51 protein-coding genes, 3 tRNA genes and 1 riboswitch (2 of these 55 cut by a window edge) are annotated in these 56,617 nt (G+C 63.7%); of the genes, 28 read left to right on the top strand and 26 right to left on the bottom strand.

Features of this window, described 5'->3' with window-relative positions:
- From K6G35_RS04470 to K6G35_RS04460, 3 genes are all read right to left on the bottom strand, one after another.
- Positions 1-1,756: the 5' portion of an ABC transporter permease gene (locus K6G35_RS04470; RefSeq protein WP_040011197.1), read on the bottom strand. The gene continues 800 nt to the left of window position 1, outside the view; only the first 1,756 of its 2,556 coding nucleotides appear in the window; the start codon lies at positions 1,754-1,756; its stop codon lies off the left edge, out of view.
- 57 nt (positions 1,757-1,813) lie between these two features.
- Entirely contained in the window at positions 1,814-2,410 is a 597-nt protein-coding gene (locus K6G35_RS04465) for a DUF4126 domain-containing protein (protein WP_035881657.1), read from the bottom strand.
- Between the two features lie 96 nt (positions 2,411-2,506).
- Positions 2,507-3,604: a substrate-binding domain-containing protein gene (locus tag K6G35_RS04460; RefSeq protein WP_008649785.1), complete on the bottom strand. Its 1,098-nt coding sequence runs from the start codon at positions 3,602-3,604 to the stop codon at positions 2,507-2,509.
- A gap of 142 nt (positions 3,605-3,746) precedes the next feature.
- On the opposite strand from K6G35_RS04460, the gene K6G35_RS04455 reads away from it, so the two are divergent.
- Positions 3,747-4,601, top strand: a complete 855-nt coding sequence (locus K6G35_RS04455) for an ABC transporter substrate-binding protein (RefSeq protein WP_035881655.1) — start codon at positions 3,747-3,749, stop codon at positions 4,599-4,601.
- A 64-nt stretch (positions 4,602-4,665) separates the two neighbouring features.
- On the opposite strand, the gene K6G35_RS04450 is transcribed toward K6G35_RS04455, so the two are convergent.
- Entirely contained in the window at positions 4,666-5,616 is a 951-nt protein-coding gene (locus tag K6G35_RS04450; protein WP_008649783.1) for a LysR substrate-binding domain-containing protein, read from the bottom strand.
- A gap of 277 nt (positions 5,617-5,893) precedes the next feature.
- Between K6G35_RS04450 and xdhA the strand changes: the two genes are divergently transcribed.
- The 7 genes from xdhA to K6G35_RS04415 all read left to right on the top strand — a co-directional run bounded on the left by xdhA (position 5,894) and on the right by K6G35_RS04415 (position 15,608).
- Complete coding sequence (xdhA, locus tag K6G35_RS04445; RefSeq protein ID WP_035881654.1) at positions 5,894-7,390, top strand: xanthine dehydrogenase small subunit; 1,497 nt, start codon at positions 5,894-5,896, stop codon at positions 7,388-7,390.
- Between the two features lie 11 nt (positions 7,391-7,401).
- Positions 7,402-9,753 (top strand): xanthine dehydrogenase molybdopterin binding subunit, encoded by a 2,352-nt coding sequence (gene xdhB, locus K6G35_RS04440; protein WP_495676135.1) that lies wholly within the window; start codon positions 7,402-7,404, stop codon positions 9,751-9,753.
- A 19-nt stretch (positions 9,754-9,772) separates the two neighbouring features.
- Positions 9,773-10,771, top strand: a complete 999-nt coding sequence (xdhC, locus tag K6G35_RS04435) for a xanthine dehydrogenase accessory protein XdhC (protein ID WP_495676134.1) — start codon at positions 9,773-9,775, stop codon at positions 10,769-10,771.
- Positions 10,772-10,815: 44 nt separating this feature from the next.
- Positions 10,816-11,880 carry an adenosine deaminase gene (locus K6G35_RS04430; RefSeq protein ID WP_011515716.1) on the top strand — a complete coding sequence of 355 codons (1,065 nt, stop codon included), beginning with the start codon at positions 10,816-10,818 and terminating at the stop codon, positions 11,878-11,880.
- Between the two features lie 83 nt (positions 11,881-11,963).
- Positions 11,964-13,298, top strand: a complete 1,335-nt coding sequence (gene guaD / locus K6G35_RS04425) for a guanine deaminase (protein WP_024569101.1) — start codon at positions 11,964-11,966, stop codon at positions 13,296-13,298.
- A gap of 210 nt (positions 13,299-13,508) precedes the next feature.
- Positions 13,509-14,690, top strand: coding sequence for a fatty acid desaturase (locus K6G35_RS04420; protein ID WP_035881650.1), 1,182 nt, complete (start codon positions 13,509-13,511; stop codon positions 14,688-14,690).
- A gap of 91 nt (positions 14,691-14,781) precedes the next feature.
- Positions 14,782-15,004: riboswitch (yybP-ykoY riboswitch) on the top strand.
- Positions 15,005-15,032: 28 nt separating this feature from the next.
- Positions 15,033-15,608: a TMEM165/GDT1 family protein gene (locus K6G35_RS04415; RefSeq protein ID WP_008649773.1), complete on the top strand. Its 576-nt coding sequence runs from the start codon at positions 15,033-15,035 to the stop codon at positions 15,606-15,608.
- A 165-nt stretch (positions 15,609-15,773) separates the two neighbouring features.
- On the opposite strand, the gene K6G35_RS04410 is transcribed toward K6G35_RS04415, so the two are convergent.
- Both K6G35_RS04410 and uraH read right to left on the bottom strand, forming a co-directional pair.
- Complete coding sequence (locus tag K6G35_RS04410; RefSeq protein WP_035881649.1) at positions 15,774-16,982, bottom strand: urate hydroxylase PuuD; 1,209 nt, start codon at positions 16,980-16,982, stop codon at positions 15,774-15,776.
- A gap of 31 nt (positions 16,983-17,013) precedes the next feature.
- Positions 17,014-17,367, bottom strand: a complete 354-nt coding sequence (gene uraH / locus K6G35_RS04405) for a hydroxyisourate hydrolase (protein WP_011515711.1) — start codon at positions 17,365-17,367, stop codon at positions 17,014-17,016.
- 343 nt (positions 17,368-17,710) lie between these two features.
- Here uraH and K6G35_RS04400 point away from each other — a divergent pair, with 343 nt between their 5' ends.
- From K6G35_RS04400 to K6G35_RS04375, 6 genes are all read left to right on the top strand, one after another.
- Complete coding sequence (locus K6G35_RS04400) at positions 17,711-18,454, top strand: GntR family transcriptional regulator (RefSeq protein WP_008649764.1); 744 nt, start codon at positions 17,711-17,713, stop codon at positions 18,452-18,454.
- Between the two features lie 211 nt (positions 18,455-18,665).
- Positions 18,666-20,072, top strand: coding sequence for a nucleobase:cation symporter-2 family protein (locus K6G35_RS04395; protein WP_008649762.1), 1,407 nt, complete (start codon positions 18,666-18,668; stop codon positions 20,070-20,072).
- Between the two features lie 182 nt (positions 20,073-20,254).
- The gene (gene puuE, locus K6G35_RS04390) at positions 20,255-21,199 is read left to right on the top strand and encodes an allantoinase PuuE (RefSeq protein ID WP_008649761.1); all 945 of its coding nucleotides are present in this window, start codon (positions 20,255-20,257) and stop codon (positions 21,197-21,199) included.
- Positions 21,196-21,717 (top strand): 2-oxo-4-hydroxy-4-carboxy-5-ureidoimidazoline decarboxylase, encoded by a 522-nt coding sequence (gene uraD / locus K6G35_RS04385; RefSeq protein WP_035881644.1) that lies wholly within the window; start codon positions 21,196-21,198, stop codon positions 21,715-21,717. The genes puuE and uraD overlap by 4 nt, the downstream gene beginning before the upstream one ends.
- A gap of 197 nt (positions 21,718-21,914) precedes the next feature.
- Positions 21,915-23,000 carry a porin gene (locus tag K6G35_RS04380; protein ID WP_035881643.1) on the top strand — a complete coding sequence of 362 codons (1,086 nt, stop codon included), beginning with the start codon at positions 21,915-21,917 and terminating at the stop codon, positions 22,998-23,000.
- Positions 23,001-23,252: 252 nt separating this feature from the next.
- On the top strand, positions 23,253-23,498 hold the full coding sequence (locus K6G35_RS04375) for a hypothetical protein (protein ID WP_008649756.1): 246 nt from the start codon (positions 23,253-23,255) through the stop codon (positions 23,496-23,498).
- A 152-nt stretch (positions 23,499-23,650) separates the two neighbouring features.
- On the opposite strand, the gene K6G35_RS04370 is transcribed toward K6G35_RS04375, so the two are convergent.
- Positions 23,651-25,972, bottom strand: coding sequence for an NADP-dependent malic enzyme (locus K6G35_RS04370; protein WP_035881642.1), 2,322 nt, complete (start codon positions 25,970-25,972; stop codon positions 23,651-23,653).
- A 187-nt stretch (positions 25,973-26,159) separates the two neighbouring features.
- A complete protein-coding gene (locus K6G35_RS04365) occupies positions 26,160-26,771 on the bottom strand; it encodes a DUF4136 domain-containing protein (protein ID WP_286879991.1) in 612 nt (203 codons plus the stop codon).
- Between the two features lie 246 nt (positions 26,772-27,017).
- Between K6G35_RS04365 and pepN the strand changes: the two genes are divergently transcribed.
- The 3 genes from pepN (at position 27,018) to K6G35_RS04350 (ending at position 31,220) form a co-directional block, all read left to right on the top strand.
- Positions 27,018-29,711 carry an aminopeptidase N gene (gene pepN / locus K6G35_RS04360; protein WP_008649750.1) on the top strand — a complete coding sequence of 898 codons (2,694 nt, stop codon included), beginning with the start codon at positions 27,018-27,020 and terminating at the stop codon, positions 29,709-29,711.
- A 66-nt stretch (positions 29,712-29,777) separates the two neighbouring features.
- The gene (locus tag K6G35_RS04355; protein ID WP_008649749.1) at positions 29,778-30,794 is read left to right on the top strand and encodes a class 1 fructose-bisphosphatase; all 1,017 of its coding nucleotides are present in this window, start codon (positions 29,778-29,780) and stop codon (positions 30,792-30,794) included.
- Between the two features lie 350 nt (positions 30,795-31,144).
- Positions 31,145-31,220: transfer RNA gene (locus K6G35_RS04350), tRNA-Thr, on the top strand.
- A gap of 262 nt (positions 31,221-31,482) precedes the next feature.
- On the opposite strand, the gene K6G35_RS04345 is transcribed toward K6G35_RS04350, so the two are convergent.
- The 4 genes from K6G35_RS04345 to K6G35_RS04330 form a co-directional block, all read right to left on the bottom strand.
- Entirely contained in the window at positions 31,483-31,869 is a 387-nt protein-coding gene (locus tag K6G35_RS04345) for a hypothetical protein (protein WP_008649748.1), read from the bottom strand.
- The gene (locus K6G35_RS04340) at positions 31,866-32,210 is read right to left on the bottom strand and encodes a hypothetical protein (RefSeq protein ID WP_234706944.1); all 345 of its coding nucleotides are present in this window, start codon (positions 32,208-32,210) and stop codon (positions 31,866-31,868) included. Before K6G35_RS04340 ends, K6G35_RS04345 begins: the two co-directional genes overlap by 4 nt.
- Before the next feature lie 160 nt (positions 32,211-32,370).
- Positions 32,371-32,784: a response regulator gene (locus tag K6G35_RS04335; RefSeq protein ID WP_495676133.1), complete on the bottom strand. Its 414-nt coding sequence runs from the start codon at positions 32,782-32,784 to the stop codon at positions 32,371-32,373.
- Between the two features lie 239 nt (positions 32,785-33,023).
- The gene (locus K6G35_RS04330; RefSeq protein ID WP_186426401.1) at positions 33,024-34,649 is read right to left on the bottom strand and encodes a flagellar assembly protein A; all 1,626 of its coding nucleotides are present in this window, start codon (positions 34,647-34,649) and stop codon (positions 33,024-33,026) included.
- Between the two features lie 216 nt (positions 34,650-34,865).
- Between K6G35_RS04330 and K6G35_RS04325 the strand changes: the two genes are divergently transcribed.
- Positions 34,866-35,696 carry a class I SAM-dependent methyltransferase gene (locus K6G35_RS04325; protein WP_008649744.1) on the top strand — a complete coding sequence of 277 codons (831 nt, stop codon included), beginning with the start codon at positions 34,866-34,868 and terminating at the stop codon, positions 35,694-35,696.
- A 48-nt stretch (positions 35,697-35,744) separates the two neighbouring features.
- Here the strand turns inward: K6G35_RS04325 and K6G35_RS04320 are convergent, their stop codons facing one another.
- The 3 genes from K6G35_RS04320 to K6G35_RS04310 are packed head-to-tail and all read right to left on the bottom strand — an operon-like array spanning position 35,745 to position 38,357.
- On the bottom strand, positions 35,745-36,338 hold the full coding sequence (locus tag K6G35_RS04320; protein WP_495676132.1) for a DUF1415 domain-containing protein: 594 nt from the start codon (positions 36,336-36,338) through the stop codon (positions 35,745-35,747).
- Positions 36,335-37,954 (bottom strand): NAD(P)/FAD-dependent oxidoreductase, encoded by a 1,620-nt coding sequence (locus K6G35_RS04315; protein WP_495676131.1) that lies wholly within the window; start codon positions 37,952-37,954, stop codon positions 36,335-36,337. Before K6G35_RS04315 ends, K6G35_RS04320 begins: the two co-directional genes overlap by 4 nt.
- Complete coding sequence (locus tag K6G35_RS04310) at positions 37,938-38,357, bottom strand: hypothetical protein (RefSeq protein ID WP_008649741.1); 420 nt, start codon at positions 38,355-38,357, stop codon at positions 37,938-37,940. Before K6G35_RS04310 ends, K6G35_RS04315 begins: the two co-directional genes overlap by 17 nt.
- A 178-nt stretch (positions 38,358-38,535) precedes the next feature.
- On the opposite strand from K6G35_RS04310, the gene K6G35_RS04305 reads away from it, so the two are divergent.
- Together K6G35_RS04305 and K6G35_RS04300 are read left to right on the top strand one after the other, a co-directional pair.
- Positions 38,536-39,999 carry an aminotransferase-like domain-containing protein gene (locus K6G35_RS04305; RefSeq protein WP_051705319.1) on the top strand — a complete coding sequence of 488 codons (1,464 nt, stop codon included), beginning with the start codon at positions 38,536-38,538 and terminating at the stop codon, positions 39,997-39,999.
- A gap of 114 nt (positions 40,000-40,113) precedes the next feature.
- On the top strand, positions 40,114-41,592 hold the full coding sequence (locus K6G35_RS04300; RefSeq protein ID WP_017513105.1) for a sensor domain-containing diguanylate cyclase: 1,479 nt from the start codon (positions 40,114-40,116) through the stop codon (positions 41,590-41,592).
- A 59-nt stretch (positions 41,593-41,651) separates the two neighbouring features.
- Here K6G35_RS04300 and lpxO read toward each other — a convergent pair whose 3' ends face one another.
- The 3 genes from lpxO to K6G35_RS04285 form a co-directional block, all read right to left on the bottom strand.
- The gene (lpxO, locus tag K6G35_RS04295) at positions 41,652-42,554 is read right to left on the bottom strand and encodes a lipid A hydroxylase LpxO (RefSeq protein ID WP_008649738.1); all 903 of its coding nucleotides are present in this window, start codon (positions 42,552-42,554) and stop codon (positions 41,652-41,654) included.
- Positions 42,555-42,674: 120 nt separating this feature from the next.
- The gene (locus tag K6G35_RS04290) at positions 42,675-42,986 is read right to left on the bottom strand and encodes a hypothetical protein (RefSeq protein WP_008649737.1); all 312 of its coding nucleotides are present in this window, start codon (positions 42,984-42,986) and stop codon (positions 42,675-42,677) included.
- 26 nt (positions 42,987-43,012) lie between these two features.
- On the bottom strand, positions 43,013-44,425 hold the full coding sequence (locus tag K6G35_RS04285) for a DUF2252 domain-containing protein (protein WP_008649736.1): 1,413 nt from the start codon (positions 44,423-44,425) through the stop codon (positions 43,013-43,015).
- 244 nt (positions 44,426-44,669) lie between these two features.
- On the opposite strand from K6G35_RS04285, the gene K6G35_RS04280 reads away from it, so the two are divergent.
- Together K6G35_RS04280 and K6G35_RS04275 are read left to right on the top strand one after the other, a co-directional pair.
- A complete protein-coding gene (locus tag K6G35_RS04280; RefSeq protein ID WP_008649735.1) occupies positions 44,670-44,960 on the top strand; it encodes a hypothetical protein in 291 nt (96 codons plus the stop codon).
- 50 nt (positions 44,961-45,010) lie between these two features.
- Complete coding sequence (locus K6G35_RS04275) at positions 45,011-45,271, top strand: hypothetical protein (RefSeq protein WP_008649733.1); 261 nt, start codon at positions 45,011-45,013, stop codon at positions 45,269-45,271.
- A gap of 178 nt (positions 45,272-45,449) precedes the next feature.
- On the opposite strand, the gene K6G35_RS04270 is transcribed toward K6G35_RS04275, so the two are convergent.
- From K6G35_RS04270 to K6G35_RS04255, 4 genes are all read right to left on the bottom strand, one after another.
- A tRNA-Met gene (locus K6G35_RS04270) sits at positions 45,450-45,526 on the bottom strand.
- Between the two features lie 107 nt (positions 45,527-45,633).
- Positions 45,634-45,873, bottom strand: coding sequence for a hypothetical protein (locus tag K6G35_RS04265; protein ID WP_008649731.1), 240 nt, complete (start codon positions 45,871-45,873; stop codon positions 45,634-45,636).
- Positions 45,874-46,036: 163 nt separating this feature from the next.
- Complete coding sequence (locus K6G35_RS04260; RefSeq protein ID WP_008649729.1) at positions 46,037-46,303, bottom strand: hypothetical protein; 267 nt, start codon at positions 46,301-46,303, stop codon at positions 46,037-46,039.
- 197 nt (positions 46,304-46,500) lie between these two features.
- Positions 46,501-46,577 (bottom strand) — tRNA-Arg (locus K6G35_RS04255).
- Positions 46,578-46,701: 124 nt separating this feature from the next.
- On the opposite strand from K6G35_RS04255, the gene greB reads away from it, so the two are divergent.
- The gene (gene greB / locus K6G35_RS04250) at positions 46,702-47,262 is read left to right on the top strand and encodes a transcription elongation factor GreB (RefSeq protein ID WP_008649726.1); all 561 of its coding nucleotides are present in this window, start codon (positions 46,702-46,704) and stop codon (positions 47,260-47,262) included.
- Here the strand turns inward: greB and K6G35_RS04245 are convergent.
- The 4 genes from K6G35_RS04245 to K6G35_RS04230 form a co-directional block, all read right to left on the bottom strand.
- The gene (locus K6G35_RS04245; RefSeq protein ID WP_495676130.1) at positions 47,259-49,679 is read right to left on the bottom strand and encodes a RelA/SpoT family protein; all 2,421 of its coding nucleotides are present in this window, start codon (positions 49,677-49,679) and stop codon (positions 47,259-47,261) included. The genes greB and K6G35_RS04245 overlap by 4 nt on opposite strands.
- Positions 49,680-49,968: 289 nt before the next feature.
- Complete coding sequence (gene rpoZ / locus K6G35_RS04240; RefSeq protein ID WP_006578656.1) at positions 49,969-50,172, bottom strand: DNA-directed RNA polymerase subunit omega; 204 nt, start codon at positions 50,170-50,172, stop codon at positions 49,969-49,971.
- Between the two features lie 84 nt (positions 50,173-50,256).
- The gene (gene gmk / locus K6G35_RS04235) at positions 50,257-50,907 is read right to left on the bottom strand and encodes a guanylate kinase (RefSeq protein WP_008647042.1); all 651 of its coding nucleotides are present in this window, start codon (positions 50,905-50,907) and stop codon (positions 50,257-50,259) included.
- A gap of 4 nt (positions 50,908-50,911) precedes the next feature.
- A complete protein-coding gene (locus K6G35_RS04230; RefSeq protein WP_008647044.1) occupies positions 50,912-51,847 on the bottom strand; it encodes a YicC/YloC family endoribonuclease in 936 nt (311 codons plus the stop codon).
- Between the two features lie 219 nt (positions 51,848-52,066).
- Between K6G35_RS04230 and K6G35_RS04225 the strand changes: the two genes are divergently transcribed.
- The 5 genes from K6G35_RS04225 to hemW all read left to right on the top strand — a co-directional run.
- Positions 52,067-53,128: a serine/threonine protein kinase gene (locus K6G35_RS04225; RefSeq protein WP_008647046.1), complete on the top strand. Its 1,062-nt coding sequence runs from the start codon at positions 52,067-52,069 to the stop codon at positions 53,126-53,128.
- A 41-nt stretch (positions 53,129-53,169) separates the two neighbouring features.
- Positions 53,170-54,084, top strand: coding sequence for a PP2C family protein-serine/threonine phosphatase (locus K6G35_RS04220; RefSeq protein WP_011515681.1), 915 nt, complete (start codon positions 53,170-53,172; stop codon positions 54,082-54,084).
- A gap of 81 nt (positions 54,085-54,165) precedes the next feature.
- On the top strand, positions 54,166-54,882 hold the full coding sequence (rph, locus tag K6G35_RS04215) for a ribonuclease PH (RefSeq protein ID WP_011515680.1): 717 nt from the start codon (positions 54,166-54,168) through the stop codon (positions 54,880-54,882).
- 18 nt (positions 54,883-54,900) lie between these two features.
- Positions 54,901-55,515, top strand: coding sequence for an RdgB/HAM1 family non-canonical purine NTP pyrophosphatase (gene rdgB / locus K6G35_RS04210; protein ID WP_286879808.1), 615 nt, complete (start codon positions 54,901-54,903; stop codon positions 55,513-55,515).
- Positions 55,512-56,617: the 5' portion of a radical SAM family heme chaperone HemW gene (hemW, locus tag K6G35_RS04205; protein ID WP_286879806.1), read on the top strand. The gene runs 154 nt beyond the window's last position; 1,106 of the gene's 1,260 nt are visible here — the first part of the coding sequence; the start codon lies at positions 55,512-55,514; its stop codon lies beyond the right edge, outside the window. Before rdgB ends, hemW begins: the two co-directional genes overlap by 4 nt.

The raw sequence follows: 56,617 nt of genomic DNA, 5'->3' as shown, positions 1-56,617 counted from the left end.
GTCCCTCCGGGTAGCTCTCGGCCTGGATCGGCCGGCTGCCGATCTGCGTCAGGCGGCCGCGCACCATCGGATAGAGCAGATCTTCCACGCCATCCTTTGCCAGCATCGCTTGCAGCGGATCGCGTTGATCCGGCTGGATATTGATGATGAAGCGATTCGGCGCATTGGCCGGCGTGGCGTTGCGCCAGGAATCGATCAGGTCGTTGCGCGTCATACCCAGCAGCAACAGCGCCATCAGCCCGACGGCAAGCGCAACGGTCTGCAGCACGGTCACGCCACGGCGGCGTTCGAGCACGGCCAGCGCGAAGCGCCAGCCGACATTGCCGCGCGCGCGGCCACGCATCACGCGCGATAGCAGGTGCAGCAGGCCCAGCGCCAGCACCGCAAACGCGATACCTGCGCCAACAAACCCACCAGCCGTGGTCATCCCGAGCTTCAGGTCGCGCGCCGCCACGAGCAGCAGCGCCACGAAAGCACCGAGCCCGAGCGCATAGGCCACCCAGACGGACACGGGCGGTACGCCGATATCGCGTCGCAGCACACGCAACGGCGCCACACGCGTCAGCGCCAGCAGCGGCGGCAATGCAAAGCCCACCAGCAATACCAGCCCCGCGGCCACGCCGATCAGCGCGGGCACCGCCGACGGATGCGGCAACGACACCTGCAGCAACCCGCCGAGTGACATCAGCAATCCATAGTGCGCCAGGTAGCCCAGCACCACGCCCACCACCGCGCCGCCGAGGCCGAGCAGCGCGAATTCGATCGCGAAAGCGGTCAGGATCTGCCGGCGTGACAGGCCCAGGCACTTGTAGACCGCGCAGGCATCGGTGTGGCGCTGCATGTAGCGGCGGGCGGACATCGCGATGGCAACCGCCGCGATCATCGCCGACAGCACCGCCACCAGCGACAGGAAACGCTCGGCGCGATCGAGCGTGGCACGCATCTGCGGCTGCCCCGATTCCAGAGACTCCACGCGCGTATTGCGCAGATGCCGGCGCTGGATTTCGTCGGTTGCCCACTTCCGATACCCCTCGCCTGCCGCATCGGATCCCGCAACGAGCAAGCGGTATGTCACACGGCTGCCCCAGCCGATCAGCTTCGTCGCATCAAGGTCGGACAGCGGCAACAACACACGCGGCGCGAAGTTCATAAATCCCGCGCCACGATCGAGTTCCTGCGTGAGAATCCGGTCGATATAGAACGTCTTGCTGCCGAGTTGCAGGCTGTCGCCAACATGCAGGCCGAGCGCGATCAGCAGCGCTTCGTCGACCCACACCTTGCCCGGGGCGGGAATGCCCTCCGCCACCGTCTCGGCGCCGCCCGGCGCACTGGCCACCTTGAGCCGGCCGCGCAGCGGATAGTCGCCGGTCACCGCCTTCAGCGCCGCCAGCTGGCTCGGTGCCTCGGCATGTTCGGGCGCGCCTTTCACGCGCGCCGTGGCCATGCTCGGGAACGTGACAGTCTGCGCCACCCGGAGTCCATCATGCTGCGCGCGCTCGGCGAAAGCCGCGTCGAATGGCTGGTCGGAGATCAACAGCACATCGGCCGCGATCATCTGCCGCGCGTCGCGCTCCAGGCCCAGACGCATCCGGTCCGCCAGAAAGCCCACGCTGGTCAGCGCCGCCACGGCCAGCACGAGCGCGAACAACAGCAGTGTCAGTTCCCCGGCCAGCCAGTCCCGGCGGGCCATGCGCAAGGCTTGCCGCCAGGCGGAAAAACGCGGCTGAGAAGCTATGACGGTCGTTTCGGCAGACATCGGCGATCGGTTCAGGTTATCTATCGGTGTATCGGCGCACTAGGGACAATAGGGACACTAGGGGCGCTGGTTGTCCGCGTTGCTGCGCAGCCCGGCGTGCAGACGCCGCACGCCACGCCACAGCTTCGGCAGCAGCCATGCGGCAGTGATCAGGAACAGGACCAGCAGGATCAGGAATACCACGGGCAGGAAGAACGCCAGCAGCAGCCCGCCGGCCGTGGTGATGTCTTCGGTGAATGAGGCCACCCAGTTCGAAAATGGTTCGGGCGACACATTGATCAATGCCCGCGTGCCCGCCTTCGTCGCGTGGGCGGTGCCGGCAAGCGTGCCGCCGATCAGGCCGGCCGCCACCATCCATTGGGGATCGAGCTGACCGAATGCGGCGGCAGCCAGGATCGCCCCGGCGGGAATGCGGATGAAGGTCTGAATGCCATCCCAGACCGTATCGAAGCCCGGCACCTTGTCCGCGACGAACTCGGCCGCGGCCATCGCGCCGGCAATGCCGATCACCCACCAGGACTCGAGCACGTGCAGGCCTGACGGCAGGTCGAGCCAGCCAAGGCGGGCCAGCACACCAGCCGTCAGCACGGCCAGATAGAGACGAATGCCGCTGGCCCAGGACATGCCTGCGGCCAGCGCGGCGGTTTCCAGCATTGCACTCCTCGCGTTTGTCGCGGTTTATCGCTATTTGTCGCTGCGGACTTGCGAAGAGTGTAATACGCCTGCGCCCAGGCGCCTCTCAGGCCCGGATCAAGCCCCTTCCTTGCCGTCCGCGCCGTACCAGGGCAACGCCTGCTGCGGCGTCAGGATGCCTGCCGGTTCCGCCGCCGTGTATCCCGGAAGTTGCTCGATGCGTCGCGCGAAGGCCGGGTCGGCAATCAGCGACAGCAGCGCGGTCACCCACGGCGCGGTCTGGTCGTTCTTGCGCAGCGCCAGATAGTAGGCCTCGCGGGTTAGCGGGACGAATGCCAGGCCGTGCGCTTCAGCGTTCATGCGCAGGCCAAAGGCGACCTGCGCGCGGCCTGAGTGCACCGCTTCGGCCACCTTCTCATTGCTGAACTCGGGATCGTCGTAGCCGGTGATCTGGTCTGGATACAACCCCTGCGTGGCCAGCAACTGATCGAACAGCATCCGCGTGCCCGAACTCCGCTGGCGGTTGATGAAGCGCGCGCCGGTGCGAGCCAGATCGCGCAGGTCGCGGATCTCGCGCGCCATGTCCGGCGCCACGATCAAGCCCTGCTCGCGCCACGCCAGCCGCACCAGCCGCACCGTGGCCGGCCGCAGCCACTTGCGCAGTGTCACATGCGCCACCGAACCAGCGGTCTGGATCGGCGAGACATAAAAGCCAGCCAGTTCCGACTGCCGCTCCTGCAGGCAGACCAGCCCTTCCACGCTGCCGCAAAACACGGTATCGAGTTGCAGCGGCGCCGGCGTTTCCCTGAGCGCGGCGGCCAGCGTTTCCACGGCCGGGTCGTGGCTGCCGGAGAAATGCAGCACGGTCTGAGGCCGCGCGGCCTCATCGAGATCGGTCAGGAAATCGGCCATGGCCTTCTGCACGGCCGGATCGATCGTCTCGCGCAGTCGCAGTTCGGCCCGTAGCAGCCGTTCGCCGAAGCGCGTCAGCGATGCGCCACGCCCGCGCTCCATGTCGAGCATCGAGCGGCCAAGCATCTCTTCCCAGGTGCGCATCACACCCCAGGCATGACGATAGGAAAGTCCAATTTCCTGTGCCGCCCGATGGAGCGACCCCGTTTCACGCACGGCCTTGAGTAGCTGGAACACCTTGCCGTTGGCGCGGGGGTTGTCATCGGCGGCAATGACCGGGAACAGGTCAAAGCGGAAGGTCATATGTTTCGCCTTGCATATTTACGAGGCCTACAGGCTCATTGACAATCGTGTGCCTCGGTTTCCACGACGATTCGCGCATTCTCCATGAAGCATCGTCGCTATGGAAATTGTGTTTCCGAAAACATAAGAGAAGGAATTGCACATGTCTGATCGCCGTCTTCCCCGCCCAATTCGCCGGTTTCTCACCTCACCCGCCACGACGGCCGCGCTGGCATTCATTGTGCTCTCGACAGCATATGGCGCAGTGAATGCTGCCGATCTGAAAATGGCCACAACCACGAGCACCGAGAATTCCGGGCTGCTCAAGTACCTGCTGCCGAAGTTCGAGCAGAAAACCGGCATCAACGTGAAGGTGATCGCCGTCGGCTCGGGCAAGGCCATGAAGATGGGCGAGATGGGCGACGTGGATGTGCTGCTGGTGCACGCACGCAAGATGGAAGACGAATTCGTCGCGGCCGGCTACGGCGTCAACCGTCGGGACGTGATGTACAACGACTTCATCGTCGTCGGCCCTGCAAACGATCCGGCCAACCTGAAGGGCGGGAAGGACGTCATCGCCGGATTCAAGAAGCTGGTTGGCAGCGGCAGCAAGTTCATCTCGCGCGGCGACAATTCCGGCACCGACGTGATGGAGAAGGACTACTGGAAGAAGGCTGGCATCGAGCCCAAGGGCCAGCCGTGGTACGTCAGCGCCGGGCTCGGCATGGGCGAAGTGCTGACGATGGCCGCCCAGCTCCCGGGCTACACGCTATCCGACCGAGCTACCTACGGCGCGTATCGCGCGAAGACGGGCCTGGCCATCGTGCTACAGGGCGACCCACAGATGTTCAATCCGTACGGCGTGATCGCCGTGAATCCGGCCAAGCACCCCGGCATCAACTACGCCGACGCGATGAAGTTCGTCGAATGGGTCACGTCGAAGGAAGGCCAGGACGCGATTGCCAGCTACAAGGTCGAGGGCGAACAACTCTTCTTCCCCGACTACAAGGCAAAGTAACCAGGCGACGCAACCGGAGCCGGGACGGCGCTGAAGTCCCGGCATAACCACGGGGGCGCCGGACTCAGCCCGCCCCGGTGGCCTCCAGCCGTGGAAGCTGTGGCAGATCCGTCGCGACCTCGGCAATCATCCGCCGCATCCACATCACGTCCGGCGCCGCATGGCAACGCTCGTGCCAGAGCTGGTAGAAGCGCATGCGTGGGAACTGCACCGGCGACGGCACCATGCGGATCGGCAGGTACTGCGCGTAATGCGCGGCAAACTGCCGGCCCGTGGTGAACACCATGTCCGTCTTCATCAGCACGTAGGGCACCAGCCCGAAATACGGCAGCGTGACCTGGATATTCCGCTTGTAGCCCTGCTCCGCCAGCGCCTGGTCGATCATGCTGCGCTGCATCGACGCATACGGCGCCGGCGCCAGATGCGGCATTTCCAGGTAGTGGCGCAGCGTCAGCCCGTGACGCGCCAGCGGGTGCTGCGCGCCCAGCATGCAGACGACCTCGTCATCGAACAGCGGCGAGATATGCAGATGCTCGGGCGGCGACAGCCAGTTGCCGACCACGAGATCGAGGTGGCCCTGCTCCAGCGCATCCAGAAAGTCGGTCGACTGCGTCATCGGGTGGACGAACAGCTTCGCGCCCGGCGCCAGCCGCCGCACGCGCTCGACGATATTCGGCAGGAAGAACGCGTCAAGATAGTCGGGCGCCCCGAGGTGGAACGTCCGCGTGGTGGTGGCCGGATCGAACTGCTGCGGGGGACGGGCGATGCGATCCATCGCGGCCAGACTCTGCTCGGCCAGCAGTAGCAGTTCGCGGCCGCGCTCGGTGGGCACCATGCCGCTCTTGCCGCGCACCAGAATGGCGTCCCCGGTGATTTCGCGCAGCCGCTTGAGCGTGTTGCTGATGGCGGGCTGCGACTGGCCGAGGCGCACGGCGGTGCGCGTCACGCTCTGCTCGGTCAGCAGTGTGTGAAGCACCCGCAGTAAATATGTATCGAGATGGTCGCGTCCGTGCATGGCAGGTGCCAGCCCGCCATATGGCTTGGCGTGGGTGGCGTGGGGGATGGGAACGGCGCATAGTGTAAGACAGCCACCCCCGAAACGGTCAAATCCGGCACACCGTCCGGACGATCTACGGGAAGACCCGTAGATCGCCGCCAGACGGCCCGTGGACTGGCGCGGCTCCGGCCGGGCCGCCGCCGGATGCGCGCGTTGATGGGGCATATCACATGGGCCGAATATTGCGTCAAAGGGCCAGTGCTATGTTTCCGCCATCCCCGAAAGAGAGAAGATCATGGAGACGCAAACCATCCGCTTCTACCACCGCGGCCAGGTCCAGGAAGTATCCGACGCCCCCGTGACGCGCACCCTGCTGCAGTACCTGCGCGAAGATGTCCGCTGTACCGGCACCAAGGAAGGCTGCGCCGAAGGCGACTGCGGCGCCTGCACTGTCGTGATCGGCGAGTTGCAGGACAGCGGCGATGTCGAATTCAAGGCCGTCAACGCCTGCATCCAGTTCCTGCCCACGCTCGACGGCAAGGCCCTGATCACGGTCGAAGACCTGCGTCAGGCAGATGGCGCGCTGCACCCCGTGCAGGAAGCCATGGTCGAGTGCCACGGTTCGCAATGCGGTTTCTGCACCCCCGGCTTCGTGATGTCGCTGTGGGCGCTGTACCAGCAGCACACCCCGGGTGGCGAGCCGCCCCCGCGCCAGACCATCTGCGACGCCCTGACCGGCAACCTTTGCCGCTGCACCGGCTATCGCCCGATCGTCGACGCCGGCCAGCGCATGATGGCCCTGCCCGCGCCGCAGGCCGACCGCATCGACCCCCGCCAGATCGCCGACACGCTGCGCAGCCTGAAGCGCGGCGAGACGTTCCACTACAACGCGCGCGGCCAGCATTTCTACGCCCCGCGCACGGCCGCCGAATTCGGCGCGATCAAGGCCGCCGAGCCGAACATCCGCATCCTGGCCGGCAGCACGGACGTCGGCCTGTGGGTAACCAAGCAGTTCCGCGAACTGGGCAACCTGCTCTACGTCGGTCAGGTGGAAGATCTGAACCAGATCGCCGAGCGCGACGGCTTCATCGAAATCGGTGCCGCCGTGACGCTGGAAAAAGCCTATGCCGCGCTGAACACCGCCCATCCGGAGCTCGAGGAACTGTGGAAGCGCTTTGCTTCCCTGCCGATCCGCAATGCCGGCACGCTGGGCGGCAACATTGCCAACGGCTCGCCGATCGGTGACTCGATGCCGGCGCTGATTGCCCTGGGCACGGAAGTCGTGCTGCAACGTGGCGACGTCCGCCGCGTGATGCCGCTCGAGGACCTGTACCTGGCCTACCAGAAGACGGCCATGGTCGAAGGCGAATTCGTCGCCGGACTGCGCGTGCCGGTGCAAGGGCCGCAGCATTTCCGCACGTACAAGCTGTCCAAGCGCTTTGACGAGGATATCTCCGCCGTGTGCGCCGCGTTTGGCATCACGGTCGAGAACGGCATCGTCACGGCAGCATGCATCGCCTTCGGCGGCATGGCCGCCACCCCGAAACGGGCTGTGCTGGCAGAGGATGCGCTGACCGGCAAGCCCTGGAACGAGGCCACCGCGCGCGCCGGCATGGCGGCGCTGGGCCAGGACTACACACCACTGACCGATATGCGCGCCACTGCCGACTATCGCAGCCGGGGCGCCGCCAACCTGCTCTATCGCTTCTGGCTGGAAACGCGCGACGGCGCGTTGCCCGCCGCCATGGTCAACGTCCGCGCCATCGGCGCCGGTGAAACCGTGAGCGCCTGAGGAGAGCCTGCATGAACAAGCAAACCGAACCTTTCCTGCTCGACGCCAGCGTCGCCGCCGAATCGGCGCCGCAAGTGGGCATCTCGCGCCCGCATGAATCGGCCCACCTGCACGTGGCAGGCACCGCCACCTATACCGACGACATTCCCGAGCTGGCTGGCACGCTGCACGCCGCGCTCGGCATGAGCGCGCGCGCCCATGCGCGCCTGAAGTCGATCGGTCTCGAACGCGTGCGCAAGGCGCCCGGCGTGGTGTCGGTGCTGACCGTCGACGACATTCCTGGCGCCAACGAATGCGGCCCGATCATCCATGACGACCCGATCCTGGTGAAGGACGTCGTTCAGTTCATCGGTCAGCCGATCTTCATCGTGGTAGCGACGTCGCATGACGCGGCACGCCGCGCCGCCCGTCTGGCCGACATCGAGTACGAAGACCTGCCCCCCGTGCTGTCGCCCGAGGCCGCGCACGCCGCAGGCAGCTATGTGCTGCCGCCGATGCATCTGAAGCGCGGCGAACCTGCCCGCCACATCGACGCGGCCATCCACCGCGACGCCGGCAAGATCCACCTGGGCGGTCAGGAGCAGTTCTATCTGGAAGGCCAGATCGCCTACGCCGTGCCGCGCGAGAACGACGGCATGCACGTCTGGTGTTCGACGCAACACCCGACCGAAATGCAGCATCACGTGGCCCACATGCTCGGCTGGCACGCGCATCAGGTGCTGGTGGAGTGCCGCCGCATGGGCGGTGGCTTCGGCGGCAAGGAATCGCAGTCGGCCATGTTCGCCTGCTGCGCGTCGCTGGCCGCATGGAAGCTGCTGTGCCCGGTCAAGCTGCGTCCGGACCGCGACGACGACATGATGATCACCGGCAAGCGTCACGATTTCGTGTTCGACTTCGATGTCGGCCACGATGACGCCGGCCGCATCGAAGGCGTGCGCGTGGAGATGGTGTCTCGCGCGGGCTTCTCGGCCGACCTGTCGGGTCCGGTCATGACGCGCGCGATCTGCCACTTCGACAATGCCTACTGGCTGCCGAACGTGCAGATCGACGGCTACTGCGGCAAGACCAACACGCAGAGCAACACCGCGTTCCGCGGCTTCGGCGGCCCGCAAGGCGCGTTCGCCGTGGAGTACATCCTCGACAACATCGCGCGCAACGTGGGCAAGGATTCGCTCGACGTGCGCCGCGCCAACTTCTACGGCAAGACGGACAACAACGTCACGCCGTATGGTCAGACCGTCGAAGACAACGTCATCCACGAGCTGATCGACGAACTCGTGGCATCGAGCGAATACAAGGCCCGCCGCGCCGCCACGCGCGCGTTCAATGAGACCAGCCCGATCCTCAAGAAAGGGATCGCCATCACGCCGGTCAAGTTCGGCATCTCGTTCAACGTGGCCCACTACAACCAGGCCGGCGCGCTCGTGCACGTCTACAACGACGGCTCGGTGCTCGTGAACCACGGTGGCACGGAAATGGGCCAGGGCCTGAACACCAAGGTGGCGATGGTCGTGGCGCACGAACTCGGCATCCGCATGGAACGTGTGCGCGTGACCGCTACGGACACCAGCAAGGTAGCCAACACGTCCGCAACCGCCGCATCGACCGGCGCCGACCTGAACGGCAAGGCCGCGCAGGACGCCGCCCGCCAGATCCGCGAGCGGCTGGCCGCGTTCGCCGCCCGCAAGGCCGGCGTGCCCGTCGAAGACGTGCGCTTCGGCGACGACCTCGTGGTGGCTGGCGAGCTGCGCCAGTCGTTCGGTGATCTGGCCCGCGAAGCCTATGTGGCCCGCGTGCAACTGTGGTCCGATGGTTTCTACACCACGCCCAAGCTGCACTGGGACCAGAAGGCGCTGCAGGGCCGCCCGTTCTATTACTACGCCTACGGCGCAGCGTGCTCGGAAGTGCTGGTCGATACACTGACCGGCGAATGGAAGCTGCTGCGTGCCGATGCATTGCACGACGCCGGCAAGTCGCTGAACCCGGCCATCGATATCGGCCAGGTCGAAGGCGCGTTCATCCAGGGCATGGGCTGGCTGACCACAGAGGAACTGTGGTGGAACCAGAACGGCAAGCTGATGACGCACGCGCCCTCGACCTACAAGATCCCGACGATCAACGACTGCCCTGAAGCGTTCAACGTGCGGCTGTTCCAGAACCGAAACGTCGAGGACAGCATCCATCGCTCGAAGGCCGTTGGCGAGCCACCGCTACTGCTGCCGTTCTCGGTGTTCTTCGCGATCCGCGATGCGATTGCTGCGGTGGGCGACTACAAGGTCAACCCGCCGCTGCGCGCGCCCGCCACCAGCGAAGCGATCCTCGACGCCGTGGAGGCCGTGCAGGCCGCCGTGGTTTCCGCCTGACGCAATACCAGGACCGATCATGCAGGACGCCCCCCTCAAACCGTTCCGCTTCGCCGACGCCACCCGCTGGGTGCGCGCCGGCATGCCCGTGGCGATGGTCACCATCGTCGAAGTCAAGGGTTCCGCGCCGCGCGAGGCGGGCATCCGCATGCTGGTGACGGCCGACGACCTTGTTGGCACGATCGGCGGCGGCCACCTGGAGTGGCGCGGCATGGACATCGCCCGAGAGATGATCGCAAAGGGCGAAAACGGGGAGCAGCGCCGCATCGAGCGTATTCCGCTTGGGCCCGCACTGGGTCAATGCTGCGGCGGCGTCGTGCGCCTGGCGTTTGAAGTGCTGACCCATGACGATCTGGCCTGGCTCGACGCGGTGGAATCGGCCTTCGCGACCGGCAAGGCACTCGCGCGGCATGTACCGGTGACCGGAGCGGTTCGCACGGAAGCCAGCCGCGACCTGTTGCCGTCGGTGCAACTTGCCGCCGATGACAGCTGGATCGACACGCTCGTGCCGGACGACATGCACGTCGTGCTGTTTGGCGCGGGGCATGTCGGCCACGCGCTGGTCAAGGTGCTGGCCACGTTGCCCTGCCGCGTGCACTGGGTCGACGAACGCGACACGCTCTTCCCCGCCGGCCTGCCCGAGAACATCGAGGCCGAAGCGACCGATACGGCAGAAGCCGTGGTCGACCAGGCCCCGGCAGGCAGCTATTTCCTGGTCATGACGCACAGCCATGCGCTCGACCAGACCCTCTGCGAGCGGATCTTCCGCCGCACCGATTTCGCTTACTTCGGCCTGATCGGCTCGAAGACCAAGCGCGCGAAGTTCGAACACCGGATGGCCGAGCACGGCATCGACGCCGCGCGCTTTCCGGAAATGACATGTCCCATGGGAGTCTCCGGCATCACGGACAAGGCACCGGCTATGATTGCGGTAGCCATCGTCGCCCAACTGCTCCAGGTCCGCGACCAGCGCGCAGCTGCGCTGGCCGCCAGCCGGCGGGAGGCGGTGCATCCGTAACCGGGCAGCCGTGATCCGGCTGCCGCCATAAGACAAGAGGCCCCATGACCATTGATGCCGCGCTGGCGGACAAGATCCGCCGTACCCCCAAGGCCGAACTGCACGTGCATATCGAAGGCACGCTCGAACCCGAGCGCATCTTCAGGCTGGCCCAGCGCAACAACGTCAAGCTGGCCTATCCGGACGTGGAAGCGCTACGCGCCGCGTACGCCTTCACGGACCTGCAATCGTTTCTGGACATCTACTACGCCGGCGCCAGCGTGTTGCTGACCGAAGAAGATTTCTTCGACATGACGATGGACTACGTCAAGCGCGCCGCCGCCGACAACGTCCGCCATGCCGAGATCTTCTTCGACCCGCAGACCCATACCGCGCGTGGCGTGCCGATGGGCACGGTGATCGACGGCATCGCCGACGCACTGGCTCAGGCACGCACCGAGTACGATTTTTCGAGCAGCATGATCCTCTGCTTCCTGCGCCACCTGTCCGAGGAGGATGCGCTGGCCACGCTGGAGGCCGCTCTGCCCTACCGCGACCGCTTTGTCGGCGTGGGGCTGGATTCTTCGGAACGCGGCAACCCACCCGAGAAGTTCGCGCGTGTGTTTGCCCGCGCGAAGGAACTCGGCCTGCATCTGGTGGCGCACGCTGGCGAGGAAGGCCCGCCGCAGTACGTGACCGATGCGCTGGACATCCTCAAGGTCGAGCGGATCGACCACGGCGTGCGCGCGATCGAGGACGAGGCGCTGGTGCAGCGCCTTGCACGTGAACGCGTGGCGCTGACCGTTTGCCCGCTGTCGAACCAGAAGCTGATGGTCCATCCCGACCTGCGCGATCACCCGATGAAGCGCCTGCTCGACGCCGGTGTGGCCGTGACGCTCCATTCGGACGACCCCGCCTATTTCGGCGGCTATATGAACGCGAACTGGGAGGCATCGTTCGACGCACTCCCGCTTGATGCGGCCGATGCCCACAAGCTCGCCCGCAACAGTTTTGAAGCGGCCTTCCTGCCGGACGTGCAGAAGGCCGAATTCCTGGCTGAAGTCGACCACTTCTGGTCGGCCACGCCCGCATCCCCGCCCGCAACGGCCAACGTGACAACCACGACCTGACCGGGCGCATTTCAAGAACGCCGGATGCTTCGCCCGTTGCAATACCGAACGGGCGAGGCACCGGCCGCCCCGAAGACATGAAGATGACGACGACTTCCCCTGCATCTGGCGCCGACAACGCCGTGACCCGCGCAATCCGCGGCCGCATTCTGCACTTCCTGCGTGACCCGCAGTTTCATGACGACGCCTATCAGTATTGGGAAGACGGCGTCATGATCGTGAAGGCCGGCCGCATCGCCGCAGTCGGCAATTACGCGGACCTGTCACGCGATATCCCGCAAGGCGCCGAAGTCGTCGACCATCGCGGCAAGCTGATCGTGCCCGGGTTCATCGACACGCACATCCACTACCCGCAGACCGACATCATCGCGTCGCCGTCGCCGGGCCTGCTGCACTGGCTGGACACGTACACGTTCCCCGAGGAGCGCCGCTTCAGCGACCCCGCCTATGCGCGGGCCGTCGCCGATTTCTTCACCGACGAACTGCTGCGCAATGGCACGACCACCGCCATGGTCTGGAGCACCGTGCACGCGGCATCGGCCGACGCACTGTTCGCCGCCAGCCAGCAACGCCACATGCGCATGATCACCGGCAAGGTGCTGATGGATCGCAACTGCCCGGACTTCCTGCGCGACACGGCCGAGAGCGGCGCGCGTGAATCGGCCGACCTGATCTCGAAATGGCACAACGTCGATCGCCTGGCCTACGCGATCACGCCGCGCTTCGCGCCGACTTCCACCGAGGCACAGCTGGAAGCCTGCGGCGAGTTGGCGAAAGCCCACAGCGACGTCTTCATCCAGACCCACGTGGCGGAAAACCGCGACGAGGTGAAATGGGTGGCCGAGCTTTTCCCCGATGCGCGCAGCTACCTGGACGTCTACGACCGCTACAACCTCCTGCGCCCGGGAGCGTTCTACGGCCACGCGATCTACCTCGACCAGGATGACCGCCGCCGTCTGGCAGACAGCGGCGCGGCCGTGGCGCACTGCCCTACGTCGAACCTGTTCCTGGGCAGCGGCTTCTACGACTTCCACCAATCGGATGCGAATCGCCTGAACGTCACGCTGGCGACGGACGTTGGCGGCGGCACGTCGTTTTCGATGTTCCGCACCATGAACGCCGCGCACAAGGTGGCGCGGATGGGCGGCTACCACCTGACAGCGCTGCGCATGTTCTACCTGGCCACGCGCGCCGCCGCGGAGGCGCTGGGCTGGCAGGACCGGATCGGCAGCTTCGAGGTGGGCTGCGAGGCCGACTTCGTCGTGCTGGACCCGGACGCCACGCCGCTGATTTCGCGCCGCAGCAGCCGCTCGGAAACGCTCGAAGAGCAGTTGTTCGCGTTCGCGATGCTTGGCGACGACCGGGTCATCGAGAACGTCTACATCATGGGCGAGGCCACCAGCCCGGTCGCCGCCTGATCGGGCGTAGGCGGGGCATATTTGTGTGGATCGGCCGATTCCACTCAAACATGGTCCGCCGATGTGCTTTTTTGGTCTCAATGCGAATCCGCCCTCGCGGAGCATTGACCATAATCAACACAACGGTCATCAAAGCCTTCTAGCCTGTCACGCATATAAAGTCCGCCCATCCGGGCAGACGCACATGCATACCGACTCGCCAGACCTTTGATGACTGCCCCATCCGACACCCTCTCGCCGGCCGACGCCGACGCGATCTCGCAAGCGCCGAACCACAGCACGAACCGCCCCAAACGCCCGGCCAAGAACATCCCCCTGCCGGAGCCAATCGCCTTCGAGGCCCCGTTTCCGAACCGCAAGACGATCCGCAGCTGGCTGATTCCCCTCGGCGGCCGCAGCACCGCGCGCGCGCTGCTTCTGTTCGCGTTCGATTACGCGCTGTTCGCTGCCGTACTGGCCGGCGTGGTCCTGGCATCACCCTGGTGGGCCAAGGTTGGGCTCGGCGTGCTGGCCGGACTGATCATCGCGCGCCTGTTCATCATCGGCCACGACGCCTGCCACCAGAGCCTGACCGACCATCGTGGCCTGAACAAGTGGCTGGGCCGGCTCACGTTCCTGCCGTCGCTCACGCCTTATAGCCTCTGGGAAGTCGGCCATAACGTCGTCCATCACGGTTACACGAACCTGAAGGGCTTCGACTTCGTCTGGGCGCCCTACTCGCTCGAGGAATTCCGCGCGCTGCCGCGCAGCCGCCGGATTCTGGAGCGCATCTACCGCAACGGCCTTGGCGCCGGCCTTTACTACCTGATCGAGATCTGGTGGTTCAAGCTGTTCTTCCCCAGCAAGCGCCAGATGGCGACCCGTCGCCCGATCTTCATGTGGGACTGCGCGCTCGTGGCAGCTTTCGGCGCGCTCTGGATCGGCGCGCTGGTCTGGCTGGCCGTGGCCACCGGGCAATCCCCGCTGCTGCTGGTCGGCACCGGCTTCGTGCTGCCCTTCCTGATCTGGAACGCCACCGTTGGCTTCGTGCTGTACGTCCACCATACGCATACCAGCGTGGCGTGGTACGACACCAAGGCCATGTGGGCGAAGGCCCAGCCGTTCGTGTCGACGACCGTGCATCTGCGCTTCAACTTCGGTATCGGCGCGGCCCTGCATCACATCATGGAGCACACGGCCCACCACGTGGACATGAGCATCCCGCTGTACCAGCTCAAGCGCGCCCAGGCGCTGCTCGAGCACGCACTGCCGGGTCGCATCATCATCGAGAAGTTCTCGTGGCGCTGGTATTTCCATACAGCCCGCCGCTGCAAGCTCTACGACTTCAAGGCGCTGTGCTGGACGGATTTCCGCGGTCGCCAGACCAGCGAAAACGCTCCGACTCCGGTCTGAGCACATCGGGAATGGCGGCGTTAGCGACATTCCCTTGAATTGACAGAAACTGCGAGACGGGTGGACTTCGGTCGCCAGTCTCGCTAAAATGCGACCTTCCATTGGGGAGTAGCCGCCCTGATCTCACCGCGCCGCGCAATGCGGCACCCGGAAGACAGGGGCGTACGTCAACAGACTTGACCAAATGCCGACATGGCAGGCGGTTATGGCGTGCGCAGCCCAGGACCTTGTGTCCAGTGCCTGGCGAGACCGATGACCTCACCTTTCTGGCCGGGCCGGGAAAGGTGTGCGTCATTGGCATCTCGCGATGCATTTGCGGCCCGGTTATTCAAACGACAAAAAATGGAATCGTTCCTCGTCTCCACAGGCATCGTCGCGCTCGCTGAAATGGGCGACAAGACGCAGTTGCTGTCGCTCGTCCTGGCTGCTCGCTACCGCAAGCCAATTCCCATCATTCTGGGAATCCTGATCGCGACACTGGTCAACCATGGCTTTGCCGGCGCGCTCGGCGGCTGGATCACAGGCGTGGTCGGTGTAGACCTGCTGCGCTGGATTCTCGGCCTCGGGTTTATTGCGATGGCCGGCTGGATGCTGATTCCAGACAAGCTCGACGACGCTGAGGAAGCCAAACCCGTCAAGGGCGCGCTCGGCATCCTGGGCACCACGATCATCGCGTTCTTCTTCGCCGAGATGGGCGACAAGACGCAGATCGCCACCGTGGCGCTGGCCGCGCGCTTCCATGGCGAAGTGATTGCGGTGGTGGCCGGCACGACGTTCGGCATGATGCTCGCCAACGCCCCCGCCGTCCTGCTTGGCGACCGTTTCGCCAACAAGATGCCGATCGCCCTGGTGCACAAGATCGCCGCTGCGATCTTCCTGGTGCTGGGTCTGCTGGCGCTGTTCAACGTCGGCGGCTGAGAATCGTGGCTCCCCTCTCCCGCTCAGCGGGCGCGGGGAGAAGCAATTCCGATCCGGAAATAAAAAAACGGGGCCTAAGCCCCGCTCAAACCCTCGCCGGTCCGGAACAGCCAGCTGCAAACTGCGCAGCCTCCGGACCGTCGATCACCGATGCTCGGTCAAAAATCAGTTGGTGGTTTTCGCGCCGCCTTCGAACCATTGGCCAAGGAGCGCGCGTTCATCGTCCGTGATCTGCGTGACGTTGCCCAACGGCATCGCCTTCTGCTGCACGGCCTGTTGATAGATCAGCTGAGCGTGTGCCTTGATGCCATCGACGGAGTCCAGCTTGATCCCCTTGGCAGCGGTCGGCATCATCTTCGGCTGCTCGGCGTGGCACTGCACGCAACGCGTGTTGATGATTTCCTGGACCTTCACGAAGCTCACGGCATTGGCGGCGTCACCAGCAGCATTGCTGGCAACTTGCGGACGCGGTTGCGGCGCGATCATGAACGCCACCACGCCCAGGCAGGCCACGCCGGCCGTCGGCCATGCGAAGTTGATCTTGCCCTTGTGCTTCAGGATGAAGAACTGGCGAATCAGCACGCCGGCCAGCATCACCATGATCAGCACGAGCCAGTTGTTCTTGGCCGCGTACGTCATGCTGTAGTGGTTCGACAGCATTGCGAACAGCACCGGCAACGTGAAGTACGTGTTGTGAACGCTACGCTGCTTGCCGCGCTTGCCGTGGATCGGATCCACCGGCTGGCCGGCCTTCAGCGACGCCACTACCTTGCGCTGGCCCGGGATGATCCAGAACAGCACGTTGGCACTCATGATCGTCGCGATCATTGCACCGGTCAGCAGGAATGCCGCGCGGCCCGAGAAGATATGGCACGCCACAAACGCCGCGACTGCCACATAGACCGCCACCAGAATGCCTACGGTACGGTCGCTCTTGCCGAAGATGCGGCAGATCGAGTCGTAGACCACCCAGCCAAGCACGAGGTATGACACGGCAAAGCCAACGGCGGCGCCGGGCGACATGTCGTACACATTCTTGTCGATCAGGAACGTGCTCGCGTTGAACAGATACAGCACCACCAGCAGCGCAAAGCCGCTCATCCACGTCGAATACGACTCCCAGTAGAACCAGTGCAGGTTCTCCGGCAGGCTCTTCGGCGCGGTCAGGTACTTCTGTGGGTTGTAGAAGCCGCCGCCGTGCACGGCCCAGAGTTCACCGTCAACACCCTTGTCCTTGAGGTCGCTGGCGGTGGGGCGCGTCAGGCTGTTGTCCAGCCAGACGAAGTAGAACGACGAACCGATCCAGGCAATCGCCGTGATCACGTGGAGCCAACGCAAGAGCAAATTGGCCCAGTCGAGAATATAGCCTTCCATGACTTGTCTCCTTTATTCCCGTCCGCCTTGATCAGCTGCCGCGGTAGGTCGAGTACGACCACGGCGACACCAGCAGCGGCACGTGGTAGTGCGCGGCGGTATCGGCAATGCCGAAGCGCAGCGTCACCACGTCCAGGAATGCCGGTTCGGGCAGTTTGACGCCCTGGGCACGGAAATAGTCGCCGGCGCCGAACTCGAGTTCGTAGACGCCCGCTACGAGGTCGGCGCCTTCCAGCAGCGGCTGGTCGCAACGGCCATCGTGATTCGTCGTGACCTTCTTCAGGGTCTCGCGACGATTGTCGACAATTTTATGAAGGGTGATCGACATTGCGGCGCCAGGCGTCCCGGCTGCCGTGTCGAGAACGTGAGTGGTCAAGCGTCCCATCCTGTTCTTCCTTTGGGGTGTGGGTTGTGAGGGGCGCCGCTGCCTTCACTAGCACCATTTTGAGGAATGGTGCCCGCTCGGTACGTGTTTCAACGCATCCCGGCGCTGGATTGGTGCGAGGCGACAATGCGCCCGCGCCATCCTGATGACAACTCGGTATATACCCGTAGTTGTCGAAAACCTGAGGCGGTTTTGTTGACAATGGTGCTTGCATATCCAAATAATTGTCAACAATTTTTAGATCTGCACGGCCGCATGATCGGTATCAAGGCGCGTGATGTCGGTTTGATAACCACTCGCTACGATCGCCGACCATCGCCACCTTGCATTGCGAGTGACCAGGATGTCCAAGAATCTCAAGCTTATTGCCGCGACCGACGCCCTGCCGGCGCTCACCGACAACAAACCGGCCCGCAAGGGCTCCGTCGAGGAGCGCATGTATCACGAGATCTATGACGCGATCATGGAGCACCGGCTGCCTCCCAGGACCAAGCTGACCGAGCATTCGCTTTGCGAGATCTATGCCACGGCCCGTCATACGGTACGCAAGGTGCTGTCGCGCCTGGCCGCCGACGGCATGGTCGACCTGGAGCCGAATCGCGGCGCGTTTATCGCCAGCCCGTCCACCGACGAGGCGCACGACATGTTCGAACTGCGCCAGATGCTGGAGCGCGCCGTGCTCGAGAAGCTCGCCTCCCTGCCCAACGTGCGCACCGTGATCGCCCCGCTGCGCAAGATGGTCAACGACGAGCGCCAGGCCTTCCTGACGCATGAGCGCCCGCGCTGGATCCGCCTCTCGGCCGAGTTCCACACCGCGCTGGCCGAACTGTCCGGCAACCAGTTGCTCGTGACGATGATGCGCCGGCTGGTGTCGCGCACCACGCTGATGATTGCCAGCGTGGAGTCGCCGGGCCACAACGCCTGCTCGTTCGACGAGCACGACGAAATCCTCGATGCACTGGAACAGGGCGATGCCGCCCTGGCCCAGGCGCGCATGGCGCACCACCTTGGCGCCTGCGCGGAACGCGTTCAGCCGGATGAGCCCGGCAACTTCGATCTTCGCAGTGTGCTGGGCCGCTCCACCTAGCGCAATGTTCCCGCCGCCGGGCAACAGCCACCCCCTGTTGCCGATCTAGAACCAGCGGTCTCATCTGCCGAAAGACGCCCAACTAGAGGCCAGGCACGAGACCGGACAAGAGTCATCGACGGAAGTCCACCAAAAAGAGACACCGGCGAATGGCCAGGACAAAAACCCGGCGCGCGTTCCCATCCAAATCCAAAGGAGAGGAGACACACCCATGAATTCCGCAAGCACCACGGTCCCCACGGATCTCACAAACGAGCGGTTGCCCTCCGGGCGATTGCTTGCCCTGGGCCTGCAGCACGTGCTGGTGATGTATGCCGGCACGGTTGCGGTTCCGCTGATCGTCGGCGGTGCGCTCAAGCTTCCCAAGGATCAACTCGCGTTCCTGATCAACGCCGACCTGTTCGCCGCCGGCCTGGCCACGCTGATTCAGGCCTTCGGCTTCTGGAAATTCGGCATCCGCATGCCGGTGATGATGGGTGTCACGTTCGCGTCGGTGGCGCCGATGATCGCCATCGGCAACGATCCGAATGTCGGCCTGCTCGGCATCTATGGCGCGGTGATCGCGTCCGGTATCTTCGGCATATTGATCGCGCCGATGATGGGCCGGATGCTGGGACTGTTCCCGCCTGTGGTCACCGGCACGGTGATCACGCTGATCGGGGTGTCGCTGATGCGGGTGGGTATCAACTGGGCCGGTGGCGGACAGCCGACCACGCGCGCCGTGATCGACGGCGTGGTAAAGGAAGTGCCCAACCTCGCTTATGGAGACCTCAGCAACCTGGCCATCGCGGGCCTGGTGCTCGTCGTCATCCTGCTGCTGACCAAGTACGGTCGTGGCCTGGTGGCCAACTGCGCGGTGCTGCTCGGCATCATCATCGGCACGCTGGTGGCGATGGGATTGGGCAAGGTCTCGTTCGAAGGCCTCAACGAAGCCAGCTACGTCGCCGTGATCACCCCGCTGCATTTCGGCATCCCGAAGTTCGAACTCACCGCCATCCTCTCGATGTGCATCGTGATGCTGATCACGCTGGTGGAGTCGACTGGCATGTTCCTGGCCCTGTCCGACATCACCGGCCGCAAGCTCAGCCGTGACGACCTGACCGCCGGCCTGCGCGCAGACGGCCTGGGCACCGTGATCGGCGGTATCTTCAACACGTTCCCGTACACGTCGTTCTCGCAGAACGTTGGCCTGGTCACGGTGACCGGCGTGCGCTCGCGCTACGTCGCCGCAGCCGGTGGCGTGATCCTGATCGCGTTCGGCCTGTTCCCGAAGATGGCCCACGTGGTGGCCTCGGTGCCGCAGTTCGTGCTGGGTGGCGCCGGCATCGTGATGTTCGGCATGGTGGCCGCCACCGGCATCCGCATCCTCGGTTCGTGCGATTTCAATCGCAACCGCCACAACCTCTTCATCGTTGCGATCTCGATCGGCTTCGGCATGATCCCGACGCTGTCGCCGACGCTGTTCCAGTACCTGCCCAAGTGGACCGACCCGTTCACCCACAGTGGCATCGTGCTGGGCACCATCGTCGCCGTAGCGCTGAACCTGTTCTTCAACGGCATCCAGTCGGCCGAGGAAGCCATGCGCAATGCCGCCGCGAACTCGCACGGCACGGAGTGATTCCGGACAATTCAAATACAACAATCAATAGCGACAATCTGACACCGACAATCGACATCGGTCGGCATCAGATTGTCAAGCCCTACGGGAGCGTTTCTGGCATACGCCTTGCGTAAGTCTGGTCGCTTCGAAGCATGGCTCCCGCGGGGCGCGGCAGTTTCTCCTGAAGCAGAAATATAGAAATGACACACGATAACTATCCACGCGATCTCATTGGCTACGGCGCGCAGCCGCCGCACGCCCGCTGGCCGGGCGGCGCGCGCATCGCGCTGCAGTTCGTGCTCAATTACGAGGAAGGCGGCGAGAACTGCGTGCTGCACGGCGACGCGGCATCCGAGCAGTTCCTGTCCGAGATCGTTGGTGCCGCCGCCTATCCGGCTCGACACATGAGCATGGAGGGCATCTACGAATACGGCTCGCGCGCCGGCGTCTGGCGCCTGCTGCGCGAGTTCGAGCAACGCAAGCTGCCGCTGACGGTCTTCGGCGTGTCGATGGCGCTGCAGCGCCATCCGGAACTGACCCGCGCGTTCGTCGAACTCGGCCACGAGATCGCCTGCCACGGCTACCGCTGGATTCACTACCAGGGCATCGACGAAGCCATCGAGCGCGAGCACATGCGCATCGGCATGGAGATCATCAAGGAGCTGACCGGCGAGATGCCGCTGGGCTGGTACACCGGCCGCGACAGCCCCAACACGCGCCGGCTGGTTGTCGAGCACGGCGGGCTGCTCTATGACGCCGACTACTACGGCGACGACCTGCCCTTCTGGACCGATGTGGAAATCACCGGTGGCCAGAAGAAGCCCCATCTGGTGGTGCCGTACACACTCGACACCAACGACATGCGCTTCGCCACGCCCCAGGGCTTCAACACGGGCGAGCAGTTCTTCCAGTATCTGAAGGATGCCTTCGACGTGCTCTACGCCGAAGGCGATCCGCAGGGCCAGGACCGCCCGAAGATGCTGTCGATCGGCATGCATTGCCGCTTGCTGGGTCGCCCGGGACGTTTCCGCGCGCTGCAGCGATTCCTGGACTACGTGCAGTCTCACGACAAGGTGTGGATCTGCAGGCGTGTCGATATCGCCCGCCACTGGATTGAGACCCACCCCTATCGGAGCCATGCATGAGCCAGACCACCTACACGATCGCCCAACTCAACACGATGCCCGAGGCCGAATTCATCGCGGTCCTCGGCGGCATCTACGAACACTCCCCCTGGTTCGCCGAAACGGCGGCACACAAGCGCCCCTTCGCCAATACCGCGGAACTGGCATCGGCCCTGCGCGGCGCCGTAGATGCCGCGGGCCAGGAAGCACAGCTCAAGCTCGTGCGCGCTCACCCGGAACTGGCGGGCAAGGCCGCGGTGCGCGGCGAGCTGACGGCGGAATCCACGCGCGAGCAGGCTGGCGCCGGACTCGATCAGTGCACGCCCGAGGAATTCCAGCGCCTGCAGGGACTGAACGAAGCCTACAACCGCAAGTTCGGCTTCCCGTTCATCCTCGCGGTCCGCGGCTATGACCGGCACGGCATCATCGACGCTTTTGCAAGGCGCCTGGAAAACGCCCCGGAGGTCGAGTTGCAAACTTGCATCAACCAGATTCATCGGATTGCGCAGTTCCGTCTGAACGACTTAGTATCCGCCTGACCAAAAAAAGCACATCGAAAAAAGAGAGAGAAATCAGGAGCGTTCAGCAGCAGATCGAGCATCACTGTGAGACAAGAACGTGCCAGGCGGCGCCGATTCCCCGCGCGCCGCCCAGGCACGGAACTAGAGAGAACCCAGCAGGTTCCAGCACACAGGCAAGCGTTCTGAGCAGCATTACAACCACGGAGGTCTTAAACATGAAGAAGCAGTACAAGCCGGCTCTCAAGCTGGCGGCGATCGCAGCCACCCTTTTCTCCGGCGCGGCCATGGCCCAGTCCAGCGTGACGCTGTACGGCATGGCCGATGCTTTCATCGGAGGCGTCAAGAATCCGGGCTCGGGCGACCGCGCCTACGTAGTCAACTCGGGTGGCATGCAAACCTCGTACTGGGGCATCAAGGGTACCGAGGACCTGGGCATGGGCACGAAGGCCATCTTCGACCTGAACGGCTTCTTCCGCCCCGACACCGGTAGCATGGGCCGCTTCACCGGCGACTCGATGTTCAGCCGCAATGCCTTCGTCGGTCTGACGAACGAAACCTACGGCACGCTGAAGATCGGCCGCAACACGACGCCGTACTTCGTGTCGACGATCCTGTTCAACCCGCTGGTCGACTCGTACACGTTCAGCCCGATGATCTTCCACACGTACTTCCCGACGCCTCAGAACGTTGGCGGCGTGTCCGATCCGGGCATCCTGGGCGATTCGGGCTGGAACAACTCGCTGCTGTACTCGACGCCTAACTTCGGTGGCCTGACCGCGAACTTCATCTACGGCTTTGGCGAATCGCCCGGTAACAACGGCAAGAACAAGTGGGGCGGCAACCTGACCTACTTCGCCGGTAACTTCGCGGCGACGCTGGCATTCCAGCAGGTCAAGTTCGACGTTGCTCCGTTTGACCCGCAGAATGCCAATCTCGCGGGCCTCGACAAGCAGTCCGCCGTCCAGGCTGGCGTGACGTACGACTTCAAGATCGTCAAGGCCTTCCTGCAAGGCCAGTACATCAAGACGAACTTCAATACGAGCACCAATGGCGGCGACATCAAGCACATCGACGGCCAGGCCGGCGTCGCGGTGCCGGTTGGCGCAGGCAATATCCTGGCGTCGTACACCTACGGCCGCGTGCTGAACGAAGTTGCCGGCATCAAGCGCAACACGTTCGCCGTCGCCTACGACTACAACCTGTCGAAGCGCACCGACGTCTATGGTGCCTACTACTACGACAAGGTGTCGGGCGTCGAGCACGGCGACACCTTCGGTGTCGGCGTTCGCCACCGCTTCTGATCCCGTTCTGATCCCGGAATATTCCGCCGGATCAATGGTCGTACAGCCCGCCTCCGGCGGGCTTTTTTGTTGCGTGTCCCCATGACACAGGCGTCACAATGCTGCGCCGCATTGCAACAAGGCGCAATCAAAGCAGGATGGGAAGCCACTGCTCCATAGGCGGATTCAATTGGCAAGCCCTTCGTCCGCTGCCTAGATTAGTTTCCCGGCCTCTGTGCTGGGCCACGTAAACAGGAACGAATGAGGTGACGCATGCGGCGCTATGTGAAATCCCGGTCGGAACTGATGGCCATCCTGAGCCAGTGCCTGGACAACAATCCGGAGTGCGGCGAGGTTGAGTTGCACGCAATGCGCGTGCATCAGCCGGACCATACGGGTTGCAACTGGAGCGCCGAGGTGGATTTTCGCCAGGAGACTTTCCCCGATCTGGCACAGCAGATGGCCGCGGCCCGTTCGATCATCGTGGTGATGCGGGAGCAGTACAACGTGCTGCAGTAGAGAGTAGTAGGCAAGACAGGGCACGACCCGTGCGTACTGACCCGCCGACGCGCTGACACTCCGGCAGACGTGCCAGCGCACCGACAATGAAACAGGGCCGCTTTCGCGGCCCTGTTTCTTTTTGCTTCCGGCAGATATTCAGATCGTGAACATCAGCGGGTGGCGTTGCACTCCGCCACAGCCACGGCCGTCATGTTGACGATACGGCGCGTGGTCGCCTGCGGATTCAGGATGTGCACCGGCTTGGCCGCGCCAAGCAGGATCGGACCCACCGTCACGCCCTGGCCGCCCGTGATCTTCAGCAGATTGAACGCGATGTTGGCGGCGTCCAGCGTCGGCATCACCAGCAGATTGGCGCTGCCGGCCAGCTTTGTGCCCGGCAGGAAATGACGGCGCACGTCCTCGACCAGCGCCGCATCGCCCTGCATCTCGCCTTCCACTTCGAGCTGCGGGGCCACACGGGCCAGGATCTCGGCCGCGTCGCGCATCTTGCGCGCCGACGGTCGGTTCGACGAACCGAACATCGAGTGCGACATCATCGCCACCTTCGGGTGCAGGCCGAAGCGTGCGATTTCCTCGGCTGCAAGCTGCGTGATGGCAGCCAGTTCCTCGGCGCTCGGATCATCGTTGACGAACGTATCCGTGATGAACAGCGTGTACTTTTCGAGCATCAGCGCGTTCATGGCCGCGAACACCTTGGCACCCGGCGCCAGGCCGATCACGTCGCGCACGTGCTCCAGATGTGCCTCGAACCGGCCCACCGTGCCGCACAACAGTGCATCGGCATCGCCCATGTGCATCAGCATTGTGCCGATCAGCGTATTCGAACGGCGCAGCGCCACCTTGGCCATGTCCGGCGTCACACCATCGCGGCCGCGCAGCGCGTGGTACTCCTCGTGATAGGCGCGATAGCGCGGATCGTCCTCGGGGTTGATCAGTTCGAAATCGACGCCCGGACGCAGACGCAGGCCCGCCTTCTCGATACGCATCTGGATCACGTGCGGGCGACCGATCAGGATCGGGCGGGCCAGACCTTCGTCCACCACGCCCTGCACCGCACGCAGCACACGCTCTTCTTCGCCCTCGGCGTAGGCGACGCGCTTCGGCGCGGCCTTGGCGGCCGTGAACACTGGCTTCATGATCATGCCGGTGTGGTACACGTAGCTGGTCAGTTGCTGGCGGTAGGCTTCGAGGTCCTTGATCGGGCGCGTGGCCACGCCGGATTCCTCGGCGGCCTTGGCAACGGCCGGCGCGATCTTCTCGATCAGGCGCTGGTCGAACGGCGTCGGGATGATGTAGTCCGGGCCGAACTTCAGTTCACGACCACCGTAGGCGGCGGCCACGGCGTCGTTCAGTTCGGCTTCGGCCAGTTCGGCGATCGCCTTCACGCAGGCCAGCTTCATTGCTTCCGTGATCTTCGTGGCGCCGCAATCGAGCGCGCCACGGAAGATGTACGGGAAGCAGAGCACGTTGTTGACCTGGTTCGGATAGTCCGAACGGCCCGTGGCGATGATGCAGTCCGGACGCGCGGCCTTGGCCACTTCCGGGCGGATTTCCGGCTCCGGGTTGGCCAGCGCCAGGATGATCGGACGGTCGGCCATGGTCTTGACCATGTCACCGGTCAGCACGCCCGCGGTCGAGCAGCCCAGGAACACGTCCGCATCCTTGACGATGTCGGCCAGCGTGCGGGCCGTCGTGTCCTGTGCGTAGCGAGCCTTGTTGGCCTCCATGTTCGCGTCGCGGCCGTGGAAGATCACGCCCTTCGAGTCGACGACGTAGATGTTCTCGCGCTTCACGCCCAGGCTGACCATCGTATCCAGGCACGCGATTGCGGCGGCGCCCGCGCCCGAGACGGCCAGCTTGACCTTCGCGATGTCCTTGCCCACCACCTTCAGGCCGTTCAGCAGCGCTGCGGTCGAGATGATTGCCGTGCCGTGCTGATCGTCGTGGAAGACGGGGATGTTCATGCGCTCGCGCAGCTTCTGCTCGATGTAGAAGCACTCGGGAGCCTTAATGTCCTCGAGGTTCACGCCGCCGAGCGTCGGCTCCAGCGCCGCCACGATCTCGACGATCTTGTCCGGGTCGCGTGCATCGAGTTCGATGTCGAACACATCGATGCCGGCGAATTTCTTGAACAGGCAGCCCTTGCCTTCCATCACGGGCTTGCCGGCCAGCGGACCGATGTCGCCCAGGCCCAGCACGGCGGTACCGTTGGTCACCACGGCCACGAGGTTGGCGCGCGAGGTGTACTCGGCGGCCATCGCGGGGTCCTTGTGGATCTCTTCGCAGGCGTAGGCCACGCCCGGGGAGTAGGCCAGCGACAGATCGCGCTGATTGGACAGCGCCTTGGTGGCCGTTACCTGGATCTTGCCCTTGGTCGGGCTGCGGTGGTATTCCAGCGCAGCCAGGCGCAGTTGCGCTTCGGGACTATTGGGGGCATGTTGCGGTGCATCACCGGTGGTCTTGCTGCTCATTCTCTGCTCGTCCGGGTAAAGGCGGGAAAAAATCGAGGAGCCATTCTAGCCCAGCCGCCACGCGGCGGCAGGGCTTTGGCACGCCCGATTGGAAGATTTTGCCGCCACCGGACGCAAAACTCCTTTTACCGTACGGTAGCCAATACCTTTCACCCCCGCCGGCGAAAGGATATTGCGCGGCGCCCTGCTACTTCTTGTCCTTGTCGACCTCCAGCGTCACGCGACGCGGCCGCCCGCTCTCGGCCGGGAAGTCCACGAACGCGCTGCGGATCATGTAGGGCATCACCGCCGCCGGATTACCACTCTCTGTCGTATTGGTGGCGGTGACCTGATAGACACGCTTGCCGCTGGCTGCATCCTTGAAATAGACGCGCACGCTCGAATAGGTCACGGGCACGTCGCGTATCACGGTCTGGGGCGGCCAGTAGCCGGGGCCCCATCCCCAGGGGCCATAGGGTCGATACCCACCATAAGGGCCCCAGTACGGCCCCCAAGGTCCGTACCAGGGGTCCGGATAGACGGTCTCCGCCACCTGGGCAATCCCGGGCGCGGCGTCGTAGTCCATTGTCACCAGATAGCGTGCCTGGCCGGCCGGGCGCTGCTCGAAACCCAGTCCGGACAGGGTGTCCGCCAGCCACTGCTCGAAGGTCTGGCGCTCGAGTTGCTCTTCCTGCTGCGACGTGTGTTCGAACGCGTAGGTCCGCGGCGCATCGTTCTGCCATCCGGCCTGCCGGAACGCGGTGACCTCGGTGGTCACCGTGGTGGCGCATCCCGCCAGCCAGAGCGAGCCCAGCGCCATCAGCGCCCAGAAGGCGCCCCGTCTTCCCCACTTCGTCACTGCTTTCCCTGATGCACGCATTCCCTGATACCTCGTTCTTCCTGATTTGGTTGCATTTCCTCAGACAGGAACAACCCTTTTGAATTCCCACGCCGCATCTGGCATCCCGCATTGCCCGAACCCCTTGGCTACAATGAGGGCTTCGAGGGCCGTCGCGATCTTCAGCACGCCGCCCGCCCCCCGGTCACTCCGAAGACAGGATTCCCCATGCTGCGCACCGATACGCCCGTCACCGTCTATCGCAAGGACTATACTCCGCCCGCTTTCGCCATCGACCACGTGGATCTCGTGCTCGACCTCGATCCGCAGCGTACCGTCGTCACCAGCACGCTGAAGATCCAGCGCACTGGCGCGGCCGACGCGCCGCTGATTCTGGCCGGCGAGGAGCTGGAACTGGTTGGCGTGCGCCTCGATGGCCAGCCGTTCTCCGGCGTCAGGCAGGACGGCGACTCGCTGACCCTGACTGGCCTGCCGGGAGCTGGCACGCTGGAAATCACCACGGCCTGCAATCCCGCCGCCAATACCACGCTGTCCGGCCTGTACGTCTCCAACGGCAACTTCTTCACCCAGTGCGAAGCCGAGGGCTTTCGCCGCATCACGTATTTCCTGGATCGCCCGGATGTGATGACGACCTACCGCGTTACGCTGCGCGCCGATCGCGCCGCAAGCCCGGTACTGCTTTCGAACGGCAACCTGCTCTCGCAACGCGATCTGCCGGATGGCAAACACGAAGCTGTCTGGGAAGACCCATTCCGCAAGCCGTCATACCTGTTCGCGCTCGTGGCCGGCAAGCTCGAGCGTATCGAGCAGACCATCGTATCGGCATCGGGCAAGCAAAAGCTGCTGCAAGTCTGGGTCGAGCCGCAGGATCTGGACAAGACGCGTCACGCGATGGACTCGCTGGTTCACGCGATCCGCTGGGACGAGCAGCGCTTTGGCCTGGAACTTGACCTCGACCGTTTCATGATCGTCGCCGTGGGCGACTTCAACATGGGGGCGATGGAAAACAAGGGCCTGAACATCTTCAACACCAAGTATGTGCTGGCCAACGCCCAGACCGCGACGGATGTCGACTTCGCCAATATCGAATCGGTGGTGGCGCACGAATACTTCCACAACTGGACCGGCAACCGCGTGACCTGCCGTGACTGGTTCCAGTTGTCGCTCAAGGAAGGCCTGACCGTGTTCCGCGACCAGGAATTCTCGGCCGACATGATGGGCTCGGAATCGGGCCGCGCGGTCAAGCGCATCGAGGATGTGCGCGTGCTGCGCCAGGTGCAGTTTCCCGAGGATGCGGGTCCGATGGCCCACCCGGTGCGCCCGGACAGCTACGAGGAAATCAACAACTTCTACACGGTCACGGTCTACGAGAAAGGCGCCGAAGTCGTGCGGATGTACCAGACCCTGCTTGGCCGTGACGGCTTCCGCAAGGGCATGGACCTGTACTTCCAGCGTCATGACGGCCAGGCGGTGACATGCGACGACTTCCGCGCGGCGATGGCTGACGCGAACGGCCGCGACCTGAAGCAGTTCGGCCTCTGGTACAGCCAGGCTGGCACGCCCGTGGTCACGGTCAAGACCGCATGGGACGGCGCCTCCGGCACGCTGACGCTGACGTTGTCGCAGCGCTGCCCGAAGGTTGGCATCGAAACGCGCGCTGGCATGCCGGACAAGCAGCCGTTCCACATCCCGTTCGCGCTCGGCCTGATCGACGCAGAAGGCAACGACCTGCCGCTGCAACGCGAAGGGGAGCCCAAGGCAGGCGCGAGCACACGCGTGCTCGATTTCACGCAAGCCGAGCAGACCTTCCGCTTCATCAACCTGCCTCGCGGTGGCAAGGCGCCATTGCCCTCGCTGCTGCGTAATTTCTCGGCACCAGTCGTTGTCGATTACGAATATAGCGATGCGGAACTGACCTTCCTGCTCTCGCACGACACCGACGCATTCAACCGCTGGGAAGCCGGCCAACGCCTGGCCACGCGCGCGCTGCTGCATCTGGTGGCCGACGTCCAGGCCAATCGTGAACTGAAGCTCGACCCGGCGCTGGTGTCGGCGTTCCGTAGCGTGCTGACCGATGGTGCGCTGAATCCCGCCTTCCGCGAACAGGCACTGATGCTCCCCGCGGAGGCCTATCTGGCAGAACGCATGGGCGTGGCCGACCCGACGGCGATTCACCGCGCACGTCTGTTCCTGCGCGAAGGCCTGGCCCGCACGCTCAAGGCCGAATGGCTGGCCGCATACGAGGCCAACGCGACACCGGGCGAGTACAGCCCCGATGCCGACTCGATGGCCCGCCGCGCGCTGCGCAATCTCGCACTCGGCTATCTGGCCGACAGTGGAGACGCTGACATGCAGGCACTTGCGGACCGCCACTACCAGCAGAGCGACAACATGACAGACCGCTTCGCCGCGCTGTCTGCGCTGGTCAACAGCTTCGCGCCGGGCCGCGAACACGCGCTGACCGATTTCTACGAGCGCTTCGAAGACGACGCGCTGGTCATCGACAAGTGGTTCTCGCTGCAGGGAATGCAGCGCGGCGAAGTTGGCCCACACGCGGGCAAGCGCACGATTGATACCGTGCGCGCGCTGATGCAGCATCCGGCCTTCAATCTGCGCAACCCGAACCGTGCCCGTTCGCTGATCTTCAGCTTCTGCTCGGGCAACCCAGCGCAGTTCCACGCCGAGGACGGCTCGGGCTACGCATTCTGGGCCGACCAGGTACTGGCGCTAGATGCGATCAACCCGCAGGTGGCCGCGCGCCTGGCACGCGTCATGGACCGCTGGCAGAAATACGAGATGCCCCTGCGCGAACGGATGCGCGCGGCGCTGGAACGCGTGGCCGCCTCGTCGACGCTGTCGCGCGATGTGCGCGAGATCGTCAGCAAGGCCCTGTCGGCCTGACCCGGAAAGTGGCATGTCCGCAGCGGCACACATGTAGAATTGCGGCCATCCAAGGAGAACCCCACCATGACACGCATCAGCCTCACCCGCTATCTGGTCGAGGAGCAGCGCAAGCACAACACGATCGAGCCGGAACTCCGGCTGCTGATCGAAGTGGTCGCGCGCGCCTGCAAGGCCATTTCCAACGCCGTCAGCAAGGGCGCCCTCGCGGGTGTGCTCGGCTCGGCCGGCACCGGCAACGTTCAGGGCGAAACGCAGCAGAAGCTCGATGTGATCGCCAATGAGGTGCTGCTCGACGCCAATGAATGGGGTGGCCACCTGGCTGCCATGGCGTCCGAGGAAATGGACTCGTTCTACGAGATCCCGAACCGCTACCCGAAGGGCGAATACCTGCTGCTGTTCGATCCGCTCGACGGCTCGTCGAACATCGACGTGAACGTGTCGATCGGCACGATCTTCTCGGTTCTGCACATGCACAAGCCCGGTCAGACCGTGACCGAGCATGACTTCATGCAACCGGGCACCCAGCAGGTGGCGGCCGGCTATGCCGTGTACGGCCCGCAGACCACGCTGGTGCTGACCGTCGGCAATGGCGTGCACATGTTCACGCTGGACCGCGAGGCAGGCAGCTTCGTGCTGACCCAGTCGGACGTAATGATCCCGGAAGACACCAAGGAATTCGCGATCAACATGTCCAACATGCGCCACTGGGCTCCGCCCGTGCGCCGCTACATCGACGAATGCCTGGCCGGCGACGAAGGTCCGCGCGGCAAGAACTTCAACATGCGCTGGATCGCGTCGATGGTGGCCGACGTGCACCGCATCCTGACGCGCGGTGGCGTCTTCATGTACCCGTGGGACAAGCGCGAGCCCGAGAAACCGGGCAAGCTGCGCCTGATGTACGAAGCCAATCCGATGGCGTTCCTGGTCGAGCAGGCTGGCGGCGCGGCCACCAATGGCCAACAGCGCATTCTGGACGTGGAGCCGACCAAGCTCCACCAGCGCGTATCGGTCATCCTCGGTTCGAAGAATGAAGTCGAGCGCGTTACGCGGTATCACCAGGAAGACGCCGCCAAGGCGTAACGGGTAGTTCTGGTTTCGACAAGCACAGGGCGCCTCGGCGCCCTGTCTGCTTTCCTGAAGCCAACAGCCGCACGGCGATCCGTAAAAAAGCGGCGGGCTTTGCCCGTTTTTTCGCCCGCGGCGTGAGCGCCACTCGTGCGATGATTGCCATCTGTCGCCCACCGCCGTGGCTGGCAACTCCCAGCGAACAGGGACTGCCACAGCGGAACTTTGAAAAAAGTCGCATCGGGGGCTTCACAAAATAAAAAGTCGCTGATATTATTGCGGGCTCTATCCGATTCGATCGATTCGCAAGCAACAGCGCAAATCGAGATCAAGCGGTAGAACAGGTTTCGCAAGTTTAAGGTTTCGCCGGTGTAGCTCAGTTGGTAGAGCAGCGCATTCGTAATGCGAAGGTCGTAGGTTCGACTCCTATCTCCGGCACCACTTGAAAGTAGAAAGGGCAACCCTCACGGGTTGCCCTTTTTGCTTTGCAGTCGACAGATAACTTGGGCACGACGACGCCCATATAATCCGCAGCTGCCACATCGCCATCCCTCTTTTTCTCCCCCGACCTGCGCTGGGCTACGCCAGCCTGGCTGGCACGACCTGCGTGCATCTGCCTCATGCCGTCCGCTGGCCGCCACATTCCTCGGGCGCGGCAACTGTCGTGCCGGCACCATGCTTGAGTCGGCATCGGAGTCTCCCGCTACGTGCACCGCTCGACAATGGCCGTGCTGTTGGCAAGCGCCTCCATCATCTTGCCGCGTTCGACCACCGCGTCGACGTAATAGTCGGCCTCGACTCGCAGCAGCCTGTTGCGATTCAGCATTCTTGCCAGTGCAATCGATTGCCAATAGGCGAAGTGAGACCGTTTTACCCCCGGCTGGTAGAGCTGGTTGACGAGTGTTTCGTGCCGTCCTGTCCGGCGCGAACCCGCGCTACCCGGAACGGGCAGCGCGGTATGCCAGGCGTAGGCCGCGTGATAGGCCGCGTAGTAGCTACGGCTGATCGACGAGCGGTAGGCCACCTCCCCCATCGCCGCCCCGGCAATGTCGGCGGCGAAATGGAGCATCTCCCGCGCATCGACACTCATGCCTGAAACACAACGTCGAGTTGGGCCGAAGGCAACAGGCCTCGCGCAAGCTGGACGGCGGTCAACGCCTCGTTGAGCGCGAACATATCAACGCCACGACCCACGCGCACGACGAGCAGCACCGCATCGTCACCGCCGTCAAAACCTGCATAGACACGCGAGACCTCACAGTCCGCGAGCGACATGCCACGGCGATGCAGCAGTTCGTCGGCCGCCTCCAGATGCGCCGCTTCGGGATCGTCTGGCAGACCGCCGTCGCCGCTCAACGACACGACAGGCGCCATTGCCTGCATCGGACCAAGCTCCACCTCGCATCGCGTGGTCCGATCGTCCAGAGTCATTTCCATCATCATTCCCTCCCTGCCAGTGACCATCCAACATTGGATGACGGAAATTCTAGGCGTGGGGAACGGTGAAAAACCGAGGGACCTGCAAAATGCGATTCGTCTCATCCCAACGGCCGCGCACTGGCTGCCCAAAGACAGTCCGAAAGCGTGCCGACTATCGATGCGATCGGAACATGGAGTCATCCATCGGAGCATCGACCGCAACATCGGGGTCTCCCAGCATACGCATGAGCACCGTTTCCATCCGCTCGATCGACGCCGACTTCGGCAGATGCTCCTGTACACCGCACGCGCGCAGCGACGACGGCACATGCATCCACATGTTGTCCGACAGCAGCAGGATGCGCGCATTGGGCAGCGCCTGGTGCAAGCGTCGCAGCAGATACCAGTTGTCGAAGGCGTCCACTGTCATGCCGTAGATGACCAGCACGTCTTCCAGGCTATGCGCGAACAGCAGGATCCCCTCGGGATCGATACTCTCCACCGGGCCGATGCCTGGCATACGTTCAAGCAGGCGTTGCATACCCAGCCTGGTCAGTGGATGGCTCTCAATCACGATCGCGCCCATGGTGTGCTCCTGTGCTCCGCTGTTTGTCTGCGGAGACACATGGCGCAAACGTCGTGCCAGCGGTGGCGCGCACCGGACGACGGCGCGGCGTGGCGGCGATACGTTACCGGAGGCGGGATGGCGGGCGATCAGGCCAGAGTGGCCTGGGGGCGGCGACGTTACGACTCGCGTAACGTGTCACGTTCCCCGTAACGTGCTGCATCCGTTTGGAAGCAGGAACGGAAGGTGCGCCACCCGCGTCAGTTCACGGCGATGCGGTCGTCCACCACGCGTATCTGGCCGCCTGGCTTGTCTTCCATGACCTTGAGCACCTTGTGGCCGACCTGCAGCGTCACGCCGCCGTGGATATGCCGGCCCACCGCGATCTGCGCCTGCTCGGACGGCTTCATCTGCTCGGCCAGGTGGGCGATCTCCGCGTCGAGCTCGAACAGGTCGCGATTGATCCTGTACATCGTGGCACGCGCCTTCTCGCGGATGTCCCCCGTGGCGCGTTCGGGGTGCTTGGCAAAGAACGCCACGAGTTGCTGGAGTTTGCACTGTTCCTCGACGATCTTGCCGCGCCGGACTTCCAGTTCCGCCTTCTGCTCGTCGGCAAGCGGGTTGAGTCCGACCTGCACGGTAGTGGCGGTACCCGCCGGCGCGCCCAGGGTCCCCGTGCTGACACTCTGCATCGCCCGCGTACGCCCGCCGCTGATGCTGCCTGGCGCGCTCGGCACGCCAACCACGACCCGTTCGCCCGCCGAGACGTCGCTCTGCCGGATCCCGCTCTCCACGATCACCTCGGCCACCGCCTCGACAATCGCATTCTGGATGAAGCGCGCATGAACGGAGCCCTTGCTGCGCACGCTGGCAATCTCACTCGGGGCGCCACCGCTCGCGGTTTCTGCCTTGCCGATGATGCCGCCCTTGACGATCACATCGCCGCCGGCCTGCACGCTGGCGGCTTCAATCGTCCCCTGCACAACCACATCACCGGTGACACGTACCGACATGCCGGTGCGGATATCGCCCGACACGCGGAGCGACCCATCGAAATTGACGTTGCCGGAATGCAGGTCGACGGCATCGACGTCGACCACCGGACTGACGATCACACCATGTGGCAGCACCCGGGGCGAGCCTGCGATCAAGGCGATCAACAGCAGTGGATCATTCGGATCGGTTGCCACGCCGGTCAGATCGGACGCGTAGGGCGTATCCACCACAGGGTCGGCCGGAATCGTCTTGCCAAGCACATCCATGCCGTCCTTGCCCGATCTGGCCGGCGTGCGGCGCATCAGCGCGGTACCTGGATTGACGAGCAGGAGACTACCGAGATCGCGCAGGTCGACACGCTCGTCCTCGTTCTCCGCCAGGACAGGCCTGCGGGGCTGGACAAGGCTCTCGAAGCGCGCTGTCTCACCCTGCAGGGGCGCCACGCCGCGCGCGATCTCGCGACCCTCGCAGCTACCGGCCTCCAGCGCAACGCCGATCGCCGCACTGTCGAGCAAGGCCACCACCCCCATCGAAGCCGCGGCGGCGGCGATCTCTTCGGCCGTGATTGGCCGGCCGCCTTCCGAGGCCACCAGCGTCAGCAACAGCCGCAGCTTGTCGGCCGTGATCTCAAGTTCGAATTCGCCATCCAGGACGCTGCCGATCACTGCGTCAATCTCGCGATCGGTCAGTTGGCATTGCGTCAGGAAGCCCGTCACGGCGGCGGCGTCCAGCCGCGCGCCCTGCCAGCCGTGCTCGGCCAGGCAAGCTTCCAGCGAAGCGTCCAGGCTGGCGCGATCGGGCGGCAAGTGGCCCACGTCCGGTGTAAAGCAAGCCCTGACCTGGCTCCCAGGCTGGCTGAGTTCCAGGCGCAACCCCGCGTCGGCTGTCATGTGTCCCCGCCTCTATGCTGCATGTCGCAACAGCCGGCCTGGGCCCATCGCCCGGGGACTTTCCGCAAAGACCCACCGAATCCGTCGCCAACTGTGCTTGTCGTCGATCCATGTTCAACGGCGCCGGCGGTGTGAACTTGAGCCCACAAAAGTAGGGGGTGCGCAATTTCGGTAAACTAGCGCCCTCCGATGTCCCTGCCCCAAGGCACCACCCCGATGTCCAGCACCTACGAAGTCCGTCCCGGCCAGTCGATCGAACTGCTCAAGGAACTCCACATCCTGACGCGTGACGGCAAGATGAATCAGGACAGCCGCCGCAAGCTTAAGCAGGTCTATCACCTGTACCAGTTCATCGAGCCACTGCTGCGCGAGGTGAAGGACGAAAAAGGCACGGTCTCGCTGGTGGACCACGGCGCGGGCAAGTCGTATCTCGGGTTCATCCTTTTCGATCTCTTTTTCAAGGACCTGAAGGACAGCTCACACATCTACGGCATCGAGACCCGCGAGGAACTGGTGACAAGCTCGCAGGCGCTGGCCAGCCGCCTGGGCTTCGGTGGGATGTCGTTCCTGAACCTCTCCGTGGCCGATTCGATCACGTCGCCCGCATTGCCGCAGACCATCGACGTCGTCACCGCCCTGCATGCGTGCAATACGGCCACCGACGATGCGATCCACTTCGCGCTGGCCAAGCAGGCACGGCACATCGTGCTGGTGCCCTGCTGCCAGGCCGAGGTAGCGAGCGTGCTGCGCAAGCACAAAGGCAAGTTGCTGGCCGGCAATCCGCTGACGGAAATCTGGCGCCACCCACTGCACACGCGAGAGTTCGGCAGCCAGGTCACCAACGTGCTGCGCTGCCTGCAGCTTGAAGCGCACGGCTATCAGGTCAGCGTGACGGAGCTGGTGGGCTGGGAACACTCGATGAAGAACGAACTGATCATCGCCCAGTACAAGGATTTGCCGCGCCGCCGTCCGGCGGAGCGCTTGCACAATGTACTGGAATCGCTCGGCCTGGAAGAACTGAACGAGCGATTCTTCACCGCGCCCTGATCCGGGCTGCGGTCGGAGGACGCATCGGAGATCGCGTCAGCAATCGAGTCAGAGATCGCTCTTGCCAGCCATCCATTCGAGCCAGCCTGCGTGGCCGAGCCGGCGCATCGTTTCCATATTGCGCTCGTAGATATCCTCCGCCTCCGGGACCGCTTCGGCGGCACGCGCGATGCTGTCTTCACGCAGCAAGTGCAGGATCGGATACGGTGCGCGATTCGTGTAGTTCTCGATGTCGTCGGGCTCGGTGCCCTCGAACTGGTAGCGCGGATGGAAACTCGCAATCTGCAACGTACCCTCGAGCTTCAGGCTACGCAGCAGGCGATCGGCGAAATACAGGAAGTCGTTGTAGGCCAGGAAGTCGCCCAGCGCGTGCGGCACAATCAGCAGAATCGTGTCGATCTTCTCCGGATCGGACGTCTCCAGCAGGCGTAACTCGCGCTCGAGATCGTCCAGCACGTCCTCGTCGCGCGTCGCGTCGCTGATCACGTAGCGGACCTGATCCTTGACATACACGCTCTTGGCAAACGGGCACAGGTTCAGGCCGATCACCGCGCGCGCCAACCAGTGGCGCACGTTCTCGATGATGCCATCGTTGTCGGCAGGATTGGCCAGCCCGGCCTGATCGGTCGTGTTCACGCTCATGCGTTCGCGATGCTCAAGGCCACGGCCTCGGCGACTTCGATGCCGTCGATCGCCGCCGAGTAGATTCCCCCGGCATAACCGGCACCTTCGCCAGCGGGATAGAGCCCCTTCACGTTGATGCTCTGATAGTTCTCGCGATCACGGCGAATCCGCAGCGGAGAAGACGTGCGCGTCTCCACGCCGGTCAGCACCGCATCGTGCATCGCAAACCCTGCGATCTTCTTGTCGATCTCGGGCAGCGCCTCGCGGATCGCGTCGATGACATAGTCTGGCAGCGCCGTGCTCAGGTCGGTCGGGGTCACACCCGGCTTGTACGACGGCTCCACCGAGCCGAGCGCCGTCGAGGCACGCCCTGCGATGAAGTCGCCGACCAGTTGCCCCGGCGCGCGATAGTCGCTGCCGCCCAGCGCGAACGCACGCTCTTCCCACTTGCGCTGGAAAGCGATCCCGGCCAACGGGCCACCCGGGAAGTCCTCCTCGGGTGTGATCCCCACGACGATACCGGCATTGGCATTGCGCTCGGCGCGGTAGTACTGGCTCATCCCGTTGGTCACGAGCCGGCCCGGCTCGGACGCGGCGGCCACCACGGTGCCGCCCGGGCACATGCAGAAGCTGTACACCGCGCGGCCATTGCTGGCGTGGTGAACCACCTTGTAGTCGGCAGCGCCCAGCAGCTTGTTGCCGGCGAACTTGCCGAAGCGGCTGCGGTTGATCAAGCCTTGCGGATGCTCGATGCGGAAGCCCAGCGAAAACGGCTTGGCCTCCATGAAGACGCCTCGGTCATGCAGCATCTCGAACGTGTCGCGCGCGCTGTGGCCCACAGCCAGGATCACGTGGTCACAAGGCAGATAGTCGCCAGTGGACAGCTTCAGCCCGCGCACCTGGCCGTTGTCAATATCGACATCGTCCACGCGCGTCTCGAAGCGGATCTCGGCGCCCAGCGACAGCATCTCCGCGCGCATCTTCTCGACCATGCTCACCAGCCGGAACGTGCCGATGTGCGGCCGCGCCTTGTACAGGATGTCCTCCGGCGCGCCCGCGCGCACGAACTCGTCGAGCACCTTGCGGCCGTAGTGCTTCGGATCCTTGATCTGGCTGTAGAGCTTGCCGTCGGAGAACGTGCCCGCGCCGCCTTCGCCGAACTGCACGTTCGACTCGGGGTTCAGCACGCTCTTGCGCCAGAGCCCGAACGTGTCCTTGGTTCGCTCGCGTACTTCCTTGCCGCGCTCGAGAATGATCGGGCGGAAGCCCATCTGCGCCAGGATCAGGCCGGCAAGCAGGCCACATGGGCCCAGGCCGATCACCACTGGTCGCAACTTCGGCCCGCCCTCGGGTGCGCGGGCAACGAAGTGGTAGGCCATGTCCGGCGTCACGCTCCAGTTCGGTTTGCGAGCCATCCGCTTCAGGGCGCCCGCCTCGTCCTTGACCTCGATATCGATGATGTAGGTCAGCTTGATATCGTCGCGCTTGCGCGCGTCATGCGCGCGGCGAAAGACGGTAAAACCGATGAGCCCGTCGCCCTTGACGCCGATCTGCGCGAGATGGGCGCGCACGGCGGCGTCCAGGTCGCTTTCGGTATGGTCGAGCGGGAGTTTGACTTCACTGAGACGTAGCATGGGGTACCGATGGTTCTGTGGCCTTGGTGTCTGGTGGCCGGGAGTTGCCCAGCAGGAAGCCAGAACGGCCGAAGCGGGATTTTATCAGCCGCCACCATCCTGGGCGCGGCGCCGGCACCATGATTTGGCAGCGCGCGGCCCCCTGCGCGGCCAGGCAAGTCCAACCTGTGACTTGGATCACAAGCACGTCCCCGGCATACAGCGTGTGCACGGCCTGGCTGATATCGCTGGCCAGCCAGCGTGGCGCGGTGGTCACGACAATGCCCCCGCCCTCGACATGCACGATCGTGCCGGCTGACAGGTGCTCGAAAAAGCACTGGCCGGCAGCGAGCCGGATAGTGCGGGAAACGGGTCCGGGAAGTTCGGTCGATTCGGTAGATTCGGCGGGCTTGATGAATGACATGGCGTGGCTCCTGGGTCGCAAAATCATGCAAACAAGGCTACCGAGCCGCCCGCCTTGCCAACAGGCACAAGCCATCGCGAGCGCAAGCAGAACAGATGTCAAACTTGCGCCCTGTTACGATACAGAGACACCGCATCTGTATCTGTTCCACTTCGCCCCATCGCGCGAAGATGCCCCCATGACCGCCAACCTCGCCCCCGCCGCATCGCCTCAGTCCTCCGCCCCGCTCTACCAGCAGGTGGCGGGCCATTATCGGCAGGCGATTTCGGTGGGCACGCTGGCGCCGGGTGACCGGATGCCGTCCGTGCGTTCGCTGATGGGGCTGCACGACGTGAGCTTGTCCACGGCGCTCCAGGCCTGCCGCGAGCTTGAGGCGGCCGGCCTGCTCGAAGCGCGGCCGCGCTCGGGCTATTTCGTGCGTGCTCCCGCGCGGCCCTCGCTGGCCCCGATCGAGGAGCCAGCCACCGGATTGCCGGACCCCGCGCAGTACGTCGGCATCCACCAGCGCATCTCCGCAATCCTGGCGCGCGGCCAGCATTACCGGATCAACTTCGGCGGTGCCTGCGGGGCGCCGGAGCTGTATCCGGCGGCCGCGTTGCGCAATGCCGCCACGCGGGCACTGCGGCGATACCCGATGCTCTTTGGCAGTTCGGTCGACTTCGACGGCCACCCCGCGTTTCGCGCGGCATTGGCCAGGCACGCGTTGCGCGCGCGGATCAACGTCGCGCCCGAGGACATCGTGGTCACACACGGCTGCACCGAAGCCCTGACGCTGGCCCTGCGGGCCGTGGCCAACCCCGGCGATGTCATCGCCGTGGAATCGCCGACGTACTACGGCCTGCTGCAGATTCTCGAAAGCCTGGGAATGCGCGCGCTCGAGATTCCTTGCAGCCCGCAGACCGGCATGTCGCTCGAGGCGCTGGATCTGGCTGCCCAGACCTACGACAACATCAAGGCCGTCTGCGTGGTGCCGAACCTGCAGAATCCACTCGGCTGCGTCATGCCGGACACACACAAACAGCGCCTAGTGAACTGGTGCGCCACACGCGGCCTCACGCTGATCGAAGACGACTGCTGCTCGGCCACCTTCGACGACGAGGTGCCGCTGACGGCCGCCAAGGCATGGGACACAACGGGCTCCGTGATCTACTGCGGGTCACTCCACAAGATCCTGGCACCCGGCATGCGACTCGGCTGGATCACGGCGGGCAAGTGGCAGGCGCGCGTGGAGATGCTCAAGTTCGGCCTGTCGCGCCCGAACGAGATGCTGACGCAGATCGCCGTGGCCGAGTTCATGGGCACGGGGGCATTCGAGCGTCACCTGCGTCGCCTGCGCACCCAGTTGCGAACCCAGCGCGAATGGATGGCCCAGAGGATCGCAGCCACCTTCCCGTCGGGTACCCGCCTGACGCTGCCGCGCGGCGGACTGCATCTTTGGGTGGAAATGCCCCAGTCGATCTCGTCGGAAGCGGTCTTCGAACAGGCGCTGGCCGAGGGCATCCGGGTGATGCCAGGCGCCATGTTCTCGAACTCGAATCGATTCAATCACTACCTGCGGCTGAACTGCGGCATTCCCAGATCTCCGGAAATCGAGCGCGCGCTCGATACCGTGGCGGGCGTGGTTCGGCGCATGGCCGCCTGAACGTGGCGCCGATGCCGACGCCGGCATCGTTCTTGCGAGATTTCTTCCCCGATTCGGGCACGCTCGCCTATCCTATTGCGCGATACGCCGAACACAAAAAATGGGGAGAAAAAATTGGCGCAAGGACCCGCCGCTTCGCGGCTCGACGATGACTATCGAACGCTGTTCCAGCTAGCGCCCGTTTCGCTGTGGCTGGAGGATTTCAGCGCGGTGCGGCAGGCCTTCACGCAGTTGCGGGCCGATGGCGTCACCAATCTGCGCCGCCACCTGCGCGACAACCCCTCGGAAGTGGCACGGTGCTCTTCTCTGATTCGCGTGCTCGACGTCAACCGCCGGACGCTGGACCTCTTCCGCGCCGCCGATCTGGATACGCTGGTTGCCAACCTCCACACCGTGTTTCGCGACGACATGTTCGATCAACACGTCGAGGAACTCGGACAACTGTGGGACGGCGATAATCGTTTCTCGAGCCAGACCGTCAACTACACGCTCGACGGCGAGCGACTCGACATCCGTCTGGAGGCCCGCGTCATGCCTGGGCACGAGGACGACTGGTCGCGTGTGCTGCTGTCGATCGAGGACATCACGGCCCGCGTGCGCAACGAACGTGACCTGCGGCGGGCCCAGCAGTACGCCGTGGGCCTGTTCGAGCATTCACCGGTATCGCTCTGGGTGGAAGACTTCAGCGTGGTCAAGATGCTGCTCGACGAAGTCCGCGCGGCGGGGATCACGGATTTCCGCACGTTCCTGAACGTGCACCCCGATTTCGTCTCGCGCTGCATGCAGGAGATCCGCGTGCTCGACGTCAACCAGCAGACGCTGGCGATGTTCGGCGCACCCAGCAAGGAAATCCTGCTGTCGCGACTCGGCGACGTGTTTCGCGACGACATGCGCATCCACTTTGCCGAGCAACTGGTCGACCTCTGGCATGAAAAGCTCTGGCAACAGCGCGAAGTCATCAACTACGCGCTGGACGGCCGCCCGGTGGACGTGTTCATGCAGTGGTCGGTGTTTCCGGGGCGAGAGGCTGACTGGGACCAGGTGCTGGTGTCGCTGACCGACATCACGGCACGCAAGAAGGCCGAAGCCTACGTCGAGTTCCTCGGCAAGCACGACGTGCTGACCAAACTCTACAACCGCGCGTACTACGAGGATGAACTGGCGCGACTGGGCCGCAAGGGGCCGTGGCCGGTCAGCGTGATCGCGGTGGACCTGAATGGACTGAAGGCCGTGAACGATCAGTTCGGCCACGGGGATGGCGACGGCCTGCTACGCCGTACTGGAGAAGTGCTGAAGAAAGCCGTGGGCGAACAGGCTTGCATTGCGCGCACCGGTGGCGACGAGTTCATGGTGCTGCTTCCCGGGCGCGACGAGCGGGGTGCCGCGACGGTAGTGGAGCAGATCGAAGAGGTGGTCGTCCTCAACAACCAGTTCTATCCCGGCGCGCGGCTGTCATTCTCGATCGGGTCGGCCACCTGCATGCAGGGCGACCGCCTGACCGATGCCGTGAAAACTGCGGACAGACGGATGTACGACGCCAAGCGCGCCTACTACGAGGCGCTGGGCAACGAACGCGCGACGCAGAACGACTGAGTACGAAAAAAGCCGGCTAAGCCGGCTTTTTCATTTTCGTTTGCAGCGAGGCACGTCACTCAGATAAACACGATCAACGCGACGCCACCGATGATCAGGCCAAACTTGGTCACGTAGTACAGGTTCTTGTTCCAGGCCTTGAAGCGGCGACGGTACTGACCGCCGAGCCAGACAAAGCGGAACAGCTTGTTGATCATGCCGGTCTGGTCGTTTTCGTCGTTCGGCGAACTCGCGGCGGTCATCACCTTGCGCCCCAACCAATGGTTGACCGCAGCAGCCCAGCGATAGCGCATCGGCCGCTCGATATCGCAGAACAGGATCAGGCGATCGGTCTCGCTCTTGTTCTCGGCCCAGTGCAGGTACGTTTCATCGAACACCACACCCTGCCCGTCACGCCAGCTATGCCGCTCGCCATCTACCTCGATGAAGCAGCGATCGTCATTCGGCGTGGCCAGGCCCAGGTGATAGCGCAGCGATCCGGCGAATGGATCACGGTGCGGATTGAGCTTGCCGCCGGGCGGCAGCTCGGCAAACATCGCGGCCTTGACCGATGGCATATCGCGCAGCAGTGCGACCGTGTTGGGGCACAGCGCTTCCGCCGACGGGTGCTGGGCTTCGTACCACTTCAGGTAGAAGCGCTTCCAGCCGTACTTGAAGAACGAATTGAATCCGGCGTCATCGTTCTTGTCGGCAGCCTTGATCTTGCGCATCGCGATCAGCGCCAGGCCTTCGTCACGAATCTGCGGCCAGGCCGAACGGATCTTCTCCAGATCGGGAAACCGCTCGACCGGAATGTACGGCGTGCGCGGCACACCGGAGAAGATGTACATGAAGCAGTTAAAGGGCGCGACCAGCGCTGAATGATCCAGCAACTGGCGCATAAAAGGCAGACGTACCTTGCCGCGGAAGTGCACATACAGGATGGCACCCAGATAGGCCGCGACGATAATCCACTTGATCACCCGAAATCCTCCAGGACAGACGCCGCCCGAGTGCCGGGCGGGAAACGCGCTATTTTAGCGAATCGGCGATCCCGGTGCACCCGTGTGATTCAGGCAACTCTTTTATCTGCCCGCGAGCACTCAGGACTTGCCTCGCGACTGGCGGGAGATCCTGTCGATCAGCACTCGCGCGTCATCCGACTTGCCCTGCAGGGTAAGCAGCCTGGCATTAAGCACGATGTTCTCGAGCACGAGCTTGGCGGTAGACGCCCAAAGCGTGGCCAGCAGCGCCTCATGCGACATGCCGGAAGTCTCGAGTTCGGTGGAACGCTCGGCGATCAGTTTGCAGGCCATCGCCCGCAGGGCTTCATCGTCGAACGGCAGGTTTGCGTAATCGATGGGATCGGCCTTCTCCACCTCCACCATCAGTTGCAGCAGCATCTGTTCGGTCATCGGCAACCTCCTCTGGCAAGCGATCGTCACACGCGGAAATCTGCAGCCATGTCGACATCTGTACGTGCTTCAAGGCGCCCGGAGCGACAGGCCTTCACGAACAGATCGTAATCCCGTTCCACCTGATCGGCGTAAGCGTTCGAATAGGCGATCAGGGACTCGGCCATGCGGTCGCTGGCGCCGAGATACCCGCTGATCTCGGCGGCGTGTCCACTGGCCTTGGCATGGGCGCGCGCCAGCACCCAGCCGCACACCTGGCCGTAGGTCGCCAGCAGATCGGCGTCCATGAGTTCGATATCGACCGAGAACTTCATGTCGCGCAACTGGCGGATGTAGAAATGGCGCCCGAACGGCCCCTTCGACCAACCGAGAAACAGGTCACTGGCCGCCTGCATCAGACGCTGCCCGTCCACGACGCGACGGCCTTCATGCGACACCGCCGCCGACTTGAAGTAGCGCGCGACCACCGACTTGGTAGCCTCCTTGACCTGCAGGAACAACGGCTTGCCGTGGCCATCGATCAGCAACAGGATCAGGCAGCGCGTGCCGACGCTGCCAACGCCGACCACTTTGAAAGCCATGTCCTGCAGCTTGAAATGGTCGAGCAGCCGGCGCCGGTCGGCCGCAAGCGTCGACTTGTAGTCGCTGAAGGATTGGTCGATCAGCTTGGACGGATCGTCGATGCTGAGCCAGTCATCGTCGGTCTCGAACAGCGTTTGCGCGCCATGGACATGGAACACCGCAGGCGGCGCATCGAGAATGCGCCAGCGGTCCCCATCGTGTTCGGTGAGCTTTGGCAACAGCGATTCATGGGTTCGCGCCGCTGCCCTCTCCATCGCGCGCCGGATGCGCTTCTGCACTTCCGGGTTGACCGCGGATTCGAGCAGGCGTTCGAAGGTAATGCGGTCGTACCAGGTATCGAGAATGGCCATCTCCGCATACTCGGCCATACGGTCACGGTAGCTGTTGGCGACCTGGTAGACCATGTTGTCGGCGGCAGTGGCGCCGTGGCGAAGATGGCGTGCGGCAACGACAAAACTTGCGGCCAGGCGCTTCAGGTCCCACTCCCACGGTCCCGGGCTGGTTTCGTCGAAATCATTGACGTCGAACAGTAGCGCGCGCTCGGGCGTGGCAAAGCCGCCAAAATTCATCAGGTGGCAGTCGCCGCAGATCTGCATCGTGAGCGATGAGTTCGGCGTTCCGGCCAGATCGTGTGCCTGGATGATCGCGCTGCCGCGATAGAACGTGAAAGGCGAAGCGATCATTCGACCGTAACGCAGGGGGATGAGGCGTGAGACCCGACCAGCGCTGCTCTCTTCCAGCAGCGAAATCGGATCACGGTCGACGTTGCCAATCACTGCGTGATCACGTCGCTGCACTTTCTGCCGCAGGGCCTTGCCGCGCGCGCGGCGTTCTTCGACTTCTGCCACGTTTTCCACACATCCTCCATGTCTGGGCGTTACGACATTTCTGATTTGTGCAGCATATGCAACCACGCTAAGCGAACGCCGACGGCTTGTCAATTTGGCGCCCCACACCGGGTACAGCCTCCATGAAAGTGCCTTGGCGTCACATTCCCTTGATCGCCCGCAGAAAATCAGACGGGCCCCTACAAATCTGTCACAACTATCCGTGTAAGCTGTGGTCTGAGTTTCGCATTGTCAACGAGAACATCAGAATTTCATGACCAAAAGTTTTCTTGCTGCCATGCGTCAATACGTGTGGTTCAAAGGGGTCAAGCATCATGTGGTCCAAGGCGTCGAAGCGCTGTCGGACCTGCTTAAGTCCCCTTCCGCCGCGGCCCGCGCGGTCGCTGCGATCGTTGCCGAAACCGAACAAGGTGTGCAGGTATGGGTCTCCTACTTCGGCAAGCCCATGGACCCGCACACCAACTATGTTCTGTGGCCGAACCGCGCGCTGAAACCCGTGCGCCGACGCGCCACGATACCGGAGCGTCTGCTGCGCGACCGGTAACTCGTTGACCGGCGCCGAGGCGTTTCTCAATCGCTCGACAAGGAGTTGCCATGCCTGAACCGAAGCATGACGAAGCGCTGGTCAACAACTACCTCGAGCGCATCTCGGCGCTGTCCGTCAGTGCGTTTGATGGGGCGGATGTGGGTCAGGAACTCACGCAGCTCATGCATGAGGCAAAACGACATTGCTCCGGCGGCAACCTCGAAGTGCTGACGTCGCGATTGAGAGATCGCATTGACGCTGCTGATCGCGAGGATCAGCCTCAAGTACGCGACACCTTCGCCATGGCTGCTTCGCTGATTCAGGGCTAGGCTGCTAGCTCCCTTCCGACACACGAGCACGACACAAGCTTCTACGCAGCACATGCGAACACGGCGCACGAAAAAGTGCCGCGCTTACGCGCACTCAACTTCAATTCGTATAACTGGGAAACGTTGGCCGGACGGCCGATGAACAACTTGAGGACTTAGACCCAAGACATAAAGGTCTTGGTTGCGGGGGCAGGATTTGAACCTGCGACCTTCGGGTTATGAGCCCGACGAGCTGCCAGACTGCTCCACCCCGCGTCTGAAGAAGGAGATTATGACGCAATTGCACGAGCATCGCAAGCCTTTCCTGCACCAATCCGAAGAATGACCGCGCGAACGGCACCAGCATCGCCTCCCCGATGCACCTATGCGGCGCGGCTCGCACGCGATGCGGCCTCGAACTCGTTGATCGTGGCATCGACATAGCGATTCACGTTATCCAGCGCTTCCAGCCTGGTATCAAACGGCTGGCGCGGGAACGGGTTGTGCAATGCCATCAACACCTCGCCATCCTCACGGCGAATGATTTCGATCATGATGGCCCACTTGCCCCTCGGCAAGGCAACTACCTCGTAGATGATCTTGAATCCATCGTACTCGGGCATGGTGAACTCCCTTCTCTGCTGCTGACGCGCACGTACTGGCGCGCCTCACATTCAGGCTAGGAGTCATCCCCGGAAGCAAAAATGATCGCGATCAAACGATGCCGGATTCGGCTTGATATGCGTCATTGCGTGTATCGCAATGGCTGGCCCGCTACTGCCGGACTCAGCGCATCGGCCCAATCAACTTGTCGATCAGGGCATATGCCGCACTGAATGCGGCAACCTCCGCCGCATGGCGCGTGACGAAGGATGGAGCACATGACAGGAGTTCGGTATCGCCGGCATCTGAAGGATCCATCCCCTCCTGACCTACGCGGACCTCATAGCCCCAGCAGCGCCTTCCCGCAGCATCCGCGCCTTCCGTCACCAGCACATACGCATCCATGCCGCGATAACCTTCCACTCGCCACTCTTCTGCTTGCTGCTGCATAAGCTGTCTCCCTCGAAGGTCCTGACGATATGAAACTGGAGCCGGTCCGCCGCGATGCGTTCCGATTCGAAGATCCACCACTGGAGAAAGGATAGGCGCGAGAGCCTGGGAAGTACGGGAGGAGAAGATGAAGATTGCGCCGAATGCGCAAATGAAAAAAGGGCTTCCATTTCTGGAAGCCCTTTTCTCGTATAGGTTGGCGCGGCTGGCAGGATTCGAACCCACGACCCCTTGGTTCGTAGCCAAGTACTCTATCCAACTGAGCTACAGCCGCAACCGAGAAAAGAGATTATATAGAAGTTTTCAGTTTTGTGAACCCCCTTCGTGCATTTTTTTCATGTGAAGGGTTCGGCAGTCGCAACTTCCTATAATGAGAACCCGATGAAGTGATCCGGACCATGAACAAGGCTTTTGTCAAAGAGTCGTCGAACGATGACGACGAAGATCTTCCCGAAGGCGCGACCCCGCTGCCCGCCGGCACCAAGAACTACATCACCGCCGCAGGCTACAAGCGCTTGCGCGACGAATTGATGCACCTGATCGACGTGGAGCGTCCGGACATCGTGCAGATCGTGTCGTGGGCCGCCTCGAACGGCGACCGCTCCGAGAATGGCGACTATCTCTACGGCAAGAAGCGCCTGCGCGAAATCGACCGCCGCATTCGCTTCCTCACCCGTCGCCTGGACAAGGCCGAAGTCGTCGATCCTTCGATGCAGGGCGACAACGATCAGATCTTCTTCGGCGCCACGGTCACCTATGCCAATCAGTCAGGCGAGGAAACGACGATCACGATCGTAGGCATGGACGAGGTCGATCTCGACAGCAATCACGTAAGCTGGATTTCGCCGATCGCCAAGGCGCTGATCAAGGCGCGCGAGGGCGACACGGTGCCGCTTCGCACACCGGCCGGCATCGAACAGATCGATATTCTGGAAGTCCGCTACCCGCAGAAGTCTTAGCCGTCGTTGCGGTCGCGGAAGATTCGGATCACATCAGGATTGCGTCGCAGCGCCCGCATGACGTTGGCCAGGTGCAGACGGTTCTGTACCTGGATCACGAACTGCATGTAGGTAGCCTCCTGATGGCCGCCCTGCTGCGGTTCCATCGCCACGTGCGCGACGTTGGCATCCGCAGCGGTCAGGTCCGCAGCCACGCGGGCGACGATACCCTTGACGTTGCGGACCATGATCTTGATCGACACGTCGAACGCGCGCGTCGTCTTCTTGGCCCACATCACCTCGATCCAGTGCTCCGGGTCCTTGCTGTGCAGTCGCTTGGCCACCTTGCAATCCTGCACGTGGATCTGCAGCCCTTCACCCTTGCCGAGGTAGCCGACGATCGAATCGCCGGGGATCGGACGGCAGCAGGCCGAGAAGATCATCGACATGCCTTCGTCGCCGGTAATCGGCACGGCCGGCGCGTCTTCGCCCGCGAACGTCTGGACGGCTGCCAGCAACGCGCTGTCGACATCTCCCGACAGTTCCTGCAGCAGGATTTCCATCCGGCGCGCGACCACTGCGGGCACACGGCGTCCCAGCGCGAGGTCGGCGAAGATGTCTTCCTTGAGCTTGTTGCCTGTCCACTGGATCATGCGATCCCAGACCGACTGCGGCACCGCCTTGAGTTCGATGCCGAGCTGGCGCGCTGATTGTTCGAGCAGGCGCTCGCCGAGCTGGATCGCCTCGTCGAGCTTGGTGGTCTTCAGGTAGTGGCGAATCGCCGCGCGTGCCTTGCCCGTGCGCACGAACGCCAGCCATGACGGATTCGGCTTCGAGTACGGCGCCGTCACGACCTCGACGATGTCGCCACTCTTGAGCTCCGTGCGCAACGGCAGAAGCTCGTTGTTGATCTTGACCGCCACACACTGGTTGCCCAGATCGCTGTGGACTGCGTAGGCAAAGTCGAGTGCCGTCGCGCCGCGAGGCAGCGCGCGAATATGCCCCTTCGGCGTGAACACATACACGGCGTCCGGGAACAGATCGATCTTGACGTGTTCGAGGAATTCCTGCGAATCGCCGGTCTGGCTCTGGATATCGAGCAGCGACTGCAGCCACTGGTGCGCCTGCTGCTGGATATCGTTGGCATGGTCCGCCTGGTGCTTGTACATCCAGTGCGCAGCCACGCCGGCCTCGGCGATCTGGTGCATCCCACGGGTGCGGATCTGGAACTCCACGGGTGTACCGAACGGGCCCACCAGCGTCGTGTGTAGCGACTGGTAGCCGTTGATCTTCGGAATGGCGATGTAGTCCTTGAACTTGCCCGGCATCGGCTTGTAGAGGCCGTGCAGCGCGCCCATCGCCATGTAGCAGTGCATCTGCGTTTCCACGACCACGCGGAAACCGTAGACATCGAGTACCTGCGAGAACGACAACTGCTTGTCGTGCATCTTGCGATAGATGCTGTAGAGCGTCTTCTCGCGGCCCGACAGTTCCGCCACGATGCCGGCCCCGGCCAGCGCGGACTGGGCGGCTTCAAGAATCCGCTTGACCACTTCGCGCCGGTTGCCGCGCGCGGCCTTCACGGCTTTCTCGAGCGTGGCGTAGCGGAATGGCGAGCCGACCTTGAACGACAGTTCCTGCAGCTCGCGATAGATCGTATTGAGACCCAGCCGATGTGCGATCGGCGCGTAGATCTCCATGGTCTCCAGCGCGATCCGTCGCCGCTTCTCGGGCGGCACGAAATCGAGCGTGCGCATGTTGTGCGTGCGATCGGCCAGCTTGACCAGAATCACCCGCACGTCGCGCGCCATCGCCAGCAGCATCTTGCGGAAGCTCTCCGCCTGCGCCTGCTCCCGGCTCTGGAATTCGAGCTTGTCCAGCTTGGTCAGACCATCTACGAGTTCGGAGACCTTCGGACCGAATTTCTCGGCCAGTTCGCTCTTCGTGATGCCCTGGTCCTCCATCACGTCGTGCAGCAGCGCCGCCATGATGGATTGCACATCGAGCTTCCAGTCGGCGCAAAGCTCGGCCACCGCCACCGGGTGCGTGATGTACGGTTCCCCGCTTTGCCGGTACTGGCCCAGGTGGGCCTCGTCGGAAAACTGGAATGCTTCGCGCACCAGAGCCTGATCGGCAGGCTTCAGGTACACGAGCTTCTCCATCAGCCGCGTGATCGAGATGACCTGTTGGCGCGGCGGCACCGCCGGCTGCGAGGTCGGCCCGAAAAAGTGCCGATAAGATTGCGCCAGCACGGCGTCGATGAACAGATCGCCACCGGGAGCCGCGGGCACCGTGCCCGCCACAGGCTCGGCATTGAGCTCGTTGGTCAACGCGGTGCGTGACTTGCCCTGCTGAATCGGGGGTACGACGGAACGCTCGCCGACGACGTTGTCGCCGAGCGGATCGGGAAGATTGGGAGCACCGGTACGGGCAGTCACAGTGGATTGTCCTGGACGCTTACGTCCGGTCGGTCCGGCTTGCGATGGTGTGGACGCCAGTGCGGAGGAAGCCGACAGCGGCGCTCCGGAACCCACTGTCGTGGCGGAGGCGGACTGCCCGCTGGTCGCCGGCCGGCCATGCGGAGCCCGCGACGCCGGTTCGGCGGGCGGAGCAACGGCAGGATCGGGCGGCGGGAAAGTCATGGGGACGGCCCCTGTCATTCAGCGGAACGCGCGGCTGAAAGCGCATATATGCGAAGCGACGATGAACCACAGGCCGTCCCGGCAATCAGGTCGGTACCTTCTTCAGCATCTCGATGCCAACCTGGCCCGATGCGATCTCGCGGAGCGCCACCACGGTGGGCTTGTCCTTTGCCTCGACCTTGGGCGTGTGACCCTGCACGAGCTGACGTGCACGGTACGTCGCGGCGAGAGCGAGCTCGAAGCGGTTCGGGATGTGTTTCAGACAATCTTCGACGGTAATACGCGCCATATCAAATCCACCTTGGGATGAAACCTGTTCGACAGGCCGGTATTTTACAGCACGCGGCCGGAACCTTCCGGCCGCGTGCCTGCTTTAGTGAATTCCGAGCTCGATGAACAACTCGGCGTGCCGTGCTTTCTGCGACGAAAAGCGCAAACGGGTCGCGTGAACGACGTTCTGCAGCTGCTTCAACGCGTCATCGAATACCTCGTTGATGATCACGTAATCGGACTCCGATGCATGCGACATCTCACTACCCGCGGCAAGCAGGCGGCGGACGATCACATTGGGCTCGTCCTGGCCCCGCTTCTTGAGGCGTTCTTCCAGCGCCGTCAGCGACGGCGGCAGGATGAAGATCTCGACAGCGTTTGAAAACCGCTTGTGTACCTGCTGCGCGCCCTGCCAGTCGATCTCCAGCAGCACGTCGGTGCCCTGGGCCATCTGCTGCTCGATCCAGACGCGGGACGTGGCGTAGTAATTGCCGTGCACTTCCGCCCACTCCAGGAATTCGCCCCGATCTCGCGCGGCGCGGAACTCGTCCACGGAGATGAAGTGGTACTCGCGGCCGTTCTGCTCACCGGGACGCGGACCGCGCGTGGTGTGCGAGATCGACAGGCGGATTGCCTTGTCCTGCGCCAGCAGCGCGTTGACCAGCGTGGATTTGCCGGCCCCGGACGGGGCCACCACCATGAACAGGTTGCCCGGATAGGCGGTATCGATGGCGGTGTGGGTCGTTTCGCTCATGATCTTATTCGAGGTTTTGAATCTGCTCGCGCATCTGCTCGATCAGGAGCTTGAGCTCCATCGAGGCATCGGCGAGTTCCTTCGCGGCGGCTTTCGAGCCGAGCGTGTTCGCTTCGCGGTTGAGCTCCTGCATCATGAAGTCCAGCCGCTTACCGACCTGGCCACCCTTCTTCAGGATATGCCGGGTTTCGTTGAGATGGGTCTGCAGGCGCGCCAGTTCTTCGGCGATGTCGATGCGGATGCCGTAGACCGTGGCTTCCTGGCGGATGCGCTCGGCAATCTCGTCGCGGCTCATCGACGGCATGCCGTTCGGCGCGACCAGGTTGAAAGCCTCCTTCAGGCGTTCGGTCAACTTTTCCTGGTGGTGGGCAATCAACTGCGGAATCATCGGCGTCAGGCGCTCGACAATCGCCAGCATGGCGTCGATCCGCTCCTCCAGCGTGGCCTTGAGCGCCGCGCCTTCACGGCGGCGGGCTTCCAGAAGCTGGTTCAGCGCTTCGCGGGCGGCGCCCATCACGGCATCGCGCAGGGCTTCCTGCGACAACTCGGGTTCCACCAGCACGCCCGGCCAGCGCAGGATTTCGCCCATGCGCATCGTGCCGGCCGAAGCAAACGTTGCCCCGACGGTGGCCTCGAGCGCACGGATCTGGTCAAGCAACGTCTGGTTCAGCGCCAACGTGGCGCCGCCGGTATCGGTGCGCTGGAGGTTGATGCGGCACTCCAGCTTGCCACGCGACAGCTCGCCCATCAGCATCTCGCGCAGGGCCGGCTCGAAAGCGCGACACTCTTCCGGCGCGCGGAACAGCAGGTCGAGGAAGCGCGAATTGACAGTGCGGAACTCCACCGAAACCGACGCGGTACGGCCACTCGGTTCGCCCTGGGCGTTGGTGAGCGGTGCCTGGCCCGTGGCCAGGCCATAGCCTGTCATGCTGTGGATCATCGTCGGTAATCTCGCGAAAAAATCGAATAATCGAAAAACGCCGGGTAAGGCGCGGCGACCGGCTCCCCGAAAGGATCGGGGGCAGGCGGATCGCCTGAAAAATCAACAGAAAACAGAGGCAGAAAAACGCGGATATTTGGCAACAGTCCCCGCCAATGAATTCTTTACAAGTGACCGATTAGCCCGGAGAATCCGGGAGCAAATAAGGTCCCGAATCCTATGACAGAGTCCAAGGGCGCTAACCAGTCCAAGAGCGCGCCGCTGCCAATCGGCACGCTGCTGGCCAACTATCGTATTGTAAAGAAGTTGGCCAGTGGGGGGTTCAGTTTCGTCTACCTCGCCACGGACGAAACGGGCGCCCCGGTGGCCATCAAGGAATACCTGCCGTCGTCACTGGCCCGCCGCAGTCCCGGCGAGCTGATCCCGGTCGTTCCGGACGAGAACGTGGCCTCATTTCGCCTTGGCCTGAAGTATTTCTTTGAGGAAGGACGGTCGCTGGCCCGTATTTCGCACCCCAGCGTGGTCCGCGTGGTGAATTTCTTCCGCGAGAATTCCACGGTCTACATGGTCATGAACTACGAGTTGGGCAAGACGCTGCAGGAGCATATCCTGCAGGCCCGGCAGCAGGGCAAGGCCAAAGTCCTCCGCGAACGGTTTATCCGCAAGGTATTCCACGACCTCATGAGCGGCCTGCGGGAAGTGCATATCCACAAGCTTCTTCATCTGGACATCAAGCCGGGAAACATTTACCTGCGCGAGGACGAATCGCCGATCCTGCTTGATTTCGGCGCGGCCCGGCAGATCCTGACCATGGAAGCATCGCGTTTCCAGCCGATGTACACCCCGGGGTTCGCGGCACCCGAGCTCTACGGCAAGCATACGGACCTCGGCCCGTGGACCGATATCTACAGCCTGGGCGCCACGCTCTATGCCTGTATGGCCGGAATGCCGCCGCAGGAGGCCAACCAGCGTGAGAAGGAAGACCGCATGACCGAGTCGTTTGGTCGGCTGCGCGCCACCTACACGAACGGACTGGTCGATCTGGTCGAGTGGTGCCTGCGCCTGACGCCGGCCGAGCGCCCGCAAAGCGTGTTCCGGCTGCAGAAGGAGCTGCGCGACCAATCGAACGCGCTGGGCGAGCAGTCGGCTGCGGCCATGGCCGCCAATCCCGCAGGCCCCGTCACCGAGCGCCTGAACGCCACCAGCCGTTTCATGACCTTGCTGCGCCGCCGCGAAGAGAAGGCCCTGCCCGCCACCGAGGCAGGCCACGGCGGCAACTGATGCCAAACCGGCACGAACATAACGCATTCCGCTAAGCCAACATGCGATTCTCCGTCTATCAGGAAAGCCGCAAGGGCGGCCGCCGTATCAACCAGGACCGCATGGGCTACTGCTTCACGCGCGACGCCCTGCTGATGGTGCTGGCCGATGGCCTCGGCGGCCACGCGCTCGGCGAAGTTGCCGCGCAGCAGGCCTTGCAGACGCTGGCGCGTCAGTTCCAGACCCAGGCCCGTCCTGCGATCCGGAATCCTGCCGACTTTCTGCAGGACACGATCATGCTCGCGCATCGCGAGATCCATCGCTATGCCGAAGCCAACCGGCTGGCCGATATCCCGCGTACCACCGTGGTGTGTTGCCTGATCCAGCATGGCCAGATCCACTGGGCGCACGCCGGCGACTCGCGCTTCTACCTGATGCGCAAGGGCGCCCTGCTGACCCGCACGCGCGACCACTCGAAGATCGAGAATCTGCTGCAGCAGGAACGCGTGCTGCCGATGGACGTGGCCAACCACCCGGAACGCAACAAGCTCTACAACTGCCTCGGCTCGCCGAACCTGCCGCTGATCGACATCGGCGGCCCGGTGCGGCTGAACCCGGGAGACGTGGCGCTGCTGTGCTCCGACGGCCTCTGGGGCAGCCTTGAGGAAGACATCATCGTCGACAAGGTCACCCATCTTTCGGTGGTCCATGCGATACCTGACCTGATTGAACGGGCGCTTGCGAACGCCGGCGAAGGTGCCGATAACACCACAGCCATCGCAATGATGTGGGAAGCGGACGCCAATGTGCCGAACGACGACGCGGTGCTGACCGACACCCTGCCGCTCAATGCGTTCACCACCTCCATCCTCGAGCGCACGGGCAGCGAGACCGATTTGCTGTCGGAGGAAGAAATCGAACGCTCGATTGCCGAAATTCGCGCGGCGATCGACAAGACCAGCAACCTGATGCGCTGAGGCGCCGGGGGTCCCGGCAGGCACGCAAGGCTCGCCGGCGTTAGAATCGCGGTCTCACCCGATTCTGACGAAAGACTCCACATGCGACCCAGCGGACGCGCAGCCGATGCGCTGCGACCCATCACCCTGACCCGCCAGTACACCCGCCACGCCGAGGGCTCGGTGCTGAGTGCCTTTGGCGATACCAAGGTGCTGTGCACCGCCAGCGTGCTGGCAAAGGTGCCGCCGCACAAGAAGGGCAGCGGTGAAGGCTGGGTCACAGCCGAGTACGGCATGTTGCCGCGCGCCACGCACACCCGCTCTGACCGCGAAGCCGCCCGGGGCAAGCAAACCGGCCGCACCCAGGAAATCCAGCGTCTGATCGGGCGCGCCATGCGTTCGGTGTTCGACCTGGCAGCGCTGGGCGAATACACGATCCACCTCGATTGCGACGTCCTGCAGGCCGACGGCGGCACGCGTACCGCCGCCATCACAGGTGCCTTCGTGGCGGCGCACGATGCCGTATCCGCGATGCTGCGCGACGGCCAGATCAAGGCAAGTCCGATCCGCGACTTCGTGGCGGCGGTCTCCGTCGGCATGGTGAATGGCGTGCCGGTGCTCGACCTCGACTACGCCGAAGACAGCAACTGCGATACCGACATGAACGTGGTCATGACCGGCAGCGGCGGCTTCGTGGAGGTCCAGGGCACGGCCGAAGGCACGCCCTTCAGCCGCGCCGACCTCGACGCCATGACGCGCCTGGCCGAGGCCGGCATCGCCGAACTCGTGCGCCACCAGAAGCAGGCGCTCGGGCTGTAAGCGCAGGGGAATATGTCGATGCAACGTCTGGTTCTGGCCTCCAACAACCCCGGCAAGCTGCGCGAATTCAGCGCGCTGCTCTCTCCGCTCGGCTTTGACGTCGTACCGCAAGGCGAACTGGGCGTGCCCGAAGCCGAGGAACCGTTCGCCACATTCGTCGAGAACGCGCTGACCAAGGCCCGCCACGCTGCACGGCTGACGGGAATGCCCGCGCTGGCGGATGACTCGGGCATCTGCGTCGAAGCGCTCGACGGCGCGCCTGGCGTGTACTCGGCGCGTTATGCCCAGACCGTCGGCAAGCCGAAGTCGGATGCGGCCAACAACGCCCACTTGATCTCGCAGCTGGCGGGCAAGCTGAACCGCCGCGCGCACTACTACTGCGTGCTGGTGATGGTCCGGCACGCCGATGATCCGCGCCCCATCATCGCCGAAGGCATCTGGGCCGGCGAGGTCGTTGACGCCCCGCGCGGCAATGGTGGCTTTGGCTATGATCCGCACTTCCTGCTGCCCAGCGTCGGCAAGACGGCCGCCGAGCTGAGCGCCGAAGAGAAGAACACGATCAGCCATCGTGCCCTGGCACTTCAGGAACTGGTGGCCCGCCTGCAGACCGCCGGCATCAAGAGCTGCGCATGATCCCGATCGTCCCTGTCGGCGGTGGCACGCCGGCCGCATCCTCGCCGCTATCCCCGGCCGACAACCAGAAGCTTTGGCTCAAGCCGGGCCAGATCGCCCTGCCCGGCTCGCCACCGCTTTCGCTCTACGTGCACATCCCATGGTGCGTGCGCAAATGCCCGTATTGCGATTTCAACTCGCACGCGGCACCGGGCAAGCCGGATAGCCATGAGATTCCCGAGGACGCCTACCTCGACGCGCTACGCGCAGATCTTGAGCAATCGCTGCCACTGGTATGGGGACGTCCCGTGCATACGGTGTTCATCGGCGGCGGCACGCCGAGCCTGCTGTCGGCCGCTGGGATGGACCGCCTGCTATCGGACATCCGCGCGCTGCTGCCGCTCGATGCCGATGCCGAGATCACGATGGAAGCCAACCCCGGCACCTTCGAAGCCGAACGCTTCGCAAGCTATCGCGCCAGCGGCATCAACCGGCTGTCGATCGGCATCCAGAGTTTCAACGACGCCCACCTGAAAGCGCTTGGCCGGATCCACGGCGAGCGCGAGGCACGCGCGGCCATCGACATCGCGCTGACGCACTTCGACAACGTCAATCTGGACTTGATGTATGCGCTGCCGGGGCAGACCCTGGACGAATGCGCGCGCGACCTGGACGCAGCGTTGTCGTACGGCACCACGCACCTGTCGCTCTATCACCTGACGCTGGAACCGAACACGCTGTTTGCAAAGTTTCCGCCCGCGCTGCCGGACGAGGATACCGCCTACGAAATGCAGGACATCGTCGAGGCCCGTACGGCCCAGGCTGGGTATCGCCACTACGAGACATCGGCCTACGCGAAGCCGCATCGCGAGGCGCGCCACAACCTCAACTACTGGCGCTTCGGTGACTATCTCGGCATCGGCGCCGGCGCCCACGGCAAGCTTTCGTTTCCAAACCGCATCCTGCGGCAGATGCGACACAAGCACCCGGCCACTTATATGGAGCAGGCTCTGGCTGGCAACGCCGTGCAGGAAGCGCGCGAAGTCGGCGCTGACGAACTCCCGTTCGAATTCATGCTCAACGCGCTGCGTCTGACGGACGGCGTGCCGGCATCGAGTTTCCA

The sequence above is a fragment of the Cupriavidus sp. HY129 genome (assembly GCF_059492215.1).
The sequence above is the reverse complement of the archived record's forward strand: the minus strand, read 5'-3'. Positions and strand labels throughout refer to the sequence as shown.

What these genes read in the sequence shown, in the direction of transcription:
- K6G35_RS04465 (WP_035881657.1), bottom strand. Translation starts at nt 2,410, where the DNA reads ATGCTGGAAACCGCCGCGCTGGCCGCAGGCATGTCCTGGGCCAGCGGC.
- K6G35_RS04410 (WP_035881649.1), bottom strand. Translation starts at nt 16,982, where the DNA reads ATGGAAGGCTATATTCTCGACTGGGCCAATTTGCTCTTGCGTTGGCTC.
- pepN (WP_008649750.1), top strand. Translation starts at nt 27,018, where the DNA reads ATGCTGCGCACCGATACGCCCGTCACCGTCTATCGCAAGGACTATACT.
- K6G35_RS04280 (WP_008649735.1), top strand. Translation starts at nt 44,670, where the DNA reads ATGACCAAAAGTTTTCTTGCTGCCATGCGTCAATACGTGTGGTTCAAA.
- uraD (WP_035881644.1), top strand. Translation starts at nt 21,196, where the DNA reads ATGAGCCAGACCACCTACACGATCGCCCAACTCAACACGATGCCCGAG.
- K6G35_RS04315 (WP_495676131.1), bottom strand. Translation starts at nt 37,954, where the DNA reads ATGCTACGTCTCAGTGAAGTCAAACTCCCGCTCGACCATACCGAAAGC.
- K6G35_RS04265 (WP_008649731.1), bottom strand. Translation starts at nt 45,873, where the DNA reads ATGCCCGAGTACGATGGATTCAAGATCATCTACGAGGTAGTTGCCTTG.
- rph (WP_011515680.1), top strand. Translation starts at nt 54,166, where the DNA reads ATGCGACCCAGCGGACGCGCAGCCGATGCGCTGCGACCCATCACCCTG.
- K6G35_RS04275 (WP_008649733.1), top strand. Translation starts at nt 45,011, where the DNA reads ATGCCTGAACCGAAGCATGACGAAGCGCTGGTCAACAACTACCTCGAG.
- K6G35_RS04230 (WP_008647044.1), bottom strand. Translation starts at nt 51,847, where the DNA reads ATGATCCACAGCATGACAGGCTATGGCCTGGCCACGGGCCAGGCACCG.
- puuE (WP_008649761.1), top strand. Translation starts at nt 20,255, where the DNA reads ATGACACACGATAACTATCCACGCGATCTCATTGGCTACGGCGCGCAG.
- K6G35_RS04380 (WP_035881643.1), top strand. Translation starts at nt 21,915, where the DNA reads ATGAAGAAGCAGTACAAGCCGGCTCTCAAGCTGGCGGCGATCGCAGCC.
- K6G35_RS04455 (WP_035881655.1), top strand. Translation starts at nt 3,747, where the DNA reads ATGTCTGATCGCCGTCTTCCCCGCCCAATTCGCCGGTTTCTCACCTCA.
- K6G35_RS04375 (WP_008649756.1), top strand. Translation starts at nt 23,253, where the DNA reads ATGCGGCGCTATGTGAAATCCCGGTCGGAACTGATGGCCATCCTGAGC.
- K6G35_RS04395 (WP_008649762.1), top strand. Translation starts at nt 18,666, where the DNA reads ATGAATTCCGCAAGCACCACGGTCCCCACGGATCTCACAAACGAGCGG.
- rdgB (WP_286879808.1), top strand. Translation starts at nt 54,901, where the DNA reads ATGCAACGTCTGGTTCTGGCCTCCAACAACCCCGGCAAGCTGCGCGAA.
- K6G35_RS04430 (WP_011515716.1), top strand. Translation starts at nt 10,816, where the DNA reads ATGACCATTGATGCCGCGCTGGCGGACAAGATCCGCCGTACCCCCAAG.
- K6G35_RS04325 (WP_008649744.1), top strand. Translation starts at nt 34,866, where the DNA reads ATGTCCAGCACCTACGAAGTCCGTCCCGGCCAGTCGATCGAACTGCTC.
- K6G35_RS04260 (WP_008649729.1), bottom strand. Translation starts at nt 46,303, where the DNA reads ATGCAGCAGCAAGCAGAAGAGTGGCGAGTGGAAGGTTATCGCGGCATG.
- gmk (WP_008647042.1), bottom strand. Translation starts at nt 50,907, where the DNA reads ATGAGCGAAACGACCCACACCGCCATCGATACCGCCTATCCGGGCAAC.
- K6G35_RS04415 (WP_008649773.1), top strand. Translation starts at nt 15,033, where the DNA reads ATGGAATCGTTCCTCGTCTCCACAGGCATCGTCGCGCTCGCTGAAATG.
- K6G35_RS04320 (WP_495676132.1), bottom strand. Translation starts at nt 36,338, where the DNA reads ATGAGCGTGAACACGACCGATCAGGCCGGGCTGGCCAATCCTGCCGAC.
- K6G35_RS04420 (WP_035881650.1), top strand. Translation starts at nt 13,509, where the DNA reads ATGACTGCCCCATCCGACACCCTCTCGCCGGCCGACGCCGACGCGATC.
- K6G35_RS04370 (WP_035881642.1), bottom strand. Translation starts at nt 25,972, where the DNA reads ATGAGCAGCAAGACCACCGGTGATGCACCGCAACATGCCCCCAATAGT.
- K6G35_RS04335 (WP_495676133.1), bottom strand. Translation starts at nt 32,784, where the DNA reads ATGGGCGCGATCGTGATTGAGAGCCATCCACTGACCAGGCTGGGTATG.
- K6G35_RS04450 (WP_008649783.1), bottom strand. Translation starts at nt 5,616, where the DNA reads ATGCACGGACGCGACCATCTCGATACATATTTACTGCGGGTGCTTCAC.
- K6G35_RS04310 (WP_008649741.1), bottom strand. Translation starts at nt 38,357, where the DNA reads ATGTCATTCATCAAGCCCGCCGAATCTACCGAATCGACCGAACTTCCC.
- xdhA (WP_035881654.1), top strand. Translation starts at nt 5,894, where the DNA reads ATGGAGACGCAAACCATCCGCTTCTACCACCGCGGCCAGGTCCAGGAA.
- K6G35_RS04355 (WP_008649749.1), top strand. Translation starts at nt 29,778, where the DNA reads ATGACACGCATCAGCCTCACCCGCTATCTGGTCGAGGAGCAGCGCAAG.
- greB (WP_008649726.1), top strand. Translation starts at nt 46,702, where the DNA reads ATGAACAAGGCTTTTGTCAAAGAGTCGTCGAACGATGACGACGAAGAT.
- rpoZ (WP_006578656.1), bottom strand. Translation starts at nt 50,172, where the DNA reads ATGGCGCGTATTACCGTCGAAGATTGTCTGAAACACATCCCGAACCGC.
- uraH (WP_011515711.1), bottom strand. Translation starts at nt 17,367, where the DNA reads ATGGGACGCTTGACCACTCACGTTCTCGACACGGCAGCCGGGACGCCT.
- K6G35_RS04460 (WP_008649785.1), bottom strand. Translation starts at nt 3,604, where the DNA reads ATGACCTTCCGCTTTGACCTGTTCCCGGTCATTGCCGCCGATGACAAC.
- K6G35_RS04305 (WP_051705319.1), top strand. Translation starts at nt 38,536, where the DNA reads ATGACCGCCAACCTCGCCCCCGCCGCATCGCCTCAGTCCTCCGCCCCG.
- K6G35_RS04365 (WP_286879991.1), bottom strand. Translation starts at nt 26,771, where the DNA reads ATGGCGCTGGGCTCGCTCTGGCTGGCGGGATGCGCCACCACGGTGACC.
- K6G35_RS04220 (WP_011515681.1), top strand. Translation starts at nt 53,170, where the DNA reads ATGCGATTCTCCGTCTATCAGGAAAGCCGCAAGGGCGGCCGCCGTATC.
- K6G35_RS04345 (WP_008649748.1), bottom strand. Translation starts at nt 31,869, where the DNA reads ATGAGTGTCGATGCGCGGGAGATGCTCCATTTCGCCGCCGACATTGCC.
- K6G35_RS04330 (WP_186426401.1), bottom strand. Translation starts at nt 34,649, where the DNA reads ATGACAGCCGACGCGGGGTTGCGCCTGGAACTCAGCCAGCCTGGGAGC.
- K6G35_RS04340 (WP_234706944.1), bottom strand. Translation starts at nt 32,210, where the DNA reads ATGACTCTGGACGATCGGACCACGCGATGCGAGGTGGAGCTTGGTCCG.
- K6G35_RS04400 (WP_008649764.1), top strand. Translation starts at nt 17,711, where the DNA reads ATGTCCAAGAATCTCAAGCTTATTGCCGCGACCGACGCCCTGCCGGCG.
- xdhB (WP_495676135.1), top strand. Translation starts at nt 7,402, where the DNA reads ATGAACAAGCAAACCGAACCTTTCCTGCTCGACGCCAGCGTCGCCGCC.
- xdhC (WP_495676134.1), top strand. Translation starts at nt 9,773, where the DNA reads ATGCAGGACGCCCCCCTCAAACCGTTCCGCTTCGCCGACGCCACCCGC.
- K6G35_RS04290 (WP_008649737.1), bottom strand. Translation starts at nt 42,986, where the DNA reads ATGACCGAACAGATGCTGCTGCAACTGATGGTGGAGGTGGAGAAGGCC.
- guaD (WP_024569101.1), top strand. Translation starts at nt 11,964, where the DNA reads ATGACGACGACTTCCCCTGCATCTGGCGCCGACAACGCCGTGACCCGC.
- K6G35_RS04225 (WP_008647046.1), top strand. Translation starts at nt 52,067, where the DNA reads ATGACAGAGTCCAAGGGCGCTAACCAGTCCAAGAGCGCGCCGCTGCCA.